The sequence below is a fragment of the Sphaerisporangium sp. NPDC005289 genome, from assembly GCF_040607455.1.
GTDB lineage: Bacteria > Actinomycetota > Actinomycetes > Streptosporangiales > Streptosporangiaceae > Sphaerisporangium > Sphaerisporangium rhizosphaerae.
Genome location: NZ_JBEXGS010000025.1, coordinates 57672 through 115342, shown reverse-complemented (window position 1 = coordinate 115342; position 57671 = coordinate 57672). Strand labels below are relative to the sequence as shown.

The window sequence follows — 57671 nt, the reverse complement described above, 5'->3', positions numbered from 1 at the left end:
CTCGGGCAGGTAGCCGAACCCGGTGGCGATCAGCGCCTCGGCGAGCGGCACCCCGGCGGTGCAGCGCAGCCGCTCGGCCGCGACGCCCTCGCGCAGCAGTTCGGCCCCGCCGCCCTTGGCCGCCGCGTACAGCTCGCCGCGCGCCGGCACGTTCACCACGCCGGCGACCACCTCCCCGTCGACCTCCACGGCGATGCTGACCGCCCAGTCCGGCAGGCCGTACATGAAGTTGACCGTGCCGTCGATGGGGTCGACGATCCAGCGGACGCGGCCTTCACCGGTCTCGGCGCCCGCCGTCTCGCCCTCCTCCTCGCCGAGGAAGGCGTCATGCGGCCTTTCGGCCCCGACCCGCTGCCTGATCAGCTCCTCGGAGGCGCGGTCCAGGGCGGTGACCACGTCGGTCCTGCTGGACTTGGTCTCGATCGCCTCCGGGCGCGCGGTGCGCTTGGCGAGCAGCATGTCCCCCGCCTCGCGCGCGATGTCGGCGGCCAGCCGCAGGAAGTCGGTCATGCCACCGACTCCGGGCGCTTCCACTCCTCGCCGAGCACATGCTGACCGAGGAAGGCCAGCACGGTCTCGTACCAGGCGACCGCGTTGCCCGGCTTGAGGATCCAGTGGTTCTCGTCGGGGAAGTACAGGAACTTCGACTCCACCTGCGACCTGCGCAGGTCCCACCACAGACGCAGCGCCTCGCCGATCGGCACGCGGTAGTCCTTGTCGCCGTGGATCACCAGCATCGGGGTGGTGATCTCGCCGAGCCAGTGGTGCGGCGACAGCTCCCGGTACAGATCGCCGCCGACCGGGCCGAACTCCCGCTCCCAGTAGTCGGAGGCGTCGGTGGTGCCGGCGAACTGCTCGAGGTTCCACAGCGAGGCGTGCGTCACGACGGCGCGGAACCTGTCGGTGTGCCCGGCGATCCAGTTGGCCATGTAGCCGCCGAAGGACCCGCCCATCATGCCCGTGCGCCCGCCGTCGATGTCCGGGCGGGCGACGCACGCGTCGGTGACCGCCATCAGGTCGGCATGGGTGCGCGGGCCCCACTTGCCCCAGCCGCGCGCGATCATGTCCTGCCCGTAGCCGGTGGACATGCACGGGTCGGGCATCAGGACGGCGTAGCCGTGCTCGGCCATGATCCAGGGGTTCCAGCGCCACATCCAGTCGTTCCAGCTCGCCATCGGGCCGCCGTGGACCCACAGCAGCAGCGGCGCGGGGTTGTCCGCAGAGGCGCCGGCGGGCAGCGCGAGCCAGGCCCTGATCTCCACGCCGTCGTCGGCGACCGCGGACACCTCGGTGAGCGTCCCGGGGATCTCGACCTTCGGGGCCGGGGACGGCAGCTCGGTGATCCCGCCGTCGGCCAGGTCGATGCTGACCGGGGCGGGCGGGGCGTCGGGGAAGCTGCGCAGCGCGTACAGGCGCCGCCCGTCGGGCGAGGGGCACAGCTCCTGGTAGGCGCCGTCGGGCGGGGTGAGGCGCTCGTGCTCGCCGGACAGGCTCACCTTGAAGATCGGGCGCCTTCCGTGGTCGTCGGCGGCGACGTAGAGCGAGCCCGAGTCGGGCGCCCAGGCGACGCCCGCGGCCGGCAGGGCGACGGTGCTCGCCTGCCCGCCGTCCTGCCCGGCGTCCAGGGGACCGATCCACACCGTGTACTCGACCGGCCGGTCCACGGCGCCGGGGCGCATCATCAGGCAGGCGACGTGACGGCCGTCCGGGGAGACGGTCACCAGTCCCGCCACCTCGAGAGCTGGGTCGGACACCAGGGTGCGCCGCTCGCCGGTGGCCACGTCGATCGCCACCAGCTCGAACCGGACGCCGCCGGTCGGCAGCGGCACGCCCCAGGAGGTGACGACGGTGGAGCCGTCGGGGGTGAGCGCGAAGGAGACCTCCTGCAGCGCGCCACCCGGGTCGGGGGTCAGATCGCGCGGCTCGGCGAGCGCCGGGAGCGCGGCGGCGAACAGCCGCGTCCGCGCGGGGCCGAGGTCGTGGTCCCAGAAGCGGACGGGATATCCCTCGTGGAGGACCGCGCTGATCCCCGCGTCCTTCCTGGCCTTGCGGCGCTCGGCCTCGGAGGCGGCGTCGCCGTCGAGCACGTCCGCGGTGAAGACCACGCCCTCGCCGGCGGTCTCGACGGCGCCGATGCCGCCGGGCCGGTCGGCCACCCTGCGCGCCTCGCCGCCCTTGGCGGGCAGCAGCCACAGCGCGGGCACCTCGTCCTCGGGCTGGTCCTTGACGTCCGGGTCGGGACGCCGCGACACGAACAGCAGGTCGCCGTCCCGGGTGAACCGGGCGCCGGTCTCCCCCTTGGCCGAGCGGGTCAGCCGGAACGCCTCACCCTCGGGCTCGACCGGCACCTGCCAGATGGAGGTTCCATAGGACTTCCCATCGGGGTTCAGCGACTGGACGACCGACACCAGCCGGGACCCGTCCGGGGACAGTTGCAGCGACAGCACTCGGGGAATGGCGACAAATCGGCGTATGTCCTTGAAGAGGCTCACTTCCCCGAACCTACCCCCCTCTCCCGCCGCCGCCCCAACACCACACCCACCCCGCCCCTCGCGGGCGCCGTGGAGCCCTCCCTTCGCGCCCCGCGCCCGCGCCGACGTCAGCGCCGCAGAGCCTTCCCTCCGTGCCTCGCGCCGCCGCACACCCCTCCCTCCGCGCCTCGCGCCGGCGCCGCCTCGCCTTCGCGCGGTGCTCGTCGACGCCGCATCCCGCGCGATGGGGTTGGATGGAGGCATGGCTCGTTACGACGCGTTGCTGATCGTCTCCTTCGGCGGGCCCGAGAAGCCCGAAGACGTCATGCCGTTCCTGGAGAACGTCGTCCGCGGCCGGGGCGTCCCCCGCGAGCGGCTGCTGGAGGTGGAGGCCCACTACCAGGGTTTCGGCGGGGTCAGCCCGATCAATCAGCAGTGCCGCGACCTGATCGAGGCGCTGCGGCCCGAGGTGGACCTGCCGATCTACTGGGGCAACCGCAACTGGCACCCGTTCCTGCGCGACACGCTGGGCAAGATGGCCGCCGACGGCGTCACCCGCGCGGCGGCCTTCATCACCGCCGCCTACAGCTCCTACTCCAGCTGCCGCCAGTACCTGGACGACATCGCCCGGGCCAGGGCCGAGGTCCCCGGCGCTCCGGAGATCGTCCGGCTGCGCCACTACTACGACCACCCCGGCTTCATCGCCGCGATGACCGACCACACCCGCGAGGCCCTCGAACGGCTCCCCCAGGAGCACCACGACGCCGCCCGGCTGGTCTTCACCGCCCACAGCATCCCGGTGTCCATGGCCGCCTCCTCCGGCCCGTCCGGCGGGGCGTACGAGGCCCAGTTGCGCGCCGCGGCCGCGCTGGTCGCCGGCGACCGGCCGTGGGACCTGGTGTGGCAGAGCCGCAGCGGCCCGCCCCAGGTGCCGTGGCTGGAACCCGACGTGTGCGACCACCTCGCCGCCCTGCACGAGGGCGGCACGAGCGCCGTGGTGCTGGTGCCCATCGGGTTCGTCTCCGACCACATGGAGGTCGTCTACGACCTCGACACCGAGGCCGCCGCCGTCGCCCGCGACCTCGGCATGCACCTCACCCGCGCCGCGACGGCCGGCACCCATCCGCGGTTCGTCTCCATGGTCCGCGAACTGCTGGACGAACCCGAGCCCGCGGCCTGCCTCGCCACCTGCTGTCCCGCCCCCCGCCCCCGCCCCCAGGCGTAGGCGCGGGCCTCGCGCTCAGGCGAACCGCGGGCGCCAGGTCCCGCGCTCAGGCAAGGGCGCAGGCCCACCCTCAGGCGTGGGCGCCGCAATAAGGCGTAGGCGTAGGCGCGGGCGTAGGCGTCGCGTTCAGGCGTAGGCGCCGGCGTGGGCGCTGCGCTCAGGCGTAGGCGCGGGCGTAGGCGTCGGCGATGCCGAGGACCTTGTTCACGTAGTCCCAGGAGTGGTTGTAGCGGAAGACCGCCGAGCGGAGCTTCGCGCCGCCCTGCCCGGCGCCGTTGGCGCACAGGTAGCGGGCGGCGCCGGGCACGGCGTCGTACGGGCTCCAGATGTCGGACCTGCCGTCCCCGTCGCCGTCCACGCCGTAGGCCTTCCAGGTGGCCGGCATGAACTGCATCGGGCCGAGCGCGCCCGCCGAGGACGGGCCGTTGTTGCGCCCGTGGCCGCTCTCGACCTGCCCGATGGCGGCCAGGACGGTCCACGACAGCCCGGGGCAGCCCTGCGCCGAGAGCTTGTAGAGGTCCAGGTAGCCGGCCGGCCGGCCGACCCGGTAGGTCCCCGGCTGGGCCTGCGCCGTCAGCGGGGCGGTGCTCGGCACAGCGCTCGGCGCCGCGCTCGGCGGGGCCACCGGCACGGGCGTGCCGGCCGCGCTCCGGGCGCCGACCACCACCACCTGTGCGCCCGCGCCCAGCAGCCGCCTCACCCGCACGCCCACGGCCGCCGCCTTGCCCGCCGGGGTGTGCACGAGAACCGCCACACCGGGGACCAGGCCGAGCGCGCGGCCCACCTCCTTGCCGACCAGCCCGTCGACGCCCGGCAGCCCGAACGGCGCCGACGCGGCGACGCGCAGCCGCGAACCGGCGCCCGCCTCGTACTCGCCGCCGAGCTGGAGCAGGTAGCGGCCGGCCGTCCTCGACTCGGCGATGAACTCCCCGCGCGCCAGCGCGCTCCACACCTCGGGCTCCTCGGCCACGGCCTTCGGCGCCCACGGGCGGAACTCCGCCGGGTCGACGGCGAGCAGGTTCAGCGTGGCCGTGGAGAAGCGCACCGCCCCGGCGTCGGCCGGCGTCACCTTGCCGACGTACTTCAGCGCGGCGATCCGCCGCAGCGCCGCCTCGGTCACCGGCGTGCGGGCCACGGCGATCAGCCGGGGCGGCGTGGCGGCCACCCGCTGGTACGTTGCCGAGCCGGAGGCGGTCGCCTCGGGATAAGGGGTCGTCGTAGGCCTGGCGGTCGCATCCGGACCGGCGTTCGCGTCGGGACCGCGCGTGGGGGTTGTCGTCTTTGGCCCCTTGTTGCTCTCCGGTCCCGTCTTGCTCTGCGGTCCCGCCGTCCTCTCAGGTCCCGCCGTCATGTTCGGTCCCGGGCTCGTCCTGGGGTCGACGGTGGTTCTCGGAGCCGCGGTCGTCCTGAGGTCCGGGGTCGCCGTGGGGTTCGCCGTCGTGCTCGGGTCGGCGGTCGTCCTGAGGCCGGTGCCGCCGTCCGGGACGGTGGCTGCGGAGGACGGGAGCGGCGACCCGGCCACGATCGGGCCCGGCGTGAGGACGGGGAACGGCGACACCTGCGTGGACAGGTCGCCGACGCCGGCCAGTTGGGTGCGTGCGGCGGCGGGAACGGCGCCGGCCGTGCCACGGCTGACCAGGAAGGCTCCCCCGGCCGCGACGCCGAGGACGATCAGCAGTGCCAGCCCGGCCATGACGGCGCGCGCCGGCAGCGGCCGAGGGGGAGGGGACACTTGACCCACGTTAGCCCCAGGAGTCCGTATTCGTGTACGTTGCCGGAAAATCACTTGAGCCGCGCTTCGATGGTGCGCGAAGGTGATGCGACACCGTAAGACGTGCGCCGGGGGCGTGCGAAAGGGGCGAGATCGTGGTCGGGCCGTATCGAGATCTGTTCAGCGCGCCCGGCACCAGAGGCTTCGTGATCGCCGGGTTCGTCGGGCGGATGCCCATGTCGATGCTCGGCATCGGCATCGTGCTGCTCATCTCGGCCCTCACCGGCTCGTACGCGACCGCGGGAGCGATCTCGGCGACGGTCGCCATCGCCTACGCGGTCGCCGCCCCGCTGTCCGGACGGCTGGTCGACCGCTTCGGCCAGGCCAGGGTACTCATGCCGCTGGTGCTGCTGCACGGCGCCGCGCTGATCGTGCTCATGCTGTGCACCGCCCTGGGCGCCCCCATGTGGGCGCTGTTCCTGTCGGCCGTGGTCGTCGGCGGGGCCGCGACCTCGCTCGGCTCGATGGTGCGGGCCCGCTGGTCGCACATCCTGGGCCGCTCCGCCAAGCTGCACACGGCGTTCTCGTTCGAGTCGGTGGCCGACGAGGTGATCTTCGTGGCCGGGCCCGCCCTGGTCACCGGCCTGACCACCTTGGTGAACCTGTACGCAGGTCTGATCTTGGCCCTGGTGTCCACTGTCGTCGGCACGGTGGCGTTCTCGCTGCAGCGCGGCACCGAGCCGCCCGTGCGCCCGGCGCACGCGCAGTCCGGCAGCCCGATCACCATCCCCGGCGTCGCGCTGCTGTCGTGCGTGTTCCTGGCGATGGGCGCGGTCTTCGGGTCGGTCGACCTGATCACCGTGGCCTTCGCGGAGGACCACGGCGCCAAGGCGGCCTCCGGCCTGCTGCTCGGGTCGTTCGCGGGCGGCAGCATGGTCTCCGGGCTCTGGTACGGGTCGCGGCACTGGCGCATCTCGCTGCGCCGGCGGTTCACGCGCGGCATCGCGGTGTTCGCCGCCGGCCTGACGCCGATCCTGCTCATCGGGGACATCAAGGTCATGGCGATCGCCCTGTTCTTCGCCGGGCTGGCCATCTCCCCCACGATCATCACCGGGTACGCGCTGATCGAGCGGCTGGTGCCGGGTCACCTGCTCACGGAGGGCATGTCGTGGGTGTCCACGGCGGTCGGCTTCGGCGTCGCCATCGGCGCCTGGGCGGCGGGACGGCTGACCGACGCCTTCGGCGCGTCCAACGCCTACGCGTTCTCGTTCGTGTGCGCACTGCTGGCCGTGGCGATCGGCCTCGGCGGCAGCACCTTGCTGCGCACGCCCGAGGCCGGCCATGCCGAGGCCACCTCCCCCGCCACCTGATCTCCGCCCCCGCCCTCCGGCCTCCGCCGCCCCGGCCCCCGCGTCCCGTTCGCGTTCGTCGCGGGGCCGAAGCCCGACGGCGGCGCCGGAGCCCGGCGGCGAGGCCGGCGGATCCGGCCGCGGGCGCCACACATGAGAGCCGCTCACATCTCTGGTCTTCGGCGTGCCACGTGGTTATCGTGCTCGTGCATGAAGGCCGTCTTCCGCAACTGGGCCGGCAACCAGTCCGCCGTCCCCGCCGAGGTCCGCACCCCCGCCTCCGCCGGCGAGGTGTCCCAGGCCGTGCGGGACGCCGCCGCGCGCGGCCTGCGGGTGCGCATGGTCGGCACCGGGCACTCCTTCACCGGAGTGGCGATCACCGATGGCATCCTGCTGCGGCCGGACGCGCTCACCGGCGTCCAGGAGGCCGGCGACGGCCGGGTGCGGGTCGCGGCCGGCACGCCGCTGCGCGTGCTGAACGAGGAGCTCGACCGGCGGGGGCTCGCGCTCGCCAACATGGGCGACATCACCGAGCAGACCGTCGCCGGCGCGATCCAGACCGGCACCCACGGCACCGGCCGCGACGTCGGCGGCCTGGCCGACCAGGTCACCGAGCTGGAGATGGTGCTCGCCGACGGATCGGTCGTCACGGTGTCCCACGGTGACCTGTTCGACGCGGCCCGGGTCGGCCTCGGCGCGCTCGGCATCCTCACGGCGGTCACCTTCAAGGTCGAACCGTCGTTCCTGCTGCGCAGCGACCGGCGGCCCATGGCGCTGGGCGAGATGCTCGACTCCCTTCCGGAGATGACCGGCGAGAACGAGCACCTGGACTTCTTCTGGCTGCCGCACACCGACACCTGCCTGACCAAGCGCAACAACCGCACGCCCGGCCCCGCCGCACCGCCCGGCGCCTTGCGTCACTGGCTGGACAGCGTCTTCATGGAGAACACGCTCTTCCACGCGCTGTGCGCGGTCGGCGGGCGCTTCCCGGACGCGATCCCCACGCTGAACGGCATCTCCGCGGGCGCGCTGTCCGCCTCCTGTCACACCGACAAGGCGTACAAGGTGTTCACCAGCGTGCGCAATGTGCGCTTCCTGGAGATGGAGTACGCGATCCCGCGCGAGCGGCTCGGCCAGGCGCTGCGCGAGACCCGCGACCTCATCGAGCTCAGCGACTGGCTGATCACCTTCCCCATCGAGGTGCGGGTCACCCCGCCCAGCGACGCGTGGCTGTCCACGGCGTACGGCAGGGAGTCGGCGTACATCGCCTGCCACGTCTACCGCCCGACGCCCAACCCCGCCTACTTCGAGGGCGTCGAGGCGATCATGACGCGGCTCGGCGGGCGCCCGCACTGGGGGAAGCTGCACACCCGGGACGCCGCCTATCTCGCGACGGTCTATCCGCGTTTCACCGACTTCACGGCCCTGCGCGATGAACTGGATCCGGGCCGCCTGTTCGCCAACGACTACCTGACCGGCGTCCTCGGCTGACGCCGGATCCCGTCACCGCCGGTGGCCGCTACCTGGGAGTGACCGCCGAGCCGTCCGAGGTTCCCGAGGTGCCGGTGCCGGACGTACCGGAGGTGCCGGAGCCTCCGTCCGTCCCGCCCGAGAAGTCGCCCTGACCGCCGGTGTCCTGGTCGGCGGTCGGCCCCCCGGTGTCGCCGCCGGTGCTCTGCGGCGACGCGACGTCCGACGGCTCGACCGACGGCTTCTGCGAGCCTCCGCCGGTCTGCCCTGACTCGTCCGTGGTCGGCTTGGCGGACCCGCCGGCCGAAGGTTCGCCCGCCGGCGCCTTGCCGGATTCCTCTCCGGGAGCGGACGGCGTCGGCGAGGGGTCTTCCCGATCGGACACCGTTCCGCCGAAGCTCGTCCCCGAGCCCTGCGCGCCGTGCACCGTCGCGGTCAGCGGCTTGCCGCTGACCAGCTCGAAGGCCACGATCCCGCCCATGCTCAGCCCGAAGGTGGCCACCGCCGCGGCGATCATCGTCACCCAGAGCGGCCTACGTCCCGTCTTCCGGTGCGGAGGAAGCGAATCGCCGTCATTCCCGCCGGCCGGATGGGAATCCCCGTCGCCCCCGGCCAGCCGGACGGGCTCCCCGTCGCGCCCGCTCAGCCGCACCGGGTCGCCGGCGCCGACGGGCAGATCGGCGGGCCCGTGATCGCGGACGGTGGCGTGCACGGCCGTCGCCAGGCCCTCGTCTCCGGCCCGCGCGACCACCGTCTCCTCGGCCCGCTCGGCCAGTTCGTCGCTCTCCCGCTGCCCGGTGATCAGCGAGTGCGCCTCCAGGAGCCGGTCCTTCGTGCGGTGGATGTAGTGGGTGTAGATCGCGTTGCCGACCGTGGTGCCGGCGCTGGCCAGCGCCGCCCCGATCACCGTCCCGTGAACCCCGAGGAAGGACGCCGCCACGGCCGCCGTGGCCGCCGCCAGTGCACTGCCCGCGATCTGCGGTGCGCTCAGGTCCAGCCCTTGCTTGTCGCCCATCGGTCTCCTCGCCCGCCGTTCGTCGTCCCGCGTTCACGACGGCCCGCTCCCCCCGGCCTCCCCGCGACGGCGCCGCCGTGGCCGCGCGCGGCACGGGGCGTCTCGGGGCGCGCCGGAGAGATCAGAACACCGCCGCACCGCTTCTATCCGGGATGGAACGAAACAACCATTTCACCCTGTTTTGGCCGGTCAATCGGTGATCGACCGCTTCTCACCGTCCCCGCTCGCCCGTCCCCCGGCCCACCGCGGGACGGATCGCTCCATGCCGATCCGATGTCCGTTCAGTGAAGTGGAGGGTGCGGAGTCGCGCGATTCGCGAGAATCTGGGAAGGACGCCTAACCCCGTTTGCTGCATATCGAGCAGCCGGTGGATAGGGTGAATGCGACATTTGAACCGCCTCTCATCGCTTCCCGCGTCTTTGAGGAAGGCGATGTTCGGACATGCCGGGTACGGTGCTGGCAGGCAACCGGCTCACGCGAGAGACTCAAGGGTCCGGGGGAAGATTGAGCACGACGACGAAGGGACTCGCATGCAGGAGCTCCGACTCGTCGCGGTGAGCGAGGACGGAACATACCTCGTGCTGGCCACGGCCGGCAGGGGTACGCGGTTCACGCTTCCCGTCGACGAACGGCTCCGAGCGGCGGTCCGCGGCAACTTCTCCCGTCTCGGCCAGTACGAGATCGAAGTGGAGAGTCCGTTGCGCCCCAAGGAGATCCAGGCCCGCATCCGTGCGGGGGAGACCGCGGAGGAGATCGCCGCCACCGCGGGTATTCCGGTGGAGCGTGTCCGCTGGTTCGAAGGACCGGTTCTGCAGGAACGCGAGTACACCGCGCAGCAGGCTCAGCGCGTCGCCGTGCGACTGCCCGGCGAGTCCACCCCCGGACCCACCCTCGGTGAACTCGTGACCGAGCGGCTGAGCCGCCGCGGCGTGCCCGCCGACGAGATCGACTGGGACTCCTGCAAGCGTGACGACGGCCTGTGGCGCATCAAGCTGGGCTTCGTCTGGAACGGTCACACCCGCAGCGCCGAGTGGCTGTTCGACCTGCGGCGGCGCCATGTCACCCCCTACGACGACGAGGCGCTGCGGCTGTCGGCCACCGAGTACGTCGAGCCTTCCGAGGAAGCGACGGTGACGCCGTTCGTGCCGAGGCTCGCCGCCAAGCTCGCGCCCGTACCGGCCATCCCGGTCGAGGCGCCCTCATCCCTGCCCGGCGTCCCGCGACACGACTCCGGCCTGCGCGACCACCCGGAGCAGCCGCGGGCGGAGTTCCCCCGCGACCACGGCGACCACTCGCGCCCCGAAGTCTCCCGCGCAGGCGCAGAGGCTTCCCGGCCCCACCAGGAGTCTTCCCGCGACCACCCGGACGCCTTCCGGCCCCATCCTGAGGCGCCACGGACCTCCCCCGAGGCACCCCGGCCCTACTCGGAGTCCGCGCGCACCCACCAGGAGCCGCCGCGCGGCGATCGCCTCGAGCCCACCTACTCGGCCCTCCCCCCGCACGCCCGCCAGGCGCCCATTGCGGAGCCGTCACGCGCCGATCTCCACGAGTTCCCGCAGCCCGCGCCCGCGTCCCCGCGCGCCTCCGCAGAGGCCGACCTGCGCGAGCCCGCGCAGTCGTACCCACGCGAACCGGCAGGTACGGAACCACGCGACTCCACGCAGGCCGGCCCACGCGAGCCTGCGCGTACGGACCTGCGCGAGCCTGTGCGCATGGACCTGCGCGAGCCCGCACACGCGTATCCGCGCCAGCCCGCACAGGCGGATCCGCGCGAGCCCGCCACCCCGCGGCAGGGCGAACCGGCGGCCTACCGCCAGGAGCCGGCCGCGCCGTCCCACGCCGCGCCGGTGCCCACCCACGACCCGGCGCACGTCCAGCACCTGCGGCACGAGCAGCCGCAGCACGAGCGCCTGGAGTCCGAGCAGGAGCAGCCGCGGCATGCCACCGAAGCGGCCGAGCCGTACCTGACGGCACTCGCCGCGTCCGAGGGTTCCCAGCACCCGGCAGCCGGCCAGCCCCACGACGACGCCCCCGCCCCGATGACGGCGCAGCCCGTCGCCCGGGGTGAGGCCACGGTCGAGACGGAAGCAGCCGCGCACGCGCAGCAGGCCGCGCACGCCGACTCGGCCCCCGACACGCGGCCGGCCGTCCAGACGCAGCCCGCCACGCACGCGCAGCCCACCGCCCAGGCGGAGCCCGCCACGCACGCGCAGCCCACCGCCCAGGCGGAGCCCGCGAACACCCAGCGGACGGCCCAGCCCGGACCATCCGCGCACGCTCAGCCGACCGCCCAGACGGAACCGGCTCCGCACGCTCAGCCGACGGCGCACGCCGAACCCGCTACGAACGCGCAGGCCACCGCCCGGACGGAATCGGCGCACGCTCAGCGACCCGTCGAGGCGGATTCGACCTCGCAGGGCGATTCGACCGCGCAGGCGAACCCGGTCGTACAGACGGACCCGGCCGAGCCGGCCGCCGTTCAGCAGGCCGCCGTTCAGCAGGCCGCCGCGACCGTGCCGGCGGCACCGGCCATCAGCGCCCCGGCGGCCCCGGCCGCCACAGCGGAGCCTGATGCGGCCTCGGCGGCTGCTTCGCCGGCGGACGAGACGCGCCGGGAGGCCGCCATCCCGGCCGCCCAGGGCACGCGGACGCCGTCGGCCGAGTCGGCCACGACCGTCGCGCCGGACGCGGCCGACGCCAAGCGGACGCCGGCCGATGCGGAGCGGCCCGAAAGCGAGGCCGCGCGGCAGGATGTGCCCGCCGCACCGGTGGCACAGCCCGCTCCCCAAGCGGCTCCCGCCCCAGCGGCCGCGGCGACCGTCGCCGAACCCGCTCCTGCAGCGGCCCCGGTGGCCCGTCCCGCGCCGACCGCCGCCCCTGTGCCCCGCCCGGCACCGACGGCCGCCCCCGTGGCACGGCCCGCACCCACAGCCGCCCCGGTCGCCCGGCCCGCACCCACGGCCGCCCCGGTCGCCCGACCGGCCCCCTCGGCGGCGCCGGTCGCGCGACCCGCGCCCTCGGCCGCTCCGGTGGCCCGCCCGGCGCCCGGCGCCAAGAAGTCCGCGGCCGCCAGGAAGGCCGAGGCGGAGGATGCCGCGGTCGCCGTCCCGGCGGCGCGCACCAGCGGCGAGGCGGCCGACCGTCCCGCGGCCGCCGCCGAACCCGAGAAGGCCGAGCAGCCGGAGAAGGAGCCGAAGGCCGCCGAGCCCGCCGTTCCTCCGCAGGCTCCCAAGCCGCGGCCCGCGCGCAAGGGGTCGCGTGGCCGCCGTGCCTCCGTCCCCACCTGGGACGAGATCATGTTCGGCGCCCGCCGCCAGGACTGACCTCACCACCGAACGGCACCGCCCCATGGCAGGTCCACCGGCCCCCAACCGGCGGGCCTGCCAAGAACCCTCGCCCACTCCCCCGGCCGGCTCACCCTTCACCGACCGACGGCCCGCGGACCTCGGACCGGCCGGCCCACGGCCCGGTGAGAGTCGACCTTGGACAGGCCGACCCACGGCCCGGTGAGGACCGACCTTGGACAGGCCGACCGACGACCCCGCTGACCTCGACTCAAGGCGGACCGACCGACAACCCGGCGAACTCCGACCTTGAGTGGGGCCGGCCAACGGCCCGGTGAGAACCGACCTTGGGTAGACCGACCGACGAGCCCGCCGACCCCGACTAAAAGCGCCCGCCGACGGCCCGGTGAGCTTCGACCTTGAGTGGGGGCCGGCCACCGGTGAGCTGGGCCTCGAACTTGGGGGCGTTCGTCGGGTCAGCGTTCGGGGGTGAAGGGGGTGATCCAGTCGGGGGTGACCTCGGCGGCGAATCGGACGCCCTGTTCCTCGCCGGTGTCGATCGCGGCGTAGCCTCCGCTTCCGGCGCCGACGCCGGCGATGACCGTCAGGACCCTTGACCGCCGCTGGAACCAGGTCTGCCGCAGAGTCCAGCCCACCACGGCTCGGCGTTCCACCACGGCCTGCGACCGGGGCAGCGACCCGGACCGCACGGCAAGGCGGGCGCCGTCGTAGGCGTGGCCGAGCGAGCGATAGCGGTCGAGCCCGAGGGGGACGCCGAGCGCGGCGACGATGACCGCGACGATGCCGACCACGACCCAGCCGAGCAGGAAGGCGACCACGGCGACGGCGGCGCCGGGGGCCACGGCGCGGAAGAGCCGCCGCTGCAGTGCTTTCGGGGGGTGCGGACGCAGCGCCGCGCCGAAGGGGCCGATCGCCTCGGCCGCCACGCGGACGGCGAAGTCACGCGGCGCGACGGGGAGCAACTGGCCTCGTGTCCGTGAGTCGCCGAGGCCGGTGACGATCGCCCAGAGCCGCACGATCTTCACGCGCCGTTCGAGGACGCCGTCGGCGATCTCGTAACCACGGATTCTGGCGTGTTCGAGCGCCACGCTGCGCCGTGTGATCAGCCCCCGTTCGGCCACCAGCGAGGAGCCGCGCCGGCTCAGCGTGAAGTGCCAGTTGAAGACCGCGTACATGACGGCCCCGGCCACCGGCATCGCCAGCACCAGTGCGATGGCGACCGCGACGAGCAGGAGGGGCCGGTGCCACAGCCACTCCCCCACGCCGATGGCGGCACGCTCGCTCAGGCCGAACTCGTTGCCCCACTGGAACGCCAGGCCGACCGCGCCGCCCAGCAGGGCGAACGGGGTGAACAGGAATGCCCCGGACAGCGGGCCGTACAGCAGCCAACGCCAGGGAACCCGCGCGTACACCTGCTCCGGCTCGCTGACGGGCGTGGCCATCGGCGCGGGCCAGGCCCCGGGAACGGAGCCGGACGCCGCCGCGCGCGCCGCGCCCTCCGCGCCCGCCGTGCCGGTCGTGCCGGTCGTGCCCGCCATGTCCTCGAGGTCCGCCCTGGCCGTCGCACCCGTCGCACCGGTCGCACCCGCCGCGCCCACTCCGCCCGTCGCGGCCGCGGGGTCGGCATCGTGCCGCGCGGCACGGCTGCGCCGCAGGAGCACCTCGCGCAGGCGTCCGGCCTCGGCGAAGGGGAGCCCGTCCAGTTCGCCCTCCTGCTTGTCACCTCCGCCCGCGCCGGTGTCGATGCGGACGACGGCGAGGCCGAAGAGGCGGTGCAGAGGCGGGGTGGTGACGTCCACGCCCCTGACACGGTGGAGCGGGATCGTCCGGACCGATCGGCTCACCAGGGACCGCGTGATCTCCAGCCGGTCACCGGCGACCCGGAAGGTGAAGGTGACCCAGCGCACCACGGCGTACCCGATCGACCCGACGACGCCGAAGGCGGCCCAGAGGAACGACGACGGTGAGAAGCCGCCCACGAACAGCACGCCCATCAGGGGAAAGAACAACGAAGGCAGCATGCGCGCCAGATCTGTCAGCAGCACCAGCGGGCTCACCCGCGACGGCGCCCCCCATGCCGCATCCGCAGGCCCTCCAGGAGGCCCGGGAGGCCCCGGAGGCCTAGGACTTCCAGGACTGAGGGGGCTGGCGGGGCTGGCGGGGCTGGCGGGGCTGGCGGGGCTGGCGGGGCTGGCGGGGTCAGCCGTACCGGCCGGACCGGCTGGACCGGCCGGACCTGGAGGGACGGGACGGTGCGAGGGCTGGGACGGCTCGTCGCGGAGAGCGGGATCCTCGGTCAAGTGGCGTCGTCCCTCAGTTCGTGGGCCCGGTGCGCGAGGTCCTCGGCCAGCCGGGCCGCCACGGTGAAGTCGAGGCCCTTAATGGTCGACGAACCGGCGTAGGACGCCGTGCGGATCTCGACCGTGGCCAGACCCAGAAGGCGCTCGAACCAGCCCTGCTCCTTGTCCACCGTCTGGATGCGGCTGACCGGCACGAACACCCACTGGCGGCTGAACCACCCGGACCTGGCGTAGACGACGTCGTCCGCGAACTCCCATCGGTGGACGGCGTACCGCCACAGTGGCTCGATCACTATGAATGGAAGCTCCACGACGCCGAGCACCCCGGGCAGCCACCAGATGTGCTCGCGGATCCACAGCGGCACCCAGGACCAGCCGGAACCGGAGATCCAGGACGCCACCAGAGCGGTGCCCCCGACCAGCAGGACGTACCCGACGAGCGCCTCCAGCAGCCACAGCGTGATCGCGCGGCGCGAGACGCGGTGAGCGGGATCACGCAGGGGAGCAGTCACGCCCCCAGCCTAACGAGATCCCCTATCGCGCGGACGTGGCGGTGTCAGCGATCTGTCAGCGCCCGGAGCCGGGCGATGGTCGGTCCTCAGGGAAATGTCAGTGCCGTCCAGCAGAATTCTGGTCAGTCACCCGGGCCGCGAGCCGAGAGTGACGGCCTTTCCCCCTTCACTTGAGGAGCTCGAAGCGATGCGATATGCGGTCCAGGCGGAAGGCCTGGTGAAACACTACGGCGAGACGCGCGCGCTCGACGGCGTCGATCTCGTCGTCCCCGAAGGCCGGCTGCTGGGTGTTCTCGGCCCGAACGGCGCCGGCAAGACGACCGCCGTGCGGATCCTCGCGACCCTGCTCAGGCCCGACGCGGGCCGGGCGTCCGTCGGAGGTTTCGACGTCGCCCGCGAGGCGCACAAGGTCCGTTCCCTCATCGGCCTCACCGGCCAGTACGCCGCCGTGGACGAGACGCTGACCGGCGTGGAGAACCTCGTGATGATCGGCCGGCTGCTCGGCGTCTCCCGCGCGGGCGCGCGGCGGCGCGCCGAGGAGTTGCTGTCACGGTTCGACCTGACCGACGCCGGCGGGCGCGCCGCCAAGACCTACTCGGGGGGCATGCGCCGTCGCCTCGACCTGGCGGCGAGCCTCGTCGGCCGGCCCCAGGTGCTGTTCCTGGACGAGCCGACCACGGGCCTCGACCCGCGCAGCCGCACCGAGCTGTGGGAGGTCGTGCGCGGCCTGATGGCCGAGGGCGTCACCGTGCTGCTCACCACGCAGTACCTTCAGGAGGCCGACGAGCTCGCCGACGACATCGTGGTGTTCGACCACGGCCGCGTCATCGCCTCCGGCACCTCCGACGAGCTGAAGGCCACCACCGGCGCGCAGGTCCTCCAGGTGCGGCCGCTGCTCGGCGAGCACATCCGGCTGGTGGCCGATGTGATCACTGACGTGATCGGGGCGCGGCCCGAGGTGAGCGGGGGCCTCGCGACCGTGAACGTCAATGACCCCAAGGTGGTGCCCGCGATCGTGCGCCGCCTGGACGATCTGGGTGTGGTGGCCTCCGAGCTGAGCCTGCGCAAGTCCAGCCTCGACGAGGTGTTCCTGGCCCTGACCGGCCACCGCGCCGTCGAGGACGACACCTCCGCGCGGCACACCGAGCAGAAGGAAGAGGTGCCCGCGTGACCACGCTGACCGAGGCCGTTCCAGCGCCCGCCATCGCCGCCCGCGTCGGCCCGGCCGCCGCGTTCCGGCACACCATGACGCTCGCCTGGCGCAGCCTGGTGCAGATCAAGCACAACCCGATGGAGCTCCTGGACCTGTCGGTGCAGCCCATCATGTTCCTGCTGCTGTTCACCTATGTGTTCGGCGGGGCGATCTCCGGGTCCACCTCCGAGTACCTCCAGTTCTCGCTGCCGGGGCTGGTGGTGCAGAACATGCTGTTCGCCACGCTGACCACCGCCATCGGGCTGAGCACCGACATCAACAAGGGCGTGTTCGACCGGCTGCGCAGCCTGCCGATCGCGCGGTCGGCGCCGCTGGCCGGCCGCATCGTCGCCGACACGCTGAAGCAGGTGTGGGCATTCGCCCTGTTCGTGGGCCTCGGCACCGTGCTGGGGTTCCGCGTCCACACCGGGTTCGCCGGGGTGCTGGGCGCGCTGGCCCTGCTGCTCGGCTTCGCCCTGGCGATGTCCTGGCTGTCGGTCCTGATCGGCCTGACCGCCTCCGAGCCCGAGAAGGTGCAGATCATCGCGTTCTCGGTGATGATGCCACTGACCTTCACCTCCAACGCCTTCGTCCCCACCAAGACCCTGCCCGAATGGCTGCAGCGGTGGGTCGAGGTCAACCCCGTCACCCATCTGGCCGACGCGGTCCGCGGCCTGCTCAGCGGGGGGCCGGTGGCCGGCCACGCGATGATCTCGCTGGCCTGGGGGCTCGGCATCGCCCTCGTCTTCGCTCCCCTGTCCCTGCGCGCCTTCCGCTCCCGCGGCTGAGATCCGGGTCGAGGCTCCGCCGCCATCCCAGCGGAGACCCGCGGCAGAGGGCCCGCCACCCGCTCGCAGGAGCGTCGGGCGGGGACGTCGGCGCGGGTGGGTCAGGGGTCGGGGGCTAGGGCGGGGGGTGGGTGCAGGTGGCGGTCGAGAAGGGTGCGCAGGGCGGACGGGGGCAGGGCGCGGCCTCGTTCGTGGGCGAGCCGGTACTCCTTCGAGCCGAGCGCGGTGACCGCGGCGCCGGCGATGCGGACGTGGTCGTGGCCGACCACGTCGTCGAGGCCGCGTACGCGGGCGGCGGCCCCGAGCAGCATCGCGGCGGCCGTGGCGTCCTCGCGCACGACCAGGCCGGCGACGGCGATGAGCGCCAGGCCGAGCGCCCCTGCGTCGTGCGTCGACCAGGCGAGGCGCAGCGCCTCGGCGTGCGCCTCGCGGGCGGCCTTCGGCTCGCCTTCCTGTTCGGCGAGCAGTCCCATGGACGAGTGCAGCAGGGCGCGGAACGGCGCGGGCATCAGGTCGTCGGAGGCGCGGGCCAGGGCCCGTTCGTAGTGGAACCGGGCCAGCGGCAGGTCGCCCTCCTCGCGGGCGAAGTCGCCGCGCACGCTGTGCACCCCCGACTCCGCCATGAGGTCACCCGATGTGCGGCAGGTGTCCATCGCGCGGTCGAGCACCGCGTGGGCCGCGGCGCGGTCGCCTGAGGCGTGCAGGGCCATCGCGAGCCGGGTGCGCATGTACGGGGTGTCCTCCACGGCGCCGATCTCCTCCACCAGGGTCAGCGCCTCGCTGATCGTCGTGATGGTGGTGGCGTTGTCCCCACGCAGCGTGCTGACCTCGGCCAGGGCGGCCATGGCGGTGCTGACGCCCCATCGGTCGCCCACGTCGCGGAAGCCTTCGAGCGCGGCCCGCACATCCGCCTCCCCCTCGGCGAGGCGGCCGGTGTTGTAGCGCAGGTGCGCGCGCAGCAGGTGGGCGGAGGCCACCACCCACGGGTCGGGGTCGCCGAACATCTCGCTCAGCAGCCGCCCGGGGCCTGCGGCGTGCGTGACGAACAGGGCCAGCACCGGCTCGGCGAGCGAGAGCATCGCGGGCCAGGGACGCACCACCGACGACCTGGCCAGGCGCAGCGCCTTCTCCAGAACGTCCCCGGACTCCCGCCACTGGGTGGTGCCGCCCGCCATGAGGATCCCCTGGACGGCCATGGCGACCGCCCGTTCGCGCGGCCCGGCGTCGTCGGCCCCCTCCACCAGGGCCATCACCTCCGCGGCCCTCTGGGCGCCCTCCGTGCGGCGTCCCATGAGGAACCAGTACCAACCGAGCGCGCCGACCAGCCGGAGCGCGAGGTCGCGGCCGTCCGCTCCGACGGCCCAGCGAAGCGCCGCAGTGAGGTTGTCGTGCTCGGCCGACAGGCAGGCCAGCCATTCCACCTGGTCGGCCCGGCGCAGCCGCGGCTCGGCGGTCTCGGCCAGAGCGGTGTAGAAGCGGGCGTGCGCGAGCCGCACGCCGGGCTCCTCGCCCGACTCCGCGAGCCGCTCGGTGGCGTACGCCCTGATGGTCTCGAGCATCCGGTAGCGCTCGTCGTCGAAGGCGACGAGCGACTTGTCGACCAGCCTGCCCAAGGTATCGAGCACCTCGGCGCGGGTCAGCACGCCGTCCGCGCACACCGTCTCGACGGCCTCGAAGGTGGCGCCCCCGGCGAAGACGGCCAACCGGCGGGCGAGCACCCGTTCGGGTTCGTCCAGCAGGTCCCAGCTCCACTCGACGACGGCGCGCAGGGTCTGGTGGCGGGGCAGCGCCGTGCGGCTGCCGCCGGTGAGCAGGCGGAACCTGTCGTCGAGGCGGTCGGCGATCTGGCCGGCCGACAGAGTGCGCAGGCGGGCGGCGGCCAGTTCGATGGCCAGCGGCATGCCGTCCAGTTCGCGGCAGATGCGCGCGACCGCCTCGTCGTCCGGCGTGTGGCCGGGGCGGGCCATGGCGGCGCGGTCGGCGAACAGGCTGCGGGCGTGCTCATGGTCGAGCGGCGGGACGTGCCACAGCAGCTCGCCGCCGATGCGGAGCGGCTCGCGACTGGTGGCCAGGATGCGCACCTGGGGGCGGTCGGCGAGGATGCGGTCGGCCAGCCGCGCGGCCGCCTCGACGACGTGCTCGCAGTTGTCCAGGATGATGAGCCGTTCTCCGGGGCCGAGGGCGGCCACCACGGTCGCGGTCAGGTCCGCCGTCTCGAACGGCACGGGAGCCTGCGCGCGCATGGGGGCGCGGCCGGTGTCGCGCAGGCCGAGCGCGGCGAGCACCGCGCGCGGCACGTCCTCGGGGTCACGCACGGGCGCCAGCTCCGCCAGCCAGACGCCCGCGGGCGTCTGGCTGGCCAGCCTCTCCCCCGCCTCGACGGCGAGGCGGGTCTTCCCGGCGCCGCCGGGGCCGAGCAGGGTGACCAGGCGATGGCGGCCGAGCAGTTCGGCGGCGTGTCTCAGATCCTTGTCCCGGCCGACGAAGCTGGTCAGCCGGGCCCGCAGGTTGCCCTTCCGCGCCCCCGTCCCACCCGGCTCGTTCCCCTTGCCGCCATGACCGGCCACGCCCAGCGCGCCGGCCGCGACACCGCCACCGCCACCGCCGTGAACACCGTCACCGCCCTGAGCGACCACGGGCGGCGAGCCGCTGGCGACACCCCCGTCTTCGCCTCCGGCGGCGAGGTTCATCGCAGCGGCCTCGGTTCCGGCGGTTCGCCGGGGTGGTGCGGCGGGTTCTCGGTGGGTGCCGCGGAGCATGGACAGGTGGAGGGCGGCGAGGGCGGGCGAGGGGTCGGCGCCGAGGTGGGCTGCGAAGGTGTCGCGGGCGGCCTGGTAGGCGGCGAGCGCCTCCACGCGGCGTCCGGCCGCGTACAGCGCGCGCATCAGCAGGCCGTGCGGCCGTTCGCGCAGCGGGTGGGCGGCGATGAGCGCGGGCAGCTCGGCCGGCAGATCGGCGTGCCGCCCGAGCAGCAGGCCGGCTTCGGCGCGGTCCTCGACGGCGGCCAGCCGCAGCCCCTCGAGGCGGGCGATCTGCGAGGCGATCTCCGAATCGGCCTCCCCGGCGCCCGTGAGGTCGGTGAGCGCCGGGCCCCGCCACAGCCCCAGGGCGTCTCCGAGGATGTCCGCGGCCCCGGCGGCCTCTCCGCGAGCCAGGGCCTCGCGGCCTTCGGCGGCCAGACGGACGAACCGGTGGACGTCCACCTGATCCGGAGATATAACCAACCGGTAACCTGACGCTTCGGCGGCCACCAGATCGCGTCCCAGGGCGGCTCGCAGACGCGAGACGAGCGCCTGCAGAGCGTTGCCCGCGCCGCTGGGCGGGCCGGTGTCCCACACGGCGGAGACGAGCATGTCGACAGGCACGGTGCGACCGGCGCTGAGCAGCAACGACGCGAGGAGGGCGCGCAGCCGCCGCCCGCCGATCGCGAGCGGCGCGCCGTCGTGAACGACCTCCAGCGGGCCGAGCAGCGCGAAGCTCAGGCGCGTCTCGGGCGCCGCCGCATCCATGCCTCGATTGTGGCCGATCACACCGCTTCGCGGCGCCGCCCATTCCGGCGATGGGGTCAGGCCACCCCCGGAACGCGCGTAGCATCAGCGACCATGGGGCTGCCGAGAAACACCGTGCGGATTGGACGCATGGGACACCGACGCATCGCCGTCGCCGCGGCGACGGCGGTGGCGCTGTCGGCCGGTTGCGGCATCGTGGGCGGCGGCTCGCCCACCGAGAACTCGCTGGACGGGCTCAGCGTCTCGAGCCCGCGCTTCCGCGACCAGGCGCCCCTTCCTTCGGAGTTCTCCTGCACCGGGCAGTCGGGCAATCCGCCGCTGCGCTGGTCGGGCGTGCCGCAGAAGCAGACCAGGTCGATCGCCCTGGTGGTCGACGCCACCAACGCGCAGGGAGCGGTGGAGGCGCATTGGGTCCTGTTCAACGTCGACTCGCTCACCACCGAACTCGCGCCGAACAGTGTGCCCAAGGGCGCGCTGCAGGGGCTGTCCTCCAACGGCAAGGTGGGTTACGCGCCTCCGTGCCGTCCTGACGACACCTACCGGTTCAGCGTGTACGCGCTGAACGCCGAACTCGCTCTCAAGAACGGCGCCGGGCTCCGCGAGACGCTGGAGCAGATCGCCCAGCACACGATCGCGCGCGGGCGGCTCTCGGCGGCGCACATCGAGTGACATGCTGAGCACCGCAGGTAGTAATGGATACCGGATCTTCTCGTAGGGTGTGACAACGCTCATAGTGGTCGGACAGAATCAGATGCAATCCTCGAGCGCAGGTGGTCAACGGGGGCAGATCGCGTCGATGGCCGCGCGGTCTCCTCAGCGCCACTGGAAGGCGATGGCCATGAAGGTGGTGCAATGATCGCGGTCATTTTCGGCCTGGTCGCCGTCGTGCTGCTCGTACTGATGGTCGTTGCATTCGGCATGCGGTCCATGAACCGCCGCGAGAGCAACCTTCCTCCAGAGCGCCTGGAGAAGCTCGCCAAGCAGGCGGAGGACCCATCGGCCAAGCGTCCCGGCCGTCCCGCCGAGGAGACGTTCTTCGAGAGCTTCCCCGAGGGCTTCGACGCCTTCACCGAACCCGAGCGCGCCACCGCGCGGCTGCGGCCGGGCGGCAGCAAGGCGGGCGCCCGTCCCGCCGGGCGGCCGGGCGGCCGTCCCGCTCCGCGCGGCAAGCAGGCGTCCTCGCGCGGACGCCGCGGCGTGGACGAGTGGGGCGACGCCGACGACTACGACGACGACTACTGGACGCGCGTCCGCGCGGACGACGGCGCCTTCGGCGGCACGATCGCCGCCCGGGTCGGCGCGAGCCGTCCCGACGTCGCCTCCCCGTCCTCCGATGCCAAGCCCCCCGCGCCGAAGGCGAAGGACGAGGTGGACGCCAACGCCGCCACCGTCCAGGCGCCCCTTCCCACCCGCTCCCCCGGCCGGTCGGGCGTGGCGGAGCCCTCGCGCGCGAGCGCGCCGCCGTCCTCGGCGGGCGCGGCGGCCACCGACCGCACGGTCACCTTCTCCGCCCCGGTCCCCGCGCCGTCCTCCCCGGCCGCGCCGCCCGCCGCGGTTCCGGCCGCGTCGGCGGCCGACGTCCTGGGCGCCATCGGCTCGGCCCAGTCGCCGGCCCGCACCCGCCGCGGCTCGCGTCCCGACCCGGCGGACCCGCTGGGCATCACCGACCCCGGCCGCGCCAAGCCCCGGCGGCGTCCGGAGTCCGGCGGCGGCGACCCCGGCCGTCCCGCGGCCCCGGGCCGTCCCGCCGAACCGCGCAGGCGCACGGGCGCGGGCAGGCCCGCTGAGGCCGGGCGCGCCGCCTCCGGCCGTCCCGAGCCCGCGCGTTCGGACCCGCAGGCCACCGGCCCCCGGGTCGACCCGCTCACCACCCAGCCGCGCATCGACCCGTTGTCCACCGGGCCGCTGGCGGGCGCGCACCCCACGGGGTCGCTCGCGAACGACCCGCTGTCCAGCGGCCCGCTGTCCGGCGGCGCCGCTTCCCGTGACCCGCTGGCCTCCCGTGACCCGCTGAGCTCGCGCGATCCGCTGGGCGGCTCGCCCGCGGGCAGGGCGCCGTCCGGCGGCGCCGTGTCCGGGGCGGCGACGTCCCGCGGCCCGCTGCCCACCGGCCCGGGGTCCCGTCAGACCGGTTCGGGCTCCGCCGGGTCGCGTCCGGGCGGCCCCCCGGACGGCTCCCGCGCGGCGACCGGCCCCTTCGACGCGGGCCGTTCCTCGACCGGCTCCTACGAGGCCCCCCGGGCGGGTGGCTCCCCCCGCGGCACCGGCCCGCATCCGGCGTCCGGTTCGTTCGGGGCGGCGGGAGACTCCCGCGGCTCGACCCCGAACTCCGCCACCGGCGAGTTCCCCGCCTCACCGGCGGCGGACCAGTCGTGGCCGGCCCGCCCGGCCTACCCCGCCGCCGGCTCCTACGACATCCTGGACGGGCCCGCGTCCTCGGCGGCTTCCTCCGGCGAGACCTGGAAGGCGTCGGACTACCAGCTGCCCTCCTACGACGGGTACGCGGCGGGGACGCCGGCCGGGCCCAGCGCCCCGTCCTACGAGGTGCGCCCGGGGTGGGCGACGATCGACGACTCCGACGCGGCCGGCGGGCCGACTCCTCCGGCGGGCATGCCCACCGGCTCCTCACGCGGCCCCCAGGCGTATGACGCCCCGGCCGACCGGCCGTCCAGAGGCGACGACGCGCGCCCGGGGCCGGGCGGGCAGGGGCAGGGCCACGGCGGCGGCTACGAGGCCGATCGCGCCTCCTCCTCCGGCGCCACGTCCGGGTCATGGGCGCAGCCCCGGCAGAACAACACCGGCGGCAGCTGGCCTTCCTACGGCGAGCTGTACGGCACGGCGGCGGGCGGCACCGAGGACCCGACCATCCAGTCGTCGAAGGGCACGCCGTCGCGTGGCGGCCACCGCCGGCCTACCGACACCGACTATCCCGACTATTACCGCTGATCACTCAGCATTCCATCGGTAGATGGAAAACGCGGCGGCCAAAGCCTTAATCGGCCGGCCGCCGCGTCGTATGGTCACAGCATGACCGGGCATACAGAATGTGACGAGAGTAAGACTCAGCGTATTCGATCGATGCTCCGGCACGACCTTCCGGCCTCGCTGGTGGTCTTCCTGGTCGCCATCCCGCTCTCTTTGGGCATCGCCGTCACCAGCGGTGCGCCGCTGATCGCGGGCCTGGTCGCGGCGGTGGTCGGCGGCCTGGTGGCCGGGCCGCTCGGCGGGTCGGTCGTCCAGGTCAGCGGGCCCGCGGCCGGCCTGGCCCTTGTGGTGTCCGAGCTGGTGCGCACCTACGGCTGGCGCGCCACCTGCATGATCACCCTGATCGCGGGGGCGCTGCAGGTCGTCCTCGGCGCCTTCAAGGTGGCCCGCACGGCGCTCGCGGTGTCGCCCGCGGTGGTGCACGGCATGCTCGCCGGGGTGGGCGTGGTGATCGCCCTGTCGCAGCTCCACGTGGTGCTCGGCGGGCAGCCGCAGCGCTCGGCCGTGGAGAACATTCTGGAGCTGCCCGCGCAGATCGCCGACAACCACAGCCACGCGGTGGCGGTGGGCGTGCTCACCATCGCCCTTCTCGTCCTGTGGCCGCGCCTGCCGCGCGTCAACGTGGTCCCGGCCCCGCTGGCGGCGCTGTCCATCGCCGCGCTGACGGCCGGCCTGCTGGGCTGGGACGTCGCCCGCGCCGACCTGTCGCGGGGGTTCACCGACTGGGCGACGCCGGCGCCGCCCACGGGCGACTGGCACGGCATCGCCGGAGCCGTGCTGCTGGTCGCGCTCCTCGCCGGCGTCGAGTCGCTGCTCTGCTGCGTGGCGGCCGACCGCCTGCAGGACGGGCCGCGCGCCAACCTCGACCGCGAGCTGACCGGCCAGGGCCTGGCGAACCTCGTCTCGGGGGCGCTCGGCGGCCTGCCCGTGGCGGGCGTCATCGTCCGTACGACCACGAACGTGCGGGCGGGGGCCCGCTCCCGGTGGTCGGCGACCCTGCACGGCGTGTGGGTGCTGCTGTTCGCGGTCTGCCTCGGGTGGTGCGTCACGCTGATCCCGCTGGAGGCGCTGGCGGCCCTGCTGGTCTTCATCGGCGTCCGCATGGTCAACCTGGGCACCGTCCGCGGCCTGCACGGGCACGGCGAGCTGCCGATCTACGTGCTGACCATGGGGGCGGTCGTCGTGGTGGGCCTGGCCGAGGGGGTGCTGCTCGGCCTCGGCCTGGCCGCGCTGTTCGCCCTGCGGCGCCTCACCCGGGTGTCGATCCAGGTGCGGCTGGAGCCGGACGACCGCTGGCACGTCGTGGTCACCGGGTCGCTGACGTTCGTGGGCGTGCCGTCCCTGACCTCCAGCCTGCGGGCCATCCCGGCGGGCGCCGCCGTCGATCTCGACCTCAACGTCGACTTCATGGACAACGCCGCCTTCGAGGCCGTGCACGGCTGGCGTCTGGAGCACGAGCGCGGCGGCGGCACCATCGCCATCGACGAGATCCACGACCAGTGGTACACGACGGCGGCCGCGAGCGGGACGCGGGTGTCGGCGGCCAAGACGCCGCCGCGAGCGCCGGATCGCTGGTGGCTGCCCCGTGCGTACCGGCGGGGCGGCCCGCTGTCGCGCATCCCCGTACGGCACGGGCAGACCTGGGTGCCCTCCCGGGAAGGCGGCGACGAGACCGGCCCGCACGGGGGCGCCGTGCCCGACCTGCTCGCCGGCACCGCGGACTTCCAGCGGCGCACCGCTCCCCTGGTACGTCCCTTCCTCAACCGCATGGCGCGCACGCAGGAGCCCTCACACCTGTTCATCACCTGCGCCGACTCCCGCGTGGTGCCGAACCTGATCACCGCGAGCGGTCCCGGCGACCTGTTCACGGTGCGCAACATCGGCAACCTGGTGCCCCGGCACGGCGCGGCCCCGCCGGACGACTCGGTGGTCGCGGCCATCGAGTACGCGACCGCGGCGCTGAACGTCTCCACGATCACGGTGTGCGGCCACTCGGGGTGCGGGGCGATGGCCGCGTTGCTCTGCGGGGGCGAGAACATCGGCGCCCTGCCGGGCCTGGGCAACTGGCTGCGGCACGGCGACCACACGCTCGCCCGCTACATCCTGTCCGACCCCGCCGGCGAGGACCACGGGCCGCTCGACCGGCTGTGCAGGGTGAACGTCGCCCAGCAGCTGGACAACCTGCGCACCCACCCGTCGGTGGCCAGGCTGGTGGACTCCGGGCGGGTGCAGCTCGTCGGCCTGTACTTCGACATCGGCGCGGCCCGCGTGCACGTCCTGGACCGCGAGGGCTTCTCCCCGGTGACCACCTGCCCCCGCTGACCGGGACAGGCCCACCGCGGCGCGGACGGCCCAGGGCGACGCGCACGGCCGGCGGGCGCCGCCCGCGGCGGACGGCCGGCGGTGATCGCTCACGGTGAACGGCGCGCTCCGGCGGCCGGCCGGAGATCCGCTCACCGTGAAAACGTGCGGCGCGGCGGTCGCAGGGGGCGACAGTGGTGGACATGAGGATTCTGGTGATCGGTGGCTCGGTGTTCCTCGGCCGGGCCATCGTCGAAGAGGCGCTGCGCCGCGGCCACGACGTCACGACGTTCAACCGGGGGCGCTCTGGCGAGGACCGGCCGGAGGTGACGGCCGTCCGGGGCGACCGGGAGGTCCCCGACGACCTCCGGGCGCTGGCGGCGGGCCGCGAGTGGGACGCCGTCGTGGACGTGTGCGGGTACACGCCGAAGGTGGTCGCCGAGTCGGCCCGCGCCCTGTCCGGCCATGCCGGCACCTACACGTTCATCTCCACCGTCTCGGCGATCTCCAGCTACCCCGCGCAGCCGGCCGACGAGTCCTCGCCGTTGTGGGAATGCTCGCCGGACGCCGGCCCGCAGGACGGCGACTACGGGGTGCTCAAGGCCGGGTGCGAGCGGGCGGTCGAGCGCTACTTCGAGGGCGCCGCGCTGATCATCGCGCCGGGGCTGATCCTGGGTCCGTGGGAGAACGTCGGCCGCCTGCCGTCGTGGCTGCTCCGCATCGCCCGCGGCGGCCGTGTGCTGGCCCCCGGCGACCCCGAGACGCGCATGCAGCTCATCGACGCCCGTGACATCGCGGTGTTCACCCTCGACCAGACCGAGAAGGGGGTGAGCGACCGGTTCATCACCACCGGCCCGCCCGGGAACACCACCTTCGGGCGGTGGCTGGCCGAGTGCGCCGAGGTGACCGGCTCGGACGCCGAGCTGGTGTGGGTCGACGACCGCTTCCTCGCCGGCCAGGACGTGCAGCCGTGGGTCGAGCTGCCGCTGTGGCTACCGGCCGAGCCCGACGCGGCGGCCGTCTGGAAGATCTCGGCCGGGAAGGCCGAGGCCGCGGGGCTGCGCTGCCGTCCGGTGGCCGAGACCGTGCGCGACACCTGGGACTGGATCAAAGGTCACGACGAGGCTGCCCTGCGGGCCCGCTACCCGCGCTGGAGCAGCCACGGTCTCGCCCCCGACAAGGAGGCGGCCCTCCTCACCGCCTGGGCGGCCGCCAGGTGACCGTCCCTTCCACGGCGGGCGCGCGGCGTCTCAGCGGGTGAGCAGGTCGATCACGCCCGCGGTGCCCTCGTCCCCGTGGCCGCCGGCGAGGCGGCGCTCCATCAGGGCTGTGAACGGGGTCAGCAGCTCGGCGCTGACCCCCTGCTCCTCGGCCGTGCGCAGCAGCGTCGCGTTGCCCTGGACCATCATGGCGAGGCTGGAGGTCACGCCCTTGGCGTAGTCGCCGCTCTCCAGCTGGTCGGCGACCCGGTAGGCGTAGGGGGCCATGGCGGTGAGCCAGCCGACGAGCAGCGGGGCGAACTCCCTGGGCGGGAGGCCGCCCCCGCGGATCAGCGCGAAGGAGTGCGAGACCCCGGCGAACATCCCGGTCATCGCGCTCAGCAGGGCCACGTCGTGGAGGGCGGCCAAGCCCGGGTCCTGGCCGACGTACCTGGTGCCGGCGGGTACGGCCAGCACGTCGTGGTGGGCGTCGAAGACCGCGCGGGACCCGCTGTAGAGGACGTAGCCGCCCGATCCGGGCACGCCGATCATCGGCGGAACCGCCATGACGCCGCCGTCCAGGAAACGGGCGCCGCGGTCCTCGGCCCAGGCGGCGCGGACGCGGGCCTGGGCGGGGGTGCCGGTGGTGAGGTCGACCAGGTCCTTGCCCCGCAGGTCGGCGCCGGCCAGGGCCTCGTCCACCGAGGCGTGGTCGAGCAGGCAGACGACGACGAGACCGCTCGCGGCCACGGCGCCGGCGGCCGTCCGCGCGACCGCCGCGCCCTCGGCGGCGAGTGGCGCGGCCCGGCCGGAACCGCGGTTCCACACGGTCAGCGGATGCCCGGCGGCCAGCCAGGCGCGGGCGAGCGCGGAGCCCATGGCGCCCAGCCCGAGGAGGGTGAGCCGGGGCTTGTCAGAAGTGTCGTCATCCATGGCGATTACACTTGCGACCGCCCCCGGAACGATCAAGTACGCACTGTGAAGTGGGTGGTTACGCCGGGGTAAGGGAGCAGGCGGGAGGGATGGACCATGACGACCGCGCGGAGGCCGGGGGCGTACGTGTGCGGCATCGACGCGGCGATGGACGTCATCGGCGGCAAGTGGAAGGTGCTGATCCTCTGGGCGTTGAACCAGCGGCCGTGCCGCTTCGGCGAGCTGCGCAGGCTGCTGCCGGGGGTGAGCGAGAAGGTGCTCGCCTCCCATCTGCGGGAACTGGAGGCGGACGGCGTCGTGCACCGGGAGGCCTACGACGAGGTGCCGCCGCACGTCGAGTACTCGCTGACCCCGCTGGGCGTGTCGCTCAACGAGGCGCTGGCGCCGCTCGGCGCGTGGGGCCGGGAGAACGTGCTCGGCGGAGTGCCCACGCACTAGTGCAGAGGTATGACGCCTCTCCTAGTCACTCCGCCGCTGTAGAGGGGTTTTGACCGATGTGATCGCTACGGCCGGTCTGCGGGTGTTAGCGTCGGCGACGTGGCAGACGTGGAGACCGGCGGTCCGGACCAGCACGAGAAGCCGAGGGCCTTCACCAGCCCCAGGCCCGACATGTCGTACGTGAAGACGCTGCGCCCACAGGACTACAACGAGGTCCTGTACGTGGGGCATTTCTTCCGCAAGGGCATGCCGGTGGTCATGGACCTCACCGGCATGTCGGACGCCGACGCCAAGCCGCTGGTGGACTTCGCGGCCGGGCTGGTCTTCGGCCGGCGCGGGGACATGGACCGCATCGCGCACAAGGTCTTCCTGCTGGTGCCCCCCGGCATGGTCATCAACGCCTGACCCGTTGCCGCGCCGGAGCCCTCCGGCCCGGCGGTCATGACACCTCCTTCTCGGCAGGCCGGCTTCGCCGCACGGCGATCTCTTCGGCCGGCCGGCTGCGCCGCACGGTGATCCCGGCGGCCGTACCGCCGCCGGCGGCGGCGCCTTGGCGCCCCTTCCGGTGGCGGCGCCGTACCGCGATCTCTTCCGGGGCCTGCGCCGCACCGCACCGTGATCTCGTGGGCGGCCGCGCCGTGCCGCGATCTCTTCGGCGGCCGCGCCGTGTCCCGATCTTCTCTGGGGCAGCAACGTTCCGGCATCAAGCAACTCGGGTTGACTAAGAGGGAATTAGTCAACTACGGTTGCTTACATGTCCGGTGTTGAGAACTCCGCGTCCCGGGAGCCCGCCGACGCGCTGGCGGCCGTCGCCGCCCTCAGGCGCCTCGCCGACCAACTCGAGGACGCCGCCGTCGAACAGGCGATGCGTGAGGGCTGGAGCTGGCCGCAGGTCGCCGAGGCGCTCGGAGTGACGCGCCAGGCCGTCCACAAGAAGCACGCCAAACGGCTCATCGAGGCCGGCGTCCAGCTGAGGAGGCGCTGAGGATGTCCAGCACGTTCGACAAGTATCTCGCGACGATCATGGAGGAGGGGGCGCGCGAAGCTCGCCAGGCCGGGTCGGGGACGATCGAGGCGGAGCATCTCCTGCTGGCCATCGCCGCCCAGGGAGAGGCCACCACCCGTCAGGTCCTCGTGTCGGCCGGCCTGGACCACCAAGCGATCCGCGACGCCCTGCTCCGGGAGTTCGAGCACAGCTTGAGCGCGGCGGGAGTGTCCCTCGGGGCCTTCGATCTCCCCCGCCCGAGCCCCGCCTCCAGGCTCCCCTCGCAGCTCGGCGCGTCGGCCAGGCTCGTGTTCGAGCGCATGATGGGAACTTCCCGCAAGAAGGACCTGCGACCGGCACACCTGCTGCTCGGCATCCTGCAGGCCGAGGTCGGCACGGTCCCGCGCGCGCTCACCCTCGCGGGCGTCGACCGGCACGCCCTGGCGGCCCAGGTACGCCAGACGATCATCGGCCAGGACGACTGACCCCCACCCCACCGACACATAACACCCGACGCCCGTTCGACCGCCCAGACCGACGCGCACCCCACTCTCCCACCGCGACGCGCTGAGGCACGTCCTTCCCCCACACCAGCCCCCGCCGCGACGCGCCAATGCACGTCCCGCCCCCACACCAGCCCCCGCCGCCGCGACGCGCTGAGGCACATCGTTCCCCCACACCGGCTCCCGCGGCGACGCGCTGACGCCGCGCCCCTCCCCGTGAGCGGCCGGCCCGTCGTCTTCCCGCCATCCGGGAGCACACCGCCACCGCAGGCGGCTTCGCCGTGCCCTCGTACAGGGCCTCATGACGCGGTCCGCCGATCCTCCGTCCGGGCCCAGGCGGCCCGCCCCCTATCCCAGAAGGAACGAACCCATGCTCACACGCGCGACCCGCGTCCGCCTCGGCCTGCTCATCGCCGGGACGACCGTGGCGAATATCGCCATGATGACGCCGTCTCCCTCGTCCGCCTCCTCCGGCGCGGCCACCCATGAGCACGCCGCGCTCCAGCGCCTGCTCGACCGGGCCGTGGCCGTGGGCGGCGTCCCGGGCATCCTCGCCGAGGTCAGGGACGGCGGACGGCACTGGTCCGGCACGGCGGGAGTCGCCGACACCGCGACCGGCCGCGCGCGTCGGGCGCGTGACCGGTACCGCATCGGCAGCACCACCAAGACGTTCGTGGCCACGGTGATGCTGCAGCTGGTGGCCGAGCACAAGGTGAGCCTGGACGACACCGTCGACAGGTGGCTGCCCGGCGTGGTGCGCGGCAACGGCCACGACGGCGGCGCGATCACCGTCCGGCGGCTGCTCGACCACACCAGCGGGATCTTCAACTACACCGACGACCAGGCGGCGCTGAGCCGGTACCCGAGCCCCACCCCCGAGCAGCTCCTGGACATCGCGATGTCCCACCCGCCGGCCTTCGCCCCCGGGACGAGCTGGGCGTACTCCAACACCAACTACATCCTCGCCGGGCTGATCATCGAGCGGGCGTCCGGCGGGACGCTGGCCGACGAGATCGCCACGCGGATCGCCCGCCCGCTGCGCCTGGCCGGGACATACCTGCCGCGCGGCGCCGACCCGGTGATCCACGGGCCGCACTCTCAGCACTACACGAAGAAGTTCCAGACCGGCCCCGACGCCGTGGTCTACGACGCGACCGAGATGGACACCTCACTGTTCTGGGCGACCGGCGCCATGATCTCCACGGCCGGCGATCTGAACCGGTTCTTCCGCGCGCTGCTGTCCGGACGGCTCCTGCCCGCGGCGCAGCAGCGGGAGATGTTCACCATGGTCCCCACCAAGGACTGGATCGCCGGCAGCGCCTACGGCCTGGGCATCTCCTCGGTGACGCTGTCGTGCGGCACGACGGTGTGGGGCATGGGCGGGGCCCTGTTCGGCTCGTTCTCCTACACCTACGGCACCCGCGACGGCGAGCACATGCTCGCGATCAACGTCAACGGTGACTGGACCGACGGCGGATGGGAGGACCCGATCGGCATCTTCACCGACGCCCTGGAGGTGGAGTTCCGCCCCGGCGACTCCCGGGCGCCCCGGCGCTCCATGGAGCCCGCCGACCCCGCATAGACGCCGCCGGGTTCCCGGAGCACGCCCGCCGTCCTCGCGAGCACATGCACCGGCCCCTCATGTGAAGGCCCGCCGGTACGACGGTGCCGCATCCGGGACGCCCCGGATGCGGCACGCGCGTTCGCTCCATCAGCCCGCGCGGGCCTAGAGCGGCGGAGTGAGTTCCACGAAGGAACCGCAGTTGCCCGGCCAGGCCGGGTTGTTGCCGGTGCCGGGCGTGGGGTTGACGGTGCATGCCGTCTGGCGGATCAGACCGGTCGTGCTGAGCACCGTGACGTGGAGGGTGTTCCCCATCACCGCGAGGCTGACGTCGCTGGCGTTGCCCGGATATCCCGGCAGCGTGGAGAGGTCATGCCAGGGCGGGGTGGTTCTCGGGTCCCGGACGAACGTCGGACCGTTGCCCTGGGCGTAGCCCACGAACTTGTTGTTCCCCTGGAACGCCGTGTCGATCCCGGCGCTGCGCCCGGGAGTACCGGGGGGACCGGGAGGACAGTGCTTGCAGCACTTCTTCTTGCCGTCCTCGTCGCCGTCGCCCCCGCGGGCCTTCTTCTGGGCGACGACGGCGACACCGGTGGCGGGGGCGTGGGCCGGCGCGACGTGGTGCGCCTGGTGCCCCGGGACGCCCCGCGTCTCCGTACCGGCCTGCGCCATGGCCGGGAGCGACAGCGCGAGCACTCCACCGGCGATCGCGGTCGCGAACGCCACAGTGAACACGCGCTTACCTATGAAAGGACCTGTTTCCCGAGGAATCACTCGGTTCCCCCATATCGCTTGAATTCCGATGAATCGGACTATTTCCGTGCCACCGCGGCAGCACTGCGACCAGGGAATACCCATTCAGCGAACCAGCGACGCCGCAGCGGCACACTGATAGGAAAAACAGACGAACACAATAAAGAAAAGAAACCCGACTCCAGGGTCACGTCATTCCGGAATACCCATTAGGCGGGAATCCGTCCGCTATCGAGGACTTCGGCGGCTTTCCCGTTATCGGCGACGATGACCCGCGGCCGGCCCCGCCCTTGACCAGGCGGCATGCCGGGAACGCCCTGACACGAGGAGCTCCGAACCGCCCACGCCTCCACCGTCCCGTCCGAAGGTGCGAGCCACCCACGAGGATGGACGCCGATACTGTGGACGCCATCGGTGACCACTATTGCGCGCCGAAGAAATCGCCCAAAGCCGCCCCCACGCGCTGCGGGTCTCCGTCGTCGTCCGGACCCGAATGCCCAAGGCCCGGGAACGAGACACGTCGCGCATGCGGGAGCACAGCGGAAAGCGCGTCCAGCGCGACGCGGAAATATGCCGGGCTCTTGGCGCCGTCGAGCAGCAGAACCCGCGCGTCGAGCGCCGCGTAGTCCTGCACCGTGTCAGCCATCTCCCGGATTATCTGCATATCGAAGCGCTGCGTGGGGACGAGCGCTTCGATCGGTACCTCGTCTTCGGGCACATCGCGTCGCAGGCGCGAGCCGGCCGCCATGAGCGGCACAAGAAGCGATCGCGGAACTCGATCGAACACCGGTTCGGTGCCCAGGCCCTTCAGTACTGTGACCAGGGCGGAGACGATCTTGCCTGCGGCGATCTCGCGATGGAGACGCGGCACCCAGTCCATCGGCACCGAGCCGCCGACGGACAACGGAGGTTCGTACAGGGCGACCCGATCGAGTGCGGGGATGGCCGGCGCCGCGCGCAGGGTGATGAGCGCTCCCGAGCTCAGGCCGAAGATCCGCGAGGCCCCGGTCGCCGCGACCAGTGCCCGCAGGTCGTCGACCTCGCGCAGCACGCTGAAGTGGTCACCGTGGGGTCCGCTCAGCCCGCGTCCCCGCCGGTCGGGCACATAGACGGTGAAGTGGGCCGACAGGGTGGCAGCGAGCCTCGTGAAGTGTTGCGATGCCTGCATGCCACCGTGCACGAGGATCAATGCGGGGCCGCGGCCGCGTTGCCGGTAGCCGATCGTCGTCCCGTCGGCGGAACGAACCTGGCCTTTGCTGTAGTCGCGCGCGCTCTGGGGAGAGGTCTTCACGGTGTCACCTCATGCGCGGCCGGGACGAACCCCTTCTGCGCCTGCTTGCCGACCTCCACGGCCGCGTTTCCGCGCTCCAGCAAGTCCTCCCGGTACCCCGCCCGCTCCGGGAAGCGATCGGTGAGCGGCGTGCGCCCCATCGCCCCGCACAGATCCGCGTCGGCTGACGGCCTCGAGCTGATCATCACCGGCGCCGCGGTTCTCCCCGCGGCGTTCCCGCCGCCCGCGACGGCGGCTGATCGCCATCCCCCCACGTCCTCCGCGGACAACGCCGTCCGGCGACAATGAGCCATGCCCACCGACACGGAACGACCAGACGGCCCGGCCACTCCCGACCAGGCGGAGGGGACGGCCGCCGGGAACCGGACCGGCCAGGCGCCCGGCGCGACCGGCTCCCGCCCGGCCGTCGACGTCTCCGGCTCCCGGCGGCCGCTCGACTACTACCTGGTCGTCCCCGGCCACCGCGCCCCCGCGGCGCTCGTGACCCCCGTGTCCGCCGCGGCGACGGTGGACGGCATCGTCGTCGAGGAGTTCGTCTTCGACGACGACCACACCACGGTCGGCCTGGACACCGCCTGCTGGTCGGCGTCCGACGGCGCCTGGCGCAGTTCGGCGGCCCTCAGCCGCGACCTGCGCGGCGACCCGGCCCTGCGCCTGCGTGTCGTGCCGGTCCCCCGGCGTGACGCCGAGGACGCCTACCGGCTGGCCCACGGCCGCGAACTGCCCGGCGAGCCGGCTCTGCGCACGCTCTTCACCGACCGCCTGCCCGTCCCCGGCTCGGCTCCCCTGCGGCTGGAAGACGCGCAGGTTCCCGAGGGCTTCCACGACAAGCGCCTGCATCGCGTGCTGTTCGCCGGCGACCTCACTCCCGGCCGCCTCCCCGCTCTCCAGGCGGCCTGGGGGATGACCCTCACCGGCGACGCCGCCGACCCCCGCACCCGGGTCCTCGGCACGGCCCGCGTTCATGTCGCCGGCGACGTCTTCACCTGGGAACTGCGCCGCGTCGGCCCCGGCGGCGCCTGCGCCCTCGACCTGACCGCCTGCCTCGCGACCTCCTCGGACGCGGCCATCGGCCCCCTGCTGCGACGGCTCACCACGACCCTGAGCCACACAGGCGGACTGATCCCCGTGATGGTCGAACGCTTCTCCTAGCCCGCCACCACCGCCCCGTCACGGCTCCCGCGGGTCAGCCGGGGTAGGGGCGGTTGAACCGGGGCGGGGTGAACGGGACATACCGCGGGGCGGGGTCGGCCGCCAGTGCCGCCGCGCGGGCGTTCATCGCCGGGGCGGACGTCGCCGGCCAGTGACCGCTCCGCAGCCGGTCGAACATCGTCACCAGCGCCGCTTCCTGCTCCGCCGGCGAGAAGTCGCAGTGGCCGACGGTGCGGGTGTACGTCTGGCGCAGCAGCGAGCCGGCTCCCGCACGGCGCACCTTCTCCTCGTACGACTGCTGCTGGGCGACGGTGGAGATCTGGTCGCCGGTGGCGGACACGGTCAGCACGGGGATCCGCAGGTGGCCGTCCAGGACGAGGCCGTCGGCGAACCGCCTGACGGCCTCGGGGTCCGCCGCGACGCGGGGCGCGGCGGCCAGGTTCCGCAGGTCGGCCCCGAGCTCCAAACCCGCCGCCTTGTACAGTTCGCGGACGGCGCGCCGGAGGGCGGGCTCGGCCAGGCGCAGTTGCCCGGCGTAGTCCACGCCGGTGTTCCAGGACGGGTTTCCGCCGACCACCGCCATGAGCTGGCGCCGGCTGCCCATGGCCTGCCCGATGTAGGGCAGAGGCCCGCCGGCGAGCGCGAGGTAGGCGCCCTGCTCCAGACCACCGGCGTCCCTGCCGTCCGGAGGCGGTGTCGCCGATCCGTCGGGGTTGCGGCCCCAGGCCGGAAGCTGGCCGATCGCGGCGGCCAGCGCGATGCGGGCCCGCCCCTCAGGGGTCCGCTGCGCCGCGGCCAGGGCGTCGATCCATGCCTTCCGGGCCGACTCGACGTCCTGGGGGATGTCGATGACCGGCAGCCCCGGGGCGACCAGGCGCTCGAGCACGAAGACCGTGTCGAGCTTCTGGTTCCACTGGCCGACGGACCCGCCGAGGCCGCCGCACATCGGGACGGCGGCGTCGAAGGCGTCCGGGTGGATCTGGGCGACGCCGGCCGCGATGAACCCGCCCATCGAGGTCCCGGCGGCGATCGCCCTGCGGGCCGGGCCGTAGGCGGCCTCGAAGCGGGTCAGCGCCTCGGCCTGGTTGTCGATGGCGGACCGGAGGTTCCAGCCGGTGATGGCCCGGCTCGTCCCGCCGCGGGCCACGCCGTCGGCCAGCAGCCGCGCGGTCAGGGGCTCGTCCCGGCCCGCGCCGGCGAAGTCCAGGGCGACCACCACGGTGCCGTTCCAGGCGGCCGGCACGACGAACTCGTAGGGAGTGCCGTCATCGAGGGCGCCGCTGATGCAGGTGGGATGGGCAGGGGACTCGGCCAGGCACGGTGTGCCGCCGGGGGGCCGGGCGGAGGCGGCGGCGGTTCCGCTCCCGGCGGCGGTCGCCAGCGCGACGGCCAGGCACACGGCCGCTCCACGGCGTATCGCGGCGGCGGCCCCCTTCGACTCGGTTCCCATGGTGTGTTTCCTCCACAGTCGATGGACGGGCGGGAGTGCGGCCCGAGGCCCGGCCGGGTCCGCGAACGGCCGGCGGCCCGCCTGGCGGCCGTCGCGGGACGAATGCCACCGCTAGTGGAGACGATCGTTCAGTCTTATGTCACCGATGTCAATCCCCCGATCACCGGGAACAGCCCGGACGCGGAGCCGGTGACGTAGGATTCACGCAGGTCGAACCCGGTAAGCCCGTTCGCCCCCGCACGTCGTCGAACGGGCGCCCGCACCGGCCGAGGAGTCTGACGATGGAAGGACGCCTGGTGACCGCGTCGCCGGAACCCGGCTCGCTGCCCAGAGCCCGGCAAGGGGCCGAACCTCAGCGCCTGCTGACCACGCTGCTGGGCGACTACTGGTTCTGGCGGCAGGAGCACCTCCCGTCGGCGGCGCTGGTCGCTCTGCTGGAGGAGTTCGGCATCACCGCCACCAGCGCCCGCGCCGCCCTGCGGCGGGTCGCCGCACGTGGGCTGCTGGAGAGCTCGCGCACCGGGCGCACCACGGCCTACGGACTGCCGCCCCGGGCGTCCGACGTGATCGTGGCGCACGCGCGCCGCCTGCTGACGTTCGGCGCCACCACCCCGCGCTGGGATGGGCGGTGGACGGTCGTCACGTTCTCGGTGCCCGAGGACCAGCGCGACACCCGCCGAGCGCTGCGCGACGGGCTGCGCCTGCTGCACTTCGGCATGGTCTTCGACGCGGTGTGGGTGTCGCCGCACGACAGGACCGACGACGTGGTCGAACTCGTGCGCAGGCTCGGCGTGCGGGGGACGGTGGTGTTCCGGGCCCGCACGGTCGCCGACGACGACCTGGACCCGGTGCCGCATCGCGCCTTCGACATCGCCGGGCTGCGCGAGCGCTACCTGCGCTTCATCGACGCCCACCGGCCGGTCGCCGAGCGGCTGGCGGCCGGCGGCCCCTCCCCCGCCGAGGCGCTGCTGCTGCGGACCGCGATCATGACCGACTGGCGGGTGTTCCCCACGCTCGATCCCGACCTTCCCGCCGAGCTGCTCCCCGCGGGCTGGCCGCGCGACGAGGCCAGGCGGCTGTGCGTGCGCATCTACGACTCGCTCGGGGAGTCAGCGGAGCGACGGTTCCGCGAGATCCTCGCGGAGTTCGACCCCGGGCTGGCCGAGCTGGCCGCGCATCACACCTTCGCGCAGGTGTCGGCCCTGAAGTCGCCGGCGGTTCGCCGTCACACGAGTTTCGACGAGACGACCGACCGTGATCGGCTGGACCTCCTCGCCGGCGGCCGCGGCGACGGCCGGCGCGACCAGCGGTGATCGCGGCGGGCCGCACGGCCGCCGGCGCCGATGGCTCCAAGGCGGGCCTGTGGCGGCAGGACGTTGGAGCTTCGTACCTGTGCGGCGCGAGACCATCAGAAGCATGACAATCGAGTAACGTACGCGTCTGCAAGCGTCGTCAATATACTCGTGTTGTGAATCATCGCGAGAGGTCCGAGGCAGAGGACGTCGATTTCCCGCGCTCCCAGGTGGGCACGCCCCCGCAGCACTTGATCACGACGCTTCTCGGGGACTACTGGATCAGCCGGGCCGAGCAACTGCCGTCCGCCGCCCTGGTGCGGCTGGCCGAGGAGTTCGGCGTCTCCGCCGTGGCGGCCAGGGCCGCGCTGAGCCGCCTCACCAAGAGGGACCTGCTGGAGTCGTCCAAGGTGGGGCGGCGCACCTACTACCGCCTGACGGACCGGGCCGCCGCGGTGATGGTGGAGGGCCGGCAGCGGATCATGTCCTTCGGCCTGGAGCAGGGCGCGTGGGACCGACGATGGGTGATGGCGGCCTTCTCCATCTCCGAGGAACAGCGGGACCTGCGCCACGCACTGCGCGCGAGGCTGCGCTGGCTCGGCTTCGCCCCGCTCTACGACGGGCTGTGGGTCTCGCCGGCGGCGAACGCCGACAGCGCGGCGGCGGTGCTCACCGAGCTGGAGATCCCCATGGCGACGGTCTTCCGCGCCGAGGCCCTGAGCACCGCGGGCATGCGCGCCCCGCAGGAGGCATGGGACTTCGACGAGCTCCGGCGCGGCTACGAGGAGTTCGTGGCGCGGTACTCGCCGCTTCTGGAACGCGTCCGCAGGGGCGTGGTCGGCGCCTCGGAGGCGCTGGTGGCGCGCACGGGGATCATGGACACCTGGCGGCGGTTCCCCAACCACGACCCCGACCTGCCGGCGGAGCTGCTGCCCGCCGACTGGCCGCGCGCCGCGGCCAGAGATTTGTTCGTGGAGGTCTACGACACCCTCGGGCCGCTCGCCGAGTTCCGCGTCAGGCAGATCGTCGCGGAGTTCGAGCCGGCCCTGGCCGAGCTGGTGGCCCACCACCGGACCGGCTCCATTCTCGCGCTCACCTGATCCCACCCGCAGACGTGGAGCCGGCGGCTCCGCCCGCCGCGCTCGTCTCCGCCTCGCACAACCGCCCCTTGACAGTCGTGCATCCCTAGGTGTGACATTTGTCCCCACGACCGCAAGATTAACTGCCGCATTATCCGGTCGCGGGAAGGACCACCATGAGATTGCCCAGGACCATCCTCGCGGGTGTGGCGGCTTCGGCCCTCGCCGGCGCCGCGGCGTGCGGTGGAGGCGGCGGTGAGACACCGCGCCCGGCCGGCGGGACGGCGCTCTACGACGCCCTGCCGGATGACATCAAGGAAGCGGGCGTCATCCGATTCGCCGGGGATTCCCACCCGCCCTACCGGATCGTCGCCAACGACGGCAAGACCGTCACGGGCATCGACAAGGAGGTACAGGACGCCCTCGGCAAGGTCCTGGGCGTCCGCACCGAGATCTCGATCGTCAGCGGCCTGCCCGCGGCGCTGTCCGGCATGCTCGCCTCCAGGTACGACGCCTTCAACGGCCCCGTCAAGGACACCCCCGAACGCGAGAAGCAGTTCGACGCGCTCGTGTGGATGGTCACCCGGACCTCCTACCTGATCCCCAAGGCCGGGTCCTCGTCCATCAAGAGCGCGGGCGACCTGTGCGGCAAGCGCGTCGCCGGCACCGCGGGCAGCATCACGGAGGACCAGGCCGAGCGCCTGACCGAATGGTGCGCCAAGCAGGGGAAGCCGGCGCTGGAGTTCATCGGCTTCGCCGACACCAACGGCACCATCCTCGCCGCCAAGTCCGGTCGCGCCGACGCGGCCGGCATGACCGAGAGCGCGGCCCTGGACGTGATCGGCAAGGAGAAGGACGCCTTCACGTACGTGACCCAGACCGACGAGCAGGGCGCCGGCGTCGACCAGCTGGCGATGCTCGTGCCCAAGTCCAGCGGTCTCGGCCCGGTCATGCTCGACGCGTTCAAGGAGATCTTCAAGAACGGCGAGTACAAGAAGATCATGGACAAGTACGGGCTGCAGAAGGTGGCGGTGGAGGAGCCCAAGCTGAACGCAGCGGCGACCCAATGACCATGACCCGGCAGGTCGGCGACGTCGTGGACGTCGCCACCGCCCGGCCTCGCCCCCGCCCCCTGCGCTGGGTGGCCGCAGTGGTGCTGCTCGTCCTGGTCGCGCAGTTCGCCTGGTTCCTCGTCACCAACCCGCGGTTCGAATGGCCGGTGGCCAGGCAGTACCTGTTCGACCCGAACATTCTGCGCGGCCTCGGCATGTCGCTGTTGCTCACCGTCATCGGGATGGTGCTGGGCAGCGCGCTCGGGGTGCTCCTCGCGGCGGGCAGGCTGAGCGGCTTCACGCCGGTGGCCTGGGCCTGCGCCGTCTACGTCGCGGTCTTCCGCGGCATACCGCCGCTGGTCCAGCTGATCTTCTGGTTCAACCTCGGCTACCTGCTGCCGCGGATCTCCCTGGGCGTGCCCTTCGGCCCGACCTTCGTCTCCTGGCCGACCAACTCGGTGATCAGCTCGCTGACCGCGGCCATCATCGGGCTCACCCTGCACGAGGCCGCGTACATGGCCGAGATCGTCAGGGCGGGCATCATCGCCGTGGACGACGGCCAGCGCGACGCCGCGCGCGCGATGGGGTTCACGACCGCGCAGAGCTTCGCCAAGGTCGTGCTCCCCCAAGCGATGCGGGTGATCGTCCCGCCCACCGGCAGCCAGTTCATCAGCCTGCTCAAGGGCACCTCCCTGGTCAGCGTGATCGCGATGGCCGACCTGCTGTACTCGGTGCAGGTGATCTACAACAGGACCTACGAGATCGTGCCGCTGCTCATCGTCGCCTGCGCGTGGTACCTGGCGGTGGTCACCGTTCTGTCGCTCGGCCAGCGGCGCCTGGAGCGTCACTTCGGGAAGGGGTAGCGGTGAGCGACACACCGGTCCTGCGCGTCTGCGACGTGCGCAAGCGGTTCGGCGCCCAGGTCGTGCTCGACGGGGTGAGCCTGGAGGTTCGGGAGGGCGAGGTCGTCGCGGTGATCGGCCCGTCCGGGTCGGGGAAGTCCACCCTGCTCCGCTGCGTCCACCAACTGGAGGGCATCGACGGCGGGGCCATGTACCTCGACGGAGAGCTGCTCGGCCACGAGATCCACCGGGGCCACCTGCGTCCCCTGCCGGAGCGCCGGGTGGCCGCCCAGCGCGGCCGCATGGGCATGGTCTTCCAGCAGTTCAACCTGTTCGCGCACTGGAACGTGCTGCGCAACGTCACCGAGGCGCAGGTGTCGGTCCACCGCCGCAGCACCGGGGAGGCGCGCGAGGAGGCGTTGAGGTTGCTCGCGCGGGTGGGGCTCGCCGGCAAGGCGGACGCCCATCCCCGGATGCTGTCCGGGGGCCAGCAGCAGCGTGTCGCCATCGCCAGGGCCCTGGTCACCAACCCCCGGATCATGCTGTTCGACGAGCCCACCAGCGCCCTGGATCCCGAGTTGGTGCAGGAGGTGCTGAGCGTCATGCTCGACCTGGCCCGCGGCGGCATGACCATGATCATCGTGACCCACGAGATGAGCTTCGCCCGCGAGGTGGCCGACCGGTGCGTCTTCATGGAACAGGGCCGGGTGGTCGAGGACGGCACTCCCGAGGAGATCTTCGACAACCCCGCCTCGCCCCGCCTGCGGGCCTTTCTGTCGCGCTTCTCCGGGCGCGCGGCACGCGACTCCGACGAACACCTGCTGGAGGAGGAGACCACCACGTGAGCTTCACGGTAATGGCCGTCGGCGACCTCATCGTCGACGAGCCCGACCCCGCGTCCTTCTTCGCCCCGGCCCGGGCGACGCTCGGCCGGGGCGATGTGGTGATCGGCCACATCGAGGTGCCCCACAGCACGTCCACCGCCCAGGTGAGCACCGACGTCCCCGCTCCGCCCGCCGACCCCGCCGCGCTGGCCGCGGTCGCCGGCGCGGGCTTCCACGTGGTGACGCTCGCGGGCAACCACGTCTACGACGCCGGTGACCAGGGGGTGGCCGACACGATCACGCACGCGACCGGGGCCGGGCTGACCACCGCGGGCGCCGGCATGACCCTCGACCAGGCCCGTCGTCCCGCCGTCGTGGAGCGCGACGGGCTGCGCGTCGGCGTGCTGAGCTACAACTGCGTCGGCCCGCGCGAGTCCTGGGCGACCAGCCGCAAGCCCGGCTGTGCCTACATCAAGGTGCTGACGCACTACGAACTCGACCACGCCAGCCCCGGCGGGCCGCCCGCCGTCTACACCTTCGCCGACCCCGCCGGCCTGGAGCGGGTGGCCGGGGAGGTGGCGGCCCTGGCCGCCGAGGTCGATGTCGTCCTGGTGTCACTGCACAAGGGCGTCGGGCACACCCCCGCCGTCCTGGCGATGTACGAGCGGCCCGTCGCCCATGCCGTCATCGACGCCGGCGCGCACGCCGTGTTCGCCCACCACGCCCACATCATGCGCGGCGTCGAGATGTACCGGGACAGGCCGATCTACCACGGGCTGGGCAACTTCGTGACCGTCACCCGCGCGTTGACGCCCGCGACGGGCGACGAGGGCGAACGGGCCGCGTGGGCGCGCCGCAGAGTCGAGCTGTACGGCTTCGCCCCCGACCCGGACATGCCGTACTACCCCTTCCATCCCGAGAGCCGGAACACCGCGATCGCGGTCTGCCGGTTCGACCGCGACGGCCTGGTCTCGGCCGGCGTCATCCCCTGCCGGATCGACGGCGCGGGCCGGCCGGTGCCGCTCGGCGACGACGAGGAAGGGCGGCGGGTCGTGTCCTACATCGAGCACATCACGCGGCGGGCGGGCCTTGCGACGCAGTTCCGCTGGGAGGGCGAGGAGGTGGTGCTGCGTGGCTGACCGTCCGCTCGCCGGCCGCACGGTGATCGATCTGACCACCGCGCTGTCCGGGCCGTACGCGACCCTGCTGATGGCCGGCCTCGGCGCCCGCGTGATCAAGGTGGAGAACCCGCTGACCGGCGGCGACACCTCCCGCAACAACGCCCCCTACCTCGGCGCAGAGGGGCTGGCGCTCGCCCGGCACGGGGAGGACGACATGTCGGTGTCGATGCTCCTGCGCGGCCGCAACAAGCAGAGCGTCACCCTCAACCTCAAGCATCCCGACGCCCGCGAGATCCTGGCCGGTCTGGTACGGACGGCCGACGTCATGATCGACAACTACAGCGCCGGGGTCATGGCGCGGCTCGGCATCGGCCACGACTGGGCGAGCGCGATCAACCCGCGCATCGTGTGCACGTCGATCAGCGGTTTCGGCGCCCAGGGCGGTCCGGGTTCGGGAAAGGCGATGGACACCATCGTCCAGGCGCTCAGCGGCGTGATGATGACCGCGGGCGCGCCCGGAGAGCCGCCCGTCCGCTTCGGGCTGCCGGTGGGCGACCTGGTCGCGCCGCTGTACGCGGTGATCGGCACGCTGGCCGCGGTCCTGCGGGCCGACGCGACCGGCCAGGGCCAGCACGTGGACGTGTCCATGCTGGGGGCGCTCACCTCGATGGTCGCGTGCGAGCCGTTCGACGCCTACGAGAAGCTCGGCCTGCCCATGCGCACGGGAATGACCGTGCCCAGGCTGGCGCCGTTCGGCACCTTCGCGGCCGCGGACGGCTGGTTCGCGCTGTGCGGCCCCACCGACGCGTTCGCCCGCGGCCTGTTCGCGGCGATGGAGCGCGACGATCTGGCCGCGGATCCGCGGTTCGCCTCCCGGGACGCGCGCGTGGCCAACGCCGGCGAGCTGCACGAGCTGGTGGGCTCGTGGGCCGCGGACCGCCCGCTCGCCGTGGTCCTCGACCTGCTCGCCCGGCACGGCGTCCCCGCCGCCGAGGTCCGTGAGCCCGGCGCCGCCGTGCGCGACCCGCTCGTCCTCGAGCGCGAGGAGGTCGTGCCACTGGAGCATCCGCGCCACGGCCGCCCCGCGGACCTGTACGGGACCGGCGTGCCGATCCGCTTCTCCGCCTGCGAGGCGGCGCTCGACCGGCCGGCGCCCGCCCTCGGCGAGAACAACGCCGAGATCTACGGCGGCCTGCTCGGCTACTCCGAGGACGAACTCACGACGCTGGCCGAGAAGGGGGTGATCTGACGTGCTCGCAGCGCTCGCCGCGCTGGAGGAGGCGTACGCCCGGCGCGGCGCCCCCTTCGAGGGCCGCACCGGCGCGGGGGCGCCGGTCGTCGGCTACGTCGGAGCGGACATGCCGGTCGAACTGCTGACCGCCGCCGGCGCCCGCGCGTTCCGCCTCACCGGCGACCCGGAGTCCGATTCCGCGCTCGGAGACCGGTACCTGGGCCGCGGGGTCGACCCGGTCGCCCGCTCGGTGCTCGCCCGGCTGCTCGCCGGGGCCTTCGGCGACCTCGATCGCGTGGTGGTCTCCCGCGACTGCGAGGCGTCCCTGCGGCTGTTCTACGCGCTGCGCGAGCTGTCCCGCGTGGAGCCGGGCAGAAGGCTGCCCGAGGTGTACCTGGTGGACATCCTGCACCTGCCGCACCGCACGACCGCCCTTTACAACCGCCGCCGGATCGGCGAGTTCGCCGCCAGGCTCGAAGCCTGGACCGGCCGCCCCCTCGACCTGGCCGGGGCGGTGGCGGCGCACAACGAGCGGCGCCGTCTGCTGGCCGCCGCCGCCGAGCTGCGCAGGGCGGTGCCCGCCCGGCTGACGGGGCGGCAGTTCCTCGCGGTCGCCGGCGCGGCCCTGCCCGTGGAGGAGCACATCGCGCTGCTGGAACGGCTGCTGGCCGAGGCCGGACGGCTCGCGGAGCACGCCGGGCGGCGGGTCTTCCTGAGCGGCAGCGACCACGACACCCCGCACGTCTACGAGGCCATCGAGTCCGAGGGCCATGTGATCGTCGGTGAGGACCACTCCTTCGGCGAGCCGCTCCGCGCCGAGCCGGTCGGCGGTGGCGGCCTCGACGCCCTGGCCGAGCACTACCACCACAGCGGTCCGACCGCCCACAGGGCGACGGCGGCCGAGCGCGCCGCGCACGTGGCGACGGCCGTACGCCGCTGCCGGGCCGAGCTGCTCCTCGCCTATTCCAGGGCCGGCGACGAGGCTCCGGCGTGGGACTTCCCCGCGCAGCGCGCGGCGGCCGGCATCCCCGCGGTCTCGCTGGAGCGCCAGGAGTACGGGCGTTCCGACCTGACGGCCCTGCGGAAGGACGATCCATGCGCAGTGTGAAATCCCTCGCGACGGCGGCCGAGGCGGGCAGGCACCAGCGCGAATGGTTCGCCGACCTGCGCAGGCGGGTCGCCGCCGGCGAGCCGTTCGCCCTGCTGAACGCGGACGTCCCCCACGAGATCTTCCGCACGATGGACATCCCGTACGCGGTCGGCCAATGGTGGGCGTCCCTGGCGGCCGCCAAACAGCGCTCGGGGCACTACCTGGAGCTGGTGCGGCAGCGCGGCTATCCCGACTACTCCGAGCAGTACAACTCGGTCACCCTGGGCTCGGCCTTCGATCCGGAACCGGACTCCGGCCCGTGGGGCGGCCTGCCGAGGCCGGACATCATCGTCGGCGACGCCTCCGGCGACCTCACCCGCAAGATCTTCGACATCTGGGGTCAGGAGCCCGGGGTCACCTTCTACCCGCTGGAAAGCGCCGCCGAGAACGAGGTCCCCGCCAACTGGTGGGAGCTCATGCCGCACCGGTGGGAGCAGGCCGTCGGCCCGGCGAGGCTGGACCTGCTCACCGCGGAACTGGAGAACCTCGTGAGGTTCCTGGAGACCACCACCGGCAGGCGATTCCGCCAGTCCCGTTTCCGTGAGGTGATGGCGCTGGTCAACGAGCAGGAAGAGTGGAACCGCAAGACGCGCGACCTCATCGCCCGCGCCCGGCCCGCCCCGCTCGGCGTCGTCGACAGCATCCCCAGCGTCATGCTCCCCCAGTGGCACCGCGGCACCGAGTGGGCCCGGGACATCGCCAGGCGCTTCTACGAGGAGGTGCGCGACCGGGTCGAGGCCGGTCATGCCGTGTGCCCGGGCGAGCGGGCCCGGCTGATGTGGATCGGCCGCGGCCTCTGGTACGACATGGGCTTCTACCAGCGCTTCGAGGAGGAGTACGGCGCGGTGTTCGTCTGGTCGATGTACCTGGCCATCGCCGCCGACGGGTACATCCGCCATGGCGAGGATCCCATGAGGGCGCTGGCGGCGCGCTTCGCCGCCTTCACCGACCAGCTCTACACCCCGCCGTGGTCCAGCGAGTGGTATGTGAAGGAGGCACGCCTGCACGGCATCGACGGCGTGGTGCACCTGGTGTCCGACGACCCTCGGGGCAGCTACTTCACCGCCCGCGCACTGGAGGCGGCCGGGTTCCCGGTGATCGAGATCCACGCCGACAACGTCGACACGCGCACCTTCGACGGCGAGGTGACCGAGCGCGTCGGCCGGTGGCTGGAGCAGGTCGTCCTGGCCTGACCCGCGTCTTCTCGATGCGCTGAAAGCGCAGGCCGTGCCGGTTCTCTGCTCCGCCATGAGGTCCGGCATGGACCCGGCGCGTGCACGGGCACATCCACACGACAGAACGCTGAACACATTTTTGACGATCGTCATTCAAGTGACTTATATTCGCACCATTCGCCGTCCCAACTCAGGGGGAGTCCCATGGATCTATCCGGCAAGGTCGCCGTCGTCACCGGTGCGGGCCGCGGCCTCGGCCGCGCGTACGCCGAGGCGCTGGCCGCGGCCGGGGCGGCCGTGGTCGTCAACGACGTGGACGGCGAAGCGGCCGCACAGGTCGTCGACGCCATCACCGCCGACGGCGGCAGGGCACGGAGCGTCGTCGCCCCCGTCGGATCCGCCGAGGTGGCCGACCGGCTGGTCGCCACCGCCGCCGAGGAGTTCGGCCGGCTGGACGTGATGGTCACCAACGCGGGCATCCTGCGCGACCGGGTCCTGTGGAAGATGTCGGACGACGACTTCGACGCGGTGGTCGAGGTGCACCTGCGCGGCACGTTCACCTGCGCGCGGGCCGCGGCGGTGCGGATGCGCGAACAGGGGACCGGCGGCCGGCTGGTCCTGATCTCCTCGCCGGCGGGGCAGCGCGGGAACTTCGGCCAGACCAACTACGCGGCGGCCAAGGCCGGCATCGTGGCGATGGCCAGGACGTGGGCGATGGAACTGGCCCGGGCGCACATCACGGTGAACGCGGTCGTCCCGGTGGCGGCCACCGAGATGACCAAGAGCATTCCCGTGTTCGCGCCGATCATCGAGGAGGCGGAGCGCACCGGCGGGCCACTGCCCGAGTGGCTGCGCAAGGACGAAGGCCTGGGCACGGTCGAGGACGTGGCGGGCCTGGTGGTGTTCCTCGCCTCGGACGCCTCCGCCGGCGTGACCGGCCAGGCGATCGGCATCGGCGGCGACCGCCTCGCGCTGTGGTCGCACCCGGCGGAGAAGGCCGTCGCGTTCGCCGACGGAGGATGGACCGCCGAGGCCATCGCGGCCTCCTGGCGGTCGGGCGTCGGCGCCGAGCCGGAGACCTACGGAATCCCCGCGCCCGCGGTCCCGGCCGCGGAGGCTCAGGGAGCCTGACATGACGGTCATGAACCTCGCCGAACTGGTCGCGATCGACGTGCACACCCACGCGGAGGTCTCCAAGGACGGGCACGGCTCGCTGAGCCCGGAGCTGTTCGGGGCCTCGGCGGACTACTTCAAGGCCCACGGGCACCGGCAGCCCACCATCGCGGAGATGGCCGCGTACTACCGGGAGCGGAAGATGGCCGCGGTGGTGTTCACCGTGGACGCCGAGCACGCCACCGGGCACCCGCGCATCGCGAACGAAGAGGTCGCGGAGAGCTGCGCCGAGCACGCCGACGTGCTGATCCCCTTCGCCAGCGTCGACCCCTGGAAGGGCAGGGCGGGCGTGCGCGAGGCGCGGCGGCTGGTCGCGGAGCACGGCGTGCGCGGGTTCAAGTTCCACCCGAGCATCCAGGGCATCGCCCCCAACGACCCCGTGGCCTACCCGCTGTACGAGGCGATCGAGGAGCTCGGCGTCCCGGCGCTGTTCCACACCGGGCAGACCGGCATCGGAGCCGGCGTCCCGGGCGGGGGCGGCATCCGGCTCAAGTACGGCAACCCGATGCTGGTGGACGACGTGGCCGTCGACTTCCCCGAGCTGCGGATCATCCTGGCCCACCCGTCGTTCCCCTGGCAGGACGAGGCGCTGGCCGTCGCCACCCACAAGCCGTACGTCTACATCGACCTGTCGGGGTGGTCGCCGAAGTACTTCCCCCCGCAGCTCGTGCGGTACGCCAACACGCTGCTGAAGGACAAGGTGCTCTTCGGCTCCGACTACCCCGTGATCACCCCCGACCGCTGGCTGGCCGACTTCGCCAAGCTGGAGATCAAGCCCGAGGTCCGCCCGAGGATTCTGAAGGACAACGCCGTACGCCTGCTCGGGCTCGGCTCCCAGGAGAGGACGACAGACAGATGACCACCACGGCGAACGGGCTGGACGAGATCAAGGCGCTGGCGGGCAGGGATCTCGGCCACAGCGGCTGGCTGGAGATCACCCAGGACCGCGTGAACACCTTCGCCGACGCCACCGACGACCACCAGTGGATCCACGTCGACCCCGACAGGGCCAAGGGCGGGCCGTTCGGCGGCCCCATCGCCCACGGGTACCTGACCCTGTCCCTGGTCATCCCGCTGTTCAACGAGCTGCTCGACATCCAGGGCGTGAAGATGAGCGTCAACTACGGCCTGGACAAGGTCCGCTTCCCCAGCCCGGTCAAGGTGGGCGCCAAGATCCGCCTGGGCGCCACCGTCGCCTCGGTCGAGGACGTCCCCGGCGACGGCGTGCAGATGGGGCTCGACTGCACCGTCGAGATCGAAGGCGCGGACAAGCCCGCCTGCGTCGCCCGCGCCATCTACCGGCACTACGCCTGACCCACGCTCCCCCGGCCCACAGGAGGTCCAGCACCGATGCGCAACGCCGGACTGGGAGGGTGGCCCGCCCGCCGGGCCCTGATGACCCCGGACCGGACCGCGTTCGTCTTCGCGGACCGGCCCGTCACCTACGCCGAGGTCCATGAGCGGACGACGCGGCTGGCGTCACGGCTCCGCGCCGCGGGGGTGCGGGCCGGTGATCGGGTCGCCTACCTCGGCCGCAACCACCTCGCCCTCGTCGAGACGATGTTCGCCTCGCACCTGCTCGGGGCGATCTTCGTGCCGCTGAACTTCCGTCTGGCCGCCCCCGAGATCGCTTACATGCTGGACCACTCGGGCGCCGGGGTCCTGGTCTACGCGCCCGAGTGCACCGAGATCGTCCGGGCCCTTCCCGGCACCACGGCTCCCTTCCGGCTGATCGTGGCCCTCGGTGCCCCCGGGCCGGGGGAACGGCATTACGAGACCTGGCTCCAGGAGGGGGAGCCCACTCCGATCGACACGCCTGTGCGGCTGGAGGACACGGCGCTCATCCTCTACACCTCGGGCACGACCGGGCGTCCCAAAGGGGCGATGCTCACCCACGGCAACCTCGTGTGGAACTGTTTCAACCTCCTGTCCGGCGTCGACGTCACGAGCGAGGAGGTGACGCTGATCAGCGCGCCGCTCTTCCACGTCGCCGCCCTGGACCAGACCCTGCTGCCGACCTTCCTCAAGGGCGGCCGCTCGGTCATCACGCCGTCGTGGGACGTGGAGGAGTGTTACGACCTCATGGAGAAGCACGGTGTCACCTGGATGTTCGGGGTCACCACGATGTTCGCCGCGTTCGCCCGCTCGCCCCGGTGGACCGGCGCGGACCTGTCGTCGCTGCGCCACCTCATGGCCGGGGGCGCGGCGGTCCCCGCCGCGCTGATCCGCACCTACCAGGAACGGGGGCTGGTGTTCTGCCAGGGATACGGGCTCACCGAGACCGCTCCCGGCGCCACCTTCCTCGAGGCCGACCAGAGCGTGCGCAAAGTCGGCTCGGCGGGGGTGCCGGTGTTCTTCGCCAACGTGCGGGTCGTCCGGCCCGACGGTACGGACGCGTCGGCGGGACAGCCGGGCGAGGTGCTCATCCAGGGACCGAACGTGACGCCCGGCTACTGGCGCGACCCGGAGGCGACCACGGCGGCGTTCGCCGACGGCGACTGGTTCCGCTCCGGCGACGTCGCCGTGCTCGACGAGGACGGCCACCTGTACGTCATGGACCGGCTCAAGGACATGTACATCTCAGGCGGGGAGAACGTCTACCCGGCCGAGGTCGAGGCGGCGCTCTTCGAGCATCCCGCCATCGCCGAGACCGCCGTACTCGGCGTACCCGACGCCGAATGGGGCGAGGTCGGCCGCGCGTTCGTGGTCCTGCGCCCCGGCGCGAGCGTCACCCCCGACGAACTGCGCGCCTTCCTCCGCCCCCGCCTGGCCAAGTACAAGATCCCCCGCTATTTCGACCTCACCGACGACCTCCCGAAGACCGCCTCAGGAAAGATCCAGAAACCCCGCCTGCGCGACCTCCCACCCCCGGACACCGGCCCCTCGACCTCGCCGGCCCCTCTCTGAGAGGCGGAGACGCCCCCGCACCCGACCGCGAAGAACCTGGTCAGAGAAATCTCTGATCCGGTGTCGGCTGTTCCAGGGGTCTACGGGGACCCCGCTGCCCGCCTGACTCGAAAATGCACAATCTCTGCCCCCACTTGTCCAGATACGGCAACCGGGGCCAGAATCAGTTCAGCCTTCAACTATCTGGTCGAGGGTCACTGCACGGATGAGGAGAGGCATGAAGCGCACCATCTCTGTTCTCGCCGTCACCACCGGCGTCCTCGGCGCCATGCTCGCCGGCGTCAGCCCCGCGTCCGCGGCCGCCCCCGCGGTCGACTGCTCCACGGGCGGCTACACCCGGGTCCTGAACACCTACATCCCCACCAACATCCAACGGGGAGCCGTGGACGGCCGTATCTACAACATCACCGGTCCGACGGCCTACACCTACGAGATCTGCCTCGACATCCCGGACACCTCGACCTTCACGATCGAGGCGCACATCCGGGCCGCCGACGGGTCCACCAGCGTGTTCCTGGACGACCGGCCCGGAGACAAAATCCTCCACTTCTCTCCCGGCGCCAACACCTTCTGGCAGATCTACGGCACGATGACCGGGCCCGGCAGCACCTACATCTACTACACCTGGAACGAGAAGCAGATCCCCGCCTGACCCGAACCGGGCCGGCCGCCCGCCCAACGAGCCGGCCGGCCCCCTCCCCTGCCCCGTCCCAGACTCTGAGCGAAGCACACGACAGCGAACGAGCCGGCCTGTAGGCCGGGTTCTTTCATGAGTCCCGATAGGCGCGCCGGCCGGCGGACAACCTGGCCATGGCGTCGTCGGATGGGGTGCCGGGCTCGGCATGTGCGACAAAGAGTCGCTGGCCGGGGACACCGTCGATGGCGAACGTCGCATGCCAGAGAGTCAGATCGCCGACGCGACGATGGTGGTAGCGCCCTGTCTCGTGCGCTTTGACCTGTATGTCATGGCTTTCCCACATTCGGCGAAAATCCTCGCTTGCGAGCGACAGCTCCTCCACCAGGGCGAGAACCGATGGGTCGTCCAGGTCTGCACCGACTGCAGCGCGCATATGGGCGACCTTGAACCGTGCCTCCTGTTCCCAGTCGAGGAAGAATTCGCGTGACGCCGGGTTGAGGAAGGTCAGTCGAAGCAAGTTGTCACTATGGGACAAACCCTCAAGAAATGCTGCGGTCTCGGCGTTTTGGACGAGGATGTCCAACCGGCGGCTTACCACAAACGCCAGGGCATGCTCCCAGTTGTTCACGAGGCGGAGAACGGACGGGCAGGCATGGTCGGCCACATGCGTACGCCTGAAGCCTCCTCGCGCAGAACGGGCAAGCTCGTGCAGGTGTCCTGTGGCCTCGTAGTCAAGGCCGAAGACTCCGGCCAAGGCGTCTAGTACAGCGTCGGAGGGGCTGCGTTCCCTTCCCTGCTCAAGTCGCGTGTAGTAGTCGATGCTGACTCCTGCCAGCACTGCGACCTCGTCGCGGCGCAACCCTGGCGTGCGGCGGCTGCCCGCGCCTCGCAGTAGCCCCGCCCGTTCGACGGTTGTCGCCTGCCGTCGGGCACGCAGGAACTCGCCTAACAGGTTTTCCACGCTAGACACAGTAAGAAGTTCTATGGCAAGGCATGGCAAAGCGGTCATCTATGGTCAGCAACGTACGGGAGTGGTGCAACACTGCAGCATCGGTTGATGGTTGACATGATCAACCAGTAGGCGTGCCGGGTGTGCGACCCGCGGCATGGGCGGGTGTTCCCGTGTGAGGGAGTGCTGTGTTGCCGGTCGGCGGTTGCGACGTGTAGGACGACTCTTGTCGTCACGTCCGTACGCCTGAGGTGCCGGGAGCCGAATCATGGATGATCGTTTCAACGTGATCGTGAGTGCAGGATCGCTGAAGGTGACGGACGAGCACGCGGTGCATTTCCCTCATCGATGGACGCCCGAGGGCGTGAGCGTCAGGGCGGATTTCACCGGAGGACATCTCCTTCACCTCGCGGCGGCGGGATGCGTCCTCAACGACCTTTACCGGGAGGCCGCCGCACTGGGAATCGAACTCCTGGGAGTGCGCGTTTCCGCTGCCGGCGGCTTCGATATCGAGAGCTGGCGGTCAACCGGGATCACCTACACCGTCGACGTCAGCTCCACTGCTCCAGCCGGGAGCATCGCCCACCTGATCGACATCGTGGACTCCGTCGCCGAGATCCCCCGCGCCATCCGACGGGGTGCCACCGTGCAGAGGATCAGCTAACGACCATGCAGGAACACAGCCAACGAGGCTTGATCCGCGCCGACCTCACCGCTCATACCGCTCGCACTGGATGCCGCGGATGACGCCTGTCATGATGAGCCGATCCACCTGCGTCTGATCTCTCACGCCTAACCCTTCTCAGGTCAAGTCTCCACGGTAGGAGGGGCAAGCCCAGGGGGAAGCCGGCACCGTCTGATGATGCGGTGGGACAAGGAAGGCACCGATGACCGGTAGCGAGAGCGCGTTCGTCACGGACGACCTCTGGGAAGAGTTCTGGATCAATCTCTTTCCGGTGTGGCGGCGGGTGTTGTGCGGCTCCGACACCCTCACGCCCCCGCCCGCGGCTCCGATCCTGCGTCGACGCCGCCTCACCACCGACTTCTATTGGGTGGGGACGTTCGAGCCCGTCAGGTTTCTGTCGGCCGTGACGCAGGCGCTGCTGTGGGACGAGAATGGCATGGATCTGGGACCTTTGACGGGCCGGTCGTGGCAGCTGCTCCAGTTGGGCGGCCCCGCCAACGTGGATCTGAAGCAGTTGAGCGGAACCTCCGTTCGCCGACTCATCTTGTCGAATGTAGACGTAGAGGACTTGTCGGGCCTGCAGGACATCGTGGGCCTGAGATCTCTCGCTCTGGCGCATGGCGACTTCGGGTCGTTGCCACCCCTCGATCACCTCGCCGAGCTCGTTCTGTACGCGGAGGCCGACGTCGATATCGCCGCCGCGCGGACCCCCTACCTTCGGGTCATCCGCCTCAACGAGCCCTATTTCCCACCCTTCGGCCCTGACGACGTGTGAGTCGTCGAACCGGCCCGAGAGCCGCACGGCCTCATCCCCGCTCATCCACATAACGAACGAGAGGGCGTCCAAACAGACGACTCCCCCGCCAGCCGGGATGGCTCCCTGAGAATGCCCTGATCTTGCTGGAGTGTGGAAACATGCTGGCCAGGGGGGTGACAGCGGGCGAGTCGGCCTGTAGGCCGGGTTTTGTCCTTTGCTGGCGCAAAGGGGCGACCATCCATCTAGGGCCGCCGTTGCCGGTGGCCTCAAGCGGTCTACCCGCGCGACTCGGGCGGGTCACCCTCGAACGCCGCGCGCGGGGTCTCCGAGGAGACTCCTTCTTGACCTTGCTCCAGGTGGGGTTTACCTAGCCGCCCACGTCACCGTGGGCGCTGGTGGTCTCTTACACCACCGTTTCACCCTTACCTCCCGCGAAGGGGAGGCGGTCTGTTTTCTGTGGCACTGTCCCGCGGGTCACCCCGGGTCGGCGTTACCGACCACCTTGCCCTGTGGAGCCCGGACCTTCCTCGGCGGGGCTCGAGAGCCCCGACGCGGTCGCCCGGCCGACTCGTCCGCTGTCGTCCCACTCTATCGGATCACAAGTCGCCGCTAACCCGGTGACAAGCACGACCAGGCCATATGGGACGGGCGCCGCGGTGATCGTCCACTCCTCCGAGTCATCGCGGCATGCCGGGACGACGCCGTCAGGCGGCGAAGCGCGTCAGGAGTGCGGGGTCAGCGGAGGTGGGCGGTGTCGTTGAGGGACCTGACCAGCTCGGGGCCGTCGGGGAAGTAGTCGACGGTGGACAGGGACGCGACGTCGAGGTGCATGCGGTACAGCGCGGCGGAGGGCGCGAGCAGCGCGAAGCGCAGCAGCAGCTTGATGGGCGTCACGTGCGACACGACCAGGACCTTCTTGCCCTTGTGGTCGAGCAGCAGGCGTTCCTTGGCGGCCTGGACGCGTGCCGCCGCCTGGTCGAAGCTCTCGCCGCCGGGCGGTGCCACCGACGGGTCGGCGAGCCATGCCTCGAGCTCGGCGGGCCAGCGGCGCTGGATCTCGGTGAAGGTGTGCCCCTCCCAGGCGCCGAAGTCGACCTCGCGCAGCCCCTGGTCGACGGCGACCTTCAGGCCGGCGCGCGCGGCGACGATCTCGGCGGTGCCCTGGGCGCGCCGGAGCGGAGAGCTGACGATCACGTCGATCTCGTACGGCGGACGGGACAGCCGGGCGGCGGCGGCCTCGGCCTGGGCGACGCCCTTGGGGGTCAGCTCGGGGTCGCCGGTGCCGGAGAAGCGGCGTTCGACGGAGAACGGCGTCTCGCCGTGCCGCAGCAGCAGGAAGGTCGTGGCGGTGCGCGCCGGGCCCATCCATCCGCTGCCCGTGCCGTCCGAGGATGCCGTCGCCCGCACGCCGGACGACGCCGCGGGGTGCAGAGCGGCCTGGAGGTCGGTCTGGAGGTTCGACGGCACGGCGCCCGCGCCGGGCGATGTGGTGGTTCCGGGACTCGACGCGGCCGTGGGCTCGGGCGGGGCCGTGGCCGCGAGGTTCGGCGGTGCTGTGGGGCTCGAACCGGGCGGGGTCGCGGGCTGGGGGCTCGACGGGGGCGCCGTGCGGGAGCCGGGACGCCAGCGGTCGCCTTGGGCGGCGGCGTCCATGGCCTCGTTGGCCAGCCGGTCGGCGTCGCGGTTGCGCTCGCGGGGGATCCACTTCCAGCTGACCCGCAGGCGGCCGGCCAGCGCGGCGGCCTCGCGGGCGAGCGGCCGCAGGCCCTCGTGCTTGATCTTCCACCGGCCGGCCATCTGCTCGATGACCAGCTTGGAGTCCATGCGGACCTCGACCGCGGCGCCCTCGCCGCCGAGCGCGAGGGCCGACCGCAGGCCGGCGATCAGGCCCTGGTACTCGGCGACGTTGTTGGTGGCGACGCCGAGGGCGTCGGCGGCCTCGGCCAGCACCTGGCCGTCGGTGTCCTTGACGACCGCGCCGTACCCGGCGGGGCCGGGGTTGCCGCGGGAGCCGCCGTCGGCCTCGACGACGAGGTTCACAGGCCGGACTCGGGCGTGCGCACCAGGATCCTGCGGCACTCCTCGCAGCGGACGACCTCGTCGTGGGCGGCGGCCCTGATGCGGTTGAGGTCGGCGATCGAGAGCGACACCTTGCAGCCCTGGCAGCGCCCGCCGTGCAGCATGGCGGCGCCGACGCCGTACTGCCCGCGCAGCTTCTCGTACAGGGCGAGCAGGTCGGCGGGGATGTCGGCGGTGATGCCTCCGCGCCGTCCCTTGGCCTCCCCGCTCTCCTTGTCCAGCTCGGCGAGGGCGATGTCGCGCTTCTCCTCCAGCGTGGTCAGGCCCGCGCCGATCTCGGTGCGCTCGGCGGACAGGCGGGCGACGTCGGCCTCCGCGGCCTCCCGGCGCTCCATGATCTCAAGGACGACGTCCTCCAGGTCGCCCTGGCGGCGGTGCAGCGAGGCGATCTCGGACTGCAGGTTGGACAGGTCCTTGGGCGAGGAGACCTGCCCGGAGTCCAGGCGCTTCTGGTCGCGCTCGGAGCGCACCCGGACGGCGTCCACGTCGGACTCGGCCTTGGTCTGCTCGCGGGCGAGGTCACCCGCGCGGGTCTCGGCGCCGATCACCTCGGTGGCGAGCCGGGCGAGCTTGGCGGCGCGCTCGTCGATCTCGGCCAGCTCGGGAAGCGTGCGGCGGCGATGGGCCAGCCTGTCCAGGACGGCGTCGAGCTCGGCGAGCTCGAGCAGGCGCTTCTGTGCTTCAGGGGCAGCTTTCACTTAATCCTCGCACTGTGCTGTTGTCGTCCAGGCGTCCGTCACCGTCGCGGAAACGCGCGTCTCCACATTAATCCCCTTGGCGGCCAACCCGGACGTGAGAATGCCGGCCGCCTGCCCCAGCCAGGGCCATTCGGTCGCCCAGTGGGCCGCGTCGATCAGGGCCGGGCCGCCCGCGAACCCCCCGGACTCCATGAACTCGCCGGCCGGATGGTGCCGCAGATCGGCGGTGAGGAAGACGTCGACGCCCGCGGCGGCGGCCGTGCCGAGCAGGGAGTCGCCCGCGCCGCCGCTGACGGCGACCGTGCGCACCGGGCGGGACGGGTCGCCGGCGACGCGCAGGCCCCAGGCGGTGCGCGGCAGGCCCCGCGCGGCCCGGGCGGCGAAGTCGCCGAGGGTCGTGGGCGCCGCCAGGTGGCCGACGCGCCCGAGGCCGCGGGCCGGGTCGCCGGAGGAGGGCTGGAGCGGGCGCAGCGCCCCGGTGAGCCCGACGGCCCTGGCCAGGGCGTCGGAGACGCCGGGGTCGGCCACGTCGGCGTTGGTGTGGGCGGTGTGCAGGGCGATGTCGTTCTTTATCAGCCGATGGACCAGCGCGCCTTTGGCGGTGTCGGCGGCCACGGTCGTCGTGCCGCGCAGGAACAGCGGATGGTGGGTGACGACGAGGTCGGCGCCCCAGGACACCGCCTCGTCGGCGACGCTCGCCACCGGGTCCACGGCGAACATGATCTTCCGTACAGGTTGGGCGGGGTCTCCGCAAACCAGGCCCACAGCGTCCCAGGGCTCCGCCCAAGCGGGGTCATACGTCGATTCAAGTTCCGCGATGATCGCGGACAACGCTGTCGGGGACACGTGCGCAGACTACCGGCACGATCTACCGTAAGTACGTCCTGACACCCGGAGGGCTGGCGAATGGCACCAACGGTAGCGATCATCGGCGCCGGCTTCGGCGGGCTGTGCATGGCGATCCGGCTCCGGAAGGCGGGGATCACCACCTTCACGGTGTTCGAGAAGGCGGACGGCCTGGGCGGCACGTGGCGCGACAACACCTACCCGGGGGCGGCCTGTGACGTGCCCTCCCACCTGTACTCCTACTCCTTCGAGCCGCACCGGGGCTGGTCGGGGCGCTACCCGGCCCAGCCGGAGCTGCTGGCCTACCTGGAGCACTGCGCCGACAAGTACGGCCTGCGCCCGCACCTCCGGCTGAACACCGAGGTCACGGCCGCGGAGTACGACGAGCGGGCGAACCTGTGGCGGGTGACGACGACCGACGGCGAGCGGCGGGCGTTCGACGTGGTCGTCTCGGGGGTGGGCCAGCTGAACCGCCCGCGCCTGCCCGGCATACCCGGCGTGGAGACCTTCGAGGGGACGAGCTTCCACTCGGCCCGCTGGGACCACGGGCACGACCTGGCCGGGCGCCGTGTCGCCGTCATCGGCAACGGCTCCTCGGCGGCGCAGTTCATCCCGCGCATCGCGCCCGTCGCCGGCCACCTGGACGTGTACCAGCGCACGCCGAACTGGGTGATCCCCAAGGCCGGCGGAGTGTACGGCGAGCGCGAGCGGCTGGCCTTCCAGCATGTGCCGTTGCTGCAGCGCGCCGAGCGCGAGCGGGTCTTCCGGTTCGTGGA

At 72.6% G+C, this 57671-nt stretch carries 49 protein-coding genes and 1 other RNA gene (2 of these 50 cut by a window edge); 33 read left to right on the top strand and 17 right to left on the bottom strand.

Features of this window, described 5'->3' with window-relative positions; translation table 11 throughout:
- Positions 1–510: the 5' portion of an inositol monophosphatase family protein gene (locus tag ABZT47_RS32995; protein ID WP_354851012.1), read on the bottom strand. Its footprint begins 306 nt before the window's first position; 510 of the gene's 816 nt are visible here — the first part of the coding sequence; it begins with the start codon at positions 508–510; its stop codon lies beyond the left edge, outside the window.
- A complete protein-coding gene (locus tag ABZT47_RS32990; RefSeq protein WP_354851010.1) occupies positions 507–2492 on the bottom strand; it encodes a S9 family peptidase in 1986 nt (661 codons plus the stop codon). The genes ABZT47_RS32995 and ABZT47_RS32990 overlap by 4 nt, the downstream gene beginning before the upstream one ends.
- Before the next feature lie 241 nt (positions 2493–2733).
- On the opposite strand from ABZT47_RS32990, the gene ABZT47_RS32985 reads away from it, so the two are divergent.
- Positions 2734–3696: a ferrochelatase gene (locus ABZT47_RS32985; protein WP_354851007.1), complete on the top strand. Its 963-nt coding sequence runs from the start codon at positions 2734–2736 to the stop codon at positions 3694–3696.
- 157 nt (positions 3697–3853) lie between these two features.
- Here ABZT47_RS32985 and ABZT47_RS32980 read toward each other — a convergent pair whose 3' ends face one another.
- Positions 3854–5428: a lytic murein transglycosylase gene (locus ABZT47_RS32980; RefSeq protein WP_354851005.1), complete on the bottom strand. Its 1575-nt coding sequence runs from the start codon at positions 5426–5428 to the stop codon at positions 3854–3856.
- A 134-nt stretch (positions 5429–5562) separates the two neighbouring features.
- Here ABZT47_RS32980 and ABZT47_RS32975 point away from each other — a divergent pair, with 134 nt between their 5' ends.
- Positions 5563–6777, top strand: coding sequence for an MFS transporter (locus ABZT47_RS32975; RefSeq protein WP_354851002.1), 1215 nt, complete (start codon positions 5563–5565; stop codon positions 6775–6777).
- Positions 6778–6966: 189 nt separating this feature from the next.
- Complete coding sequence (locus tag ABZT47_RS32970) at positions 6967–8247, top strand: D-arabinono-1,4-lactone oxidase (RefSeq protein ID WP_354850999.1); 1281 nt, start codon at positions 6967–6969, stop codon at positions 8245–8247.
- A 28-nt stretch (positions 8248–8275) separates the two neighbouring features.
- Here ABZT47_RS32970 and ABZT47_RS32965 read toward each other — a convergent pair whose 3' ends face one another.
- The gene (locus ABZT47_RS32965; protein WP_354850997.1) at positions 8276–9241 is read right to left on the bottom strand and encodes a hypothetical protein; all 966 of its coding nucleotides are present in this window, start codon (positions 9239–9241) and stop codon (positions 8276–8278) included.
- A gap of 530 nt (positions 9242–9771) precedes the next feature.
- On the opposite strand from ABZT47_RS32965, the gene sepH reads away from it, so the two are divergent.
- Positions 9772–12564, top strand: a complete 2793-nt coding sequence (gene sepH / locus ABZT47_RS32960) for a septation protein SepH (RefSeq protein WP_354850994.1) — start codon at positions 9772–9774, stop codon at positions 12562–12564.
- 437 nt (positions 12565–13001) lie between these two features.
- On the opposite strand, the gene ABZT47_RS32955 is transcribed toward sepH, so the two are convergent.
- Together ABZT47_RS32955 and ABZT47_RS32950 are read right to left on the bottom strand one after the other, a co-directional pair.
- A complete protein-coding gene (locus ABZT47_RS32955) occupies positions 13002–14591 on the bottom strand; it encodes a PH domain-containing protein (protein WP_354850991.1) in 1590 nt (529 codons plus the stop codon).
- 251 nt (positions 14592–14842) lie between these two features.
- A complete protein-coding gene (locus ABZT47_RS32950; RefSeq protein WP_354850989.1) occupies positions 14843–15358 on the bottom strand; it encodes a PH domain-containing protein in 516 nt (171 codons plus the stop codon).
- A gap of 187 nt (positions 15359–15545) precedes the next feature.
- Between ABZT47_RS32950 and ABZT47_RS32945 the strand changes: the two genes are divergently transcribed.
- Positions 15546–16529: an ATP-binding cassette domain-containing protein gene (locus tag ABZT47_RS32945; protein ID WP_354850986.1), complete on the top strand. Its 984-nt coding sequence runs from the start codon at positions 15546–15548 to the stop codon at positions 16527–16529.
- Positions 16526–17338, top strand: a complete 813-nt coding sequence (locus ABZT47_RS32940) for an ABC transporter permease (RefSeq protein WP_354850983.1) — start codon at positions 16526–16528, stop codon at positions 17336–17338. Before ABZT47_RS32945 ends, ABZT47_RS32940 begins: the two co-directional genes overlap by 4 nt.
- A 101-nt stretch (positions 17339–17439) precedes the next feature.
- Here the strand turns inward: ABZT47_RS32940 and ABZT47_RS32935 are convergent, their stop codons facing one another.
- Positions 17440–20847: a BTAD domain-containing putative transcriptional regulator gene (locus ABZT47_RS32935; protein ID WP_354850980.1), complete on the bottom strand. Its 3408-nt coding sequence runs from the start codon at positions 20845–20847 to the stop codon at positions 17440–17442.
- A 129-nt stretch (positions 20848–20976) separates the two neighbouring features.
- Here ABZT47_RS32935 and ABZT47_RS32930 point away from each other — a divergent pair, with 129 nt between their 5' ends.
- The 4 genes from ABZT47_RS32930 to ABZT47_RS32915 all read left to right on the top strand — a co-directional run bounded on the left by ABZT47_RS32930 (position 20977) and on the right by ABZT47_RS32915 (position 27353).
- Positions 20977–21516, top strand: coding sequence for a YbhB/YbcL family Raf kinase inhibitor-like protein (locus ABZT47_RS32930; protein WP_354850977.1), 540 nt, complete (start codon positions 20977–20979; stop codon positions 21514–21516).
- 183 nt (positions 21517–21699) lie between these two features.
- Positions 21700–23793 carry a hypothetical protein gene (locus ABZT47_RS32925; RefSeq protein WP_354850974.1) on the top strand — a complete coding sequence of 698 codons (2094 nt, stop codon included), beginning with the start codon at positions 21700–21702 and terminating at the stop codon, positions 23791–23793.
- A gap of 132 nt (positions 23794–23925) precedes the next feature.
- On the top strand, positions 23926–26154 hold the full coding sequence (locus ABZT47_RS32920) for a SulP family inorganic anion transporter (protein WP_354850971.1): 2229 nt from the start codon (positions 23926–23928) through the stop codon (positions 26152–26154).
- Positions 26155–26336: 182 nt separating this feature from the next.
- Positions 26337–27353, top strand: a complete 1017-nt coding sequence (locus ABZT47_RS32915) for an NAD-dependent epimerase/dehydratase family protein (RefSeq protein WP_354850968.1) — start codon at positions 26337–26339, stop codon at positions 27351–27353.
- 30 nt (positions 27354–27383) lie between these two features.
- On the opposite strand, the gene ABZT47_RS32910 is transcribed toward ABZT47_RS32915, so the two are convergent.
- Positions 27384–28265, bottom strand: a complete 882-nt coding sequence (locus tag ABZT47_RS32910; RefSeq protein WP_354850965.1) for an NAD(P)-binding domain-containing protein — start codon at positions 28263–28265, stop codon at positions 27384–27386.
- Between the two features lie 96 nt (positions 28266–28361).
- Between ABZT47_RS32910 and ABZT47_RS32905 the strand changes: the two genes are divergently transcribed.
- The 5 genes from ABZT47_RS32905 to ABZT47_RS32885 all read left to right on the top strand — a co-directional run bounded on the left by ABZT47_RS32905 (position 28362) and on the right by ABZT47_RS32885 (position 31773).
- Complete coding sequence (locus ABZT47_RS32905) at positions 28362–28703, top strand: helix-turn-helix domain-containing protein (RefSeq protein ID WP_354850963.1); 342 nt, start codon at positions 28362–28364, stop codon at positions 28701–28703.
- Positions 28704–28802: 99 nt separating this feature from the next.
- On the top strand, positions 28803–29108 hold the full coding sequence (locus tag ABZT47_RS32900; RefSeq protein WP_354850960.1) for a cell division protein SepF: 306 nt from the start codon (positions 28803–28805) through the stop codon (positions 29106–29108).
- Positions 29109–29457: 349 nt separating this feature from the next.
- Positions 29458–29688, top strand: a complete 231-nt coding sequence (locus tag ABZT47_RS32895; RefSeq protein WP_354850958.1) for a hypothetical protein — start codon at positions 29458–29460, stop codon at positions 29686–29688.
- 2 nt (positions 29689–29690) lie between these two features.
- Positions 29691–30173, top strand: a complete 483-nt coding sequence (locus tag ABZT47_RS32890; protein ID WP_354850955.1) for a Clp protease N-terminal domain-containing protein — start codon at positions 29691–29693, stop codon at positions 30171–30173.
- A gap of 388 nt (positions 30174–30561) precedes the next feature.
- Positions 30562–31773, top strand: coding sequence for a serine hydrolase domain-containing protein (locus tag ABZT47_RS32885; RefSeq protein ID WP_354850952.1), 1212 nt, complete (start codon positions 30562–30564; stop codon positions 31771–31773).
- A 144-nt stretch (positions 31774–31917) separates the two neighbouring features.
- Here the strand turns inward: ABZT47_RS32885 and ABZT47_RS32880 are convergent, their stop codons facing one another.
- The 3 genes from ABZT47_RS32880 to ABZT47_RS32870 form a co-directional block, all read right to left on the bottom strand.
- Positions 31918–32487 carry a hypothetical protein gene (locus tag ABZT47_RS32880; RefSeq protein ID WP_354850949.1) on the bottom strand — a complete coding sequence of 190 codons (570 nt, stop codon included), beginning with the start codon at positions 32485–32487 and terminating at the stop codon, positions 31918–31920.
- Positions 32488–32926: 439 nt separating this feature from the next.
- Positions 32927–33796, bottom strand: coding sequence for an alpha/beta fold hydrolase (locus ABZT47_RS32875; RefSeq protein WP_354850947.1), 870 nt, complete (start codon positions 33794–33796; stop codon positions 32927–32929).
- Positions 33793–33981, bottom strand: coding sequence for a hypothetical protein (locus tag ABZT47_RS32870; RefSeq protein ID WP_354850944.1), 189 nt, complete (start codon positions 33979–33981; stop codon positions 33793–33795). The genes ABZT47_RS32875 and ABZT47_RS32870 overlap by 4 nt, the downstream gene beginning before the upstream one ends.
- Positions 33982–34087: 106 nt before the next feature.
- On the opposite strand from ABZT47_RS32870, the gene ABZT47_RS32865 reads away from it, so the two are divergent.
- Positions 34088–34948, top strand: a complete 861-nt coding sequence (locus ABZT47_RS32865; RefSeq protein WP_354850942.1) for a hypothetical protein — start codon at positions 34088–34090, stop codon at positions 34946–34948.
- 34 nt (positions 34949–34982) lie between these two features.
- Here ABZT47_RS32865 and ABZT47_RS32860 read toward each other — a convergent pair whose 3' ends face one another.
- Complete coding sequence (locus tag ABZT47_RS32860; RefSeq protein ID WP_354850940.1) at positions 34983–36398, bottom strand: alpha/beta fold hydrolase; 1416 nt, start codon at positions 36396–36398, stop codon at positions 34983–34985.
- A gap of 281 nt (positions 36399–36679) precedes the next feature.
- Between ABZT47_RS32860 and ABZT47_RS32855 the strand changes: the two genes are divergently transcribed.
- The 14 genes from ABZT47_RS32855 to ABZT47_RS32790 all read left to right on the top strand — a co-directional run bounded on the left by ABZT47_RS32855 (position 36680) and on the right by ABZT47_RS32790 (position 50896).
- Positions 36680–37711, top strand: a complete 1032-nt coding sequence (locus ABZT47_RS32855) for a PaaX family transcriptional regulator C-terminal domain-containing protein (RefSeq protein ID WP_354850937.1) — start codon at positions 36680–36682, stop codon at positions 37709–37711.
- Positions 37712–37866: 155 nt separating this feature from the next.
- Positions 37867–38790 (top strand): PaaX family transcriptional regulator C-terminal domain-containing protein, encoded by a 924-nt coding sequence (locus ABZT47_RS32850; RefSeq protein WP_354850935.1) that lies wholly within the window; start codon positions 37867–37869, stop codon positions 38788–38790.
- Between the two features lie 155 nt (positions 38791–38945).
- A complete protein-coding gene (locus ABZT47_RS32845) occupies positions 38946–39839 on the top strand; it encodes a transporter substrate-binding domain-containing protein (protein WP_354850932.1) in 894 nt (297 codons plus the stop codon).
- A 2-nt stretch (positions 39840–39841) separates the two neighbouring features.
- Positions 39842–40684: an amino acid ABC transporter permease gene (locus ABZT47_RS32840; protein ID WP_354850930.1), complete on the top strand. Its 843-nt coding sequence runs from the start codon at positions 39842–39844 to the stop codon at positions 40682–40684.
- Between the two features lie 2 nt (positions 40685–40686).
- Positions 40687–41508, top strand: coding sequence for an amino acid ABC transporter ATP-binding protein (locus tag ABZT47_RS32835; protein WP_354850927.1), 822 nt, complete (start codon positions 40687–40689; stop codon positions 41506–41508).
- Positions 41505–42626 carry a CapA family protein gene (locus ABZT47_RS32830; RefSeq protein ID WP_354850924.1) on the top strand — a complete coding sequence of 374 codons (1122 nt, stop codon included), beginning with the start codon at positions 41505–41507 and terminating at the stop codon, positions 42624–42626. Before ABZT47_RS32835 ends, ABZT47_RS32830 begins: the two co-directional genes overlap by 4 nt.
- A complete protein-coding gene (locus ABZT47_RS32825; RefSeq protein ID WP_354850921.1) occupies positions 42619–43857 on the top strand; it encodes a CoA transferase in 1239 nt (412 codons plus the stop codon). The genes ABZT47_RS32830 and ABZT47_RS32825 overlap by 8 nt, the downstream gene beginning before the upstream one ends.
- A gap of 1 nt (position 43858) precedes the next feature.
- On the top strand, positions 43859–44947 hold the full coding sequence (locus tag ABZT47_RS32820; protein ID WP_354850918.1) for a 2-hydroxyacyl-CoA dehydratase family protein: 1089 nt from the start codon (positions 43859–43861) through the stop codon (positions 44945–44947).
- On the top strand, positions 44935–46182 hold the full coding sequence (locus tag ABZT47_RS32815) for a 2-hydroxyacyl-CoA dehydratase family protein (protein WP_354850915.1): 1248 nt from the start codon (positions 44935–44937) through the stop codon (positions 46180–46182). Before ABZT47_RS32820 ends, ABZT47_RS32815 begins: the two co-directional genes overlap by 13 nt.
- Positions 46183–46368: 186 nt before the next feature.
- Positions 46369–47295, top strand: coding sequence for an SDR family NAD(P)-dependent oxidoreductase (locus ABZT47_RS32810; RefSeq protein ID WP_354850912.1), 927 nt, complete (start codon positions 46369–46371; stop codon positions 47293–47295).
- 10 nt (positions 47296–47305) lie between these two features.
- Positions 47306–48196, top strand: coding sequence for an amidohydrolase family protein (locus ABZT47_RS32805; RefSeq protein WP_354851077.1), 891 nt, complete (start codon positions 47306–47308; stop codon positions 48194–48196).
- Positions 48193–48651 carry a MaoC family dehydratase gene (locus tag ABZT47_RS32800; protein WP_354850909.1) on the top strand — a complete coding sequence of 153 codons (459 nt, stop codon included), beginning with the start codon at positions 48193–48195 and terminating at the stop codon, positions 48649–48651. Before ABZT47_RS32805 ends, ABZT47_RS32800 begins: the two co-directional genes overlap by 4 nt.
- A gap of 36 nt (positions 48652–48687) precedes the next feature.
- Entirely contained in the window at positions 48688–50244 is a 1557-nt protein-coding gene (locus ABZT47_RS32795) for a long-chain fatty acid--CoA ligase (RefSeq protein ID WP_354850906.1), read from the top strand.
- Positions 50245–50461: 217 nt separating this feature from the next.
- Positions 50462–50896, top strand: coding sequence for a hypothetical protein (locus ABZT47_RS32790; protein ID WP_354850903.1), 435 nt, complete (start codon positions 50462–50464; stop codon positions 50894–50896).
- Positions 50897–51011: 115 nt separating this feature from the next.
- On the opposite strand, the gene ABZT47_RS32785 is transcribed toward ABZT47_RS32790, so the two are convergent.
- Positions 51012–51842, bottom strand: a complete 831-nt coding sequence (locus tag ABZT47_RS32785; protein WP_354850901.1) for a helix-turn-helix transcriptional regulator — start codon at positions 51840–51842, stop codon at positions 51012–51014.
- Between the two features lie 256 nt (positions 51843–52098).
- On the opposite strand from ABZT47_RS32785, the gene ABZT47_RS32780 reads away from it, so the two are divergent.
- Complete coding sequence (locus tag ABZT47_RS32780) at positions 52099–52494, top strand: hypothetical protein (RefSeq protein ID WP_354850898.1); 396 nt, start codon at positions 52099–52101, stop codon at positions 52492–52494.
- Positions 52495–52717: 223 nt separating this feature from the next.
- Positions 52718–53290, top strand: coding sequence for a hypothetical protein (locus tag ABZT47_RS32775; protein WP_354850896.1), 573 nt, complete (start codon positions 52718–52720; stop codon positions 53288–53290).
- Between the two features lie 162 nt (positions 53291–53452).
- Here the strand turns inward: ABZT47_RS32775 and rnpB are convergent.
- The 4 genes from rnpB to ABZT47_RS32755 form a co-directional block, all read right to left on the bottom strand.
- An RNA gene (gene rnpB / locus ABZT47_RS32770) (RNase P RNA component class A) lies at positions 53453–53843 on the bottom strand.
- Between the two features lie 164 nt (positions 53844–54007).
- Positions 54008–55312, bottom strand: coding sequence for a bifunctional RNase H/acid phosphatase (locus ABZT47_RS32765; protein WP_354850893.1), 1305 nt, complete (start codon positions 55310–55312; stop codon positions 54008–54010).
- The gene (locus tag ABZT47_RS32760; protein WP_354850890.1) at positions 55309–56049 is read right to left on the bottom strand and encodes a C4-type zinc ribbon domain-containing protein; all 741 of its coding nucleotides are present in this window, start codon (positions 56047–56049) and stop codon (positions 55309–55311) included. Before ABZT47_RS32760 ends, ABZT47_RS32765 begins: the two co-directional genes overlap by 4 nt.
- Positions 56050–56895 (bottom strand): Nif3-like dinuclear metal center hexameric protein, encoded by an 846-nt coding sequence (locus ABZT47_RS32755; protein ID WP_354850887.1) that lies wholly within the window; start codon positions 56893–56895, stop codon positions 56050–56052. It lies immediately after the preceding gene.
- A gap of 60 nt (positions 56896–56955) precedes the next feature.
- On the opposite strand from ABZT47_RS32755, the gene ABZT47_RS32750 reads away from it, so the two are divergent.
- On the top strand, positions 56956–57671 hold the 5' end (the start) of the coding sequence (locus ABZT47_RS32750; RefSeq protein WP_354850884.1) for an NAD(P)/FAD-dependent oxidoreductase. The gene runs 727 nt beyond the window's last position; 716 of the gene's 1443 nt are visible here — the first part of the coding sequence; the start codon lies at positions 56956–56958; its stop codon lies beyond the right edge, outside the window.

Coding starts and splice junctions, on each gene's coding strand:
- ABZT47_RS32885 (WP_354850952.1), top strand. CDS start 30,562: ATGCTCACACGCGCGACCCGCGTCCGCCTCGGCCTGCTCATCGCCGGG.
- ABZT47_RS32970 (WP_354850999.1), top strand. CDS start 6,967: ATGAAGGCCGTCTTCCGCAACTGGGCCGGCAACCAGTCCGCCGTCCCC.
- ABZT47_RS32855 (WP_354850937.1), top strand. CDS start 36,680: ATGGAAGGACGCCTGGTGACCGCGTCGCCGGAACCCGGCTCGCTGCCC.
- ABZT47_RS32780 (WP_354850898.1), top strand. CDS start 52,099: ATGGATGATCGTTTCAACGTGATCGTGAGTGCAGGATCGCTGAAGGTG.
- ABZT47_RS32860 (WP_354850940.1), bottom strand. CDS start 36,398: ATGGGAACCGAGTCGAAGGGGGCCGCCGCCGCGATACGCCGTGGAGCG.
- ABZT47_RS32925 (WP_354850974.1), top strand. CDS start 21,700: ATGATCGCGGTCATTTTCGGCCTGGTCGCCGTCGTGCTGCTCGTACTG.
- ABZT47_RS32930 (WP_354850977.1), top strand. CDS start 20,977: ATGGGACACCGACGCATCGCCGTCGCCGCGGCGACGGCGGTGGCGCTG.
- ABZT47_RS32910 (WP_354850965.1), bottom strand. CDS start 28,265: ATGGATGACGACACTTCTGACAAGCCCCGGCTCACCCTCCTCGGGCTG.
- sepH (WP_354850994.1), top strand. CDS start 9,772: ATGCAGGAGCTCCGACTCGTCGCGGTGAGCGAGGACGGAACATACCTC.
- ABZT47_RS32795 (WP_354850906.1), top strand. CDS start 48,688: ATGCGCAACGCCGGACTGGGAGGGTGGCCCGCCCGCCGGGCCCTGATG.
- ABZT47_RS32920 (WP_354850971.1), top strand. CDS start 23,926: ATGCTCCGGCACGACCTTCCGGCCTCGCTGGTGGTCTTCCTGGTCGCC.
- ABZT47_RS32810 (WP_354850912.1), top strand. CDS start 46,369: ATGGATCTATCCGGCAAGGTCGCCGTCGTCACCGGTGCGGGCCGCGGC.
- ABZT47_RS32775 (WP_354850896.1), top strand. CDS start 52,718: ATGACCGGTAGCGAGAGCGCGTTCGTCACGGACGACCTCTGGGAAGAG.
- ABZT47_RS32865 (WP_354850942.1), top strand. CDS start 34,088: ATGCCCACCGACACGGAACGACCAGACGGCCCGGCCACTCCCGACCAG.
- ABZT47_RS32840 (WP_354850930.1), top strand. CDS start 39,842: ATGACCCGGCAGGTCGGCGACGTCGTGGACGTCGCCACCGCCCGGCCT.
- ABZT47_RS32965 (WP_354850997.1), bottom strand. CDS start 9,241: ATGGGCGACAAGCAAGGGCTGGACCTGAGCGCACCGCAGATCGCGGGC.
- ABZT47_RS32870 (WP_354850944.1), bottom strand. CDS start 33,981: ATGATCAGCTCGAGGCCGTCAGCCGACGCGGATCTGTGCGGGGCGATG.
- ABZT47_RS32935 (WP_354850980.1), bottom strand. CDS start 20,847: ATGGATGCGGCGGCGCCCGAGACGCGCCTGAGCTTCGCGCTGCTCGGC.
- ABZT47_RS32985 (WP_354851007.1), top strand. CDS start 2,734: ATGGCTCGTTACGACGCGTTGCTGATCGTCTCCTTCGGCGGGCCCGAG.
- ABZT47_RS32815 (WP_354850915.1), top strand. CDS start 44,935: ATGCGCAGTGTGAAATCCCTCGCGACGGCGGCCGAGGCGGGCAGGCAC.
- ABZT47_RS32800 (WP_354850909.1), top strand. CDS start 48,193: ATGACCACCACGGCGAACGGGCTGGACGAGATCAAGGCGCTGGCGGGC.
- ABZT47_RS32945 (WP_354850986.1), top strand. CDS start 15,546: ATGCGATATGCGGTCCAGGCGGAAGGCCTGGTGAAACACTACGGCGAG.
- ABZT47_RS32790 (WP_354850903.1), top strand. CDS start 50,462: ATGAAGCGCACCATCTCTGTTCTCGCCGTCACCACCGGCGTCCTCGGC.
- ABZT47_RS32845 (WP_354850932.1), top strand. CDS start 38,946: ATGAGATTGCCCAGGACCATCCTCGCGGGTGTGGCGGCTTCGGCCCTC.
- ABZT47_RS32905 (WP_354850963.1), top strand. CDS start 28,362: ATGACGACCGCGCGGAGGCCGGGGGCGTACGTGTGCGGCATCGACGCG.
- ABZT47_RS32915 (WP_354850968.1), top strand. CDS start 26,337: ATGAGGATTCTGGTGATCGGTGGCTCGGTGTTCCTCGGCCGGGCCATC.
- ABZT47_RS32890 (WP_354850955.1), top strand. CDS start 29,691: ATGTCCAGCACGTTCGACAAGTATCTCGCGACGATCATGGAGGAGGGG.
- ABZT47_RS32895 (WP_354850958.1), top strand. CDS start 29,458: ATGTCCGGTGTTGAGAACTCCGCGTCCCGGGAGCCCGCCGACGCGCTG.
- ABZT47_RS32805 (WP_354851077.1), top strand. CDS start 47,306: ATGAACCTCGCCGAACTGGTCGCGATCGACGTGCACACCCACGCGGAG.